The sequence below is a fragment of the Corynebacterium sp. HMSC074C11 genome (assembly GCF_001809455.1).
Taxonomy (GTDB): domain Bacteria; phylum Actinomycetota; class Actinomycetes; order Mycobacteriales; family Mycobacteriaceae; genus Corynebacterium; species Corynebacterium amycolatum.
The window spans coordinates 1-57,249 of the sequence record NZ_KV797738.1 but is presented as its reverse complement, the minus strand read 5'-3'; the positions used below and the strand labels follow the sequence as shown (position 1 = coordinate 57,249).

54 protein-coding genes and 1 riboswitch (1 of these 55 only partly in view) are annotated in these 57,249 nt (G+C 57.9%); of the genes, 26 read left to right on the top strand and 28 right to left on the bottom strand.

Annotation, left to right across the window (positions count from 1 at the left end; translation table 11 throughout):
- From HMPREF2614_RS07420 to HMPREF2614_RS07410, 3 genes are all read right to left on the bottom strand, one after another.
- Nucleotides 1–471, bottom strand: partial view of an alpha-amylase family protein gene (locus tag HMPREF2614_RS07420; RefSeq protein ID WP_070560616.1) — the beginning only. 873 nt of this gene lie to the left of the window's left edge; 471 of the gene's 1,344 nt are visible here — the first part of the coding sequence; its start codon is at nt 469–471; its stop codon lies beyond the left edge, outside the window.
- 4 nt (nt 472–475) lie between these two features.
- A complete protein-coding gene (locus HMPREF2614_RS07415; protein ID WP_049180840.1) occupies nt 476–1,891 on the bottom strand; it encodes a M20 metallopeptidase family protein in 1,416 nt (471 codons plus the stop codon).
- Nucleotides 1,892–2,026: 135 nt separating this feature from the next.
- Complete coding sequence (locus tag HMPREF2614_RS07410; RefSeq protein WP_070560615.1) at nt 2,027–3,409, bottom strand: M18 family aminopeptidase; 1,383 nt, start codon at nt 3,407–3,409, stop codon at nt 2,027–2,029.
- Nucleotides 3,410–3,673: 264 nt separating this feature from the next.
- On the opposite strand from HMPREF2614_RS07410, the gene HMPREF2614_RS07405 reads away from it, so the two are divergent.
- Complete coding sequence (locus HMPREF2614_RS07405) at nt 3,674–3,871, top strand: hypothetical protein (RefSeq protein ID WP_038628272.1); 198 nt, start codon at nt 3,674–3,676, stop codon at nt 3,869–3,871.
- A gap of 2 nt (nt 3,872–3,873) precedes the next feature.
- Here the strand turns inward: HMPREF2614_RS07405 and HMPREF2614_RS07400 are convergent, their stop codons facing one another.
- The 3 genes from HMPREF2614_RS07400 to thiC form a co-directional block, all read right to left on the bottom strand.
- Entirely contained in the window at nt 3,874–5,349 is a 1,476-nt protein-coding gene (locus HMPREF2614_RS07400) for a glycosyltransferase family 87 protein (RefSeq protein ID WP_246815687.1), read from the bottom strand.
- A gap of 180 nt (nt 5,350–5,529) precedes the next feature.
- Nucleotides 5,530–6,714: an HtaA protein gene (locus HMPREF2614_RS07395; RefSeq protein WP_235191239.1), complete on the bottom strand. Its 1,185-nt coding sequence runs from the start codon at nt 6,712–6,714 to the stop codon at nt 5,530–5,532.
- A 179-nt stretch (nt 6,715–6,893) separates the two neighbouring features.
- A complete protein-coding gene (gene thiC / locus HMPREF2614_RS07390; protein WP_070560614.1) occupies nt 6,894–8,600 on the bottom strand; it encodes a phosphomethylpyrimidine synthase ThiC in 1,707 nt (568 codons plus the stop codon).
- Nucleotides 8,599–8,720: riboswitch (TPP riboswitch) on the bottom strand. Its footprint overlaps the gene before it by 2 nt.
- Nucleotides 8,721–9,103: 383 nt before the next feature.
- Between thiC and HMPREF2614_RS07385 the strand changes: the two genes are divergently transcribed.
- The 4 genes from HMPREF2614_RS07385 (at nt 9,104) to HMPREF2614_RS07370 (ending at nt 13,744) form a co-directional block, all read left to right on the top strand.
- Nucleotides 9,104–9,634, top strand: coding sequence for a hypothetical protein (locus HMPREF2614_RS07385; RefSeq protein WP_224792285.1), 531 nt, complete (start codon nt 9,104–9,106; stop codon nt 9,632–9,634).
- A complete protein-coding gene (locus HMPREF2614_RS07380; protein WP_038628264.1) occupies nt 9,631–11,478 on the top strand; it encodes a hypothetical protein in 1,848 nt (615 codons plus the stop codon). Before HMPREF2614_RS07385 ends, HMPREF2614_RS07380 begins: the two co-directional genes overlap by 4 nt.
- Nucleotides 11,479–11,715: 237 nt before the next feature.
- A complete protein-coding gene (locus HMPREF2614_RS07375; protein WP_038628262.1) occupies nt 11,716–13,212 on the top strand; it encodes an MFS transporter in 1,497 nt (498 codons plus the stop codon).
- The gene (locus tag HMPREF2614_RS07370) at nt 13,199–13,744 is read left to right on the top strand and encodes a TetR/AcrR family transcriptional regulator (RefSeq protein ID WP_038628259.1); all 546 of its coding nucleotides are present in this window, start codon (nt 13,199–13,201) and stop codon (nt 13,742–13,744) included. The genes HMPREF2614_RS07375 and HMPREF2614_RS07370 overlap by 14 nt, the downstream gene beginning before the upstream one ends.
- Before the next feature lie 6 nt (nt 13,745–13,750).
- Here HMPREF2614_RS07370 and HMPREF2614_RS07365 read toward each other — a convergent pair whose 3' ends face one another.
- Nucleotides 13,751–14,953, bottom strand: a complete 1,203-nt coding sequence (locus tag HMPREF2614_RS07365; protein ID WP_038628255.1) for an alpha/beta hydrolase — start codon at nt 14,951–14,953, stop codon at nt 13,751–13,753.
- 387 nt (nt 14,954–15,340) lie between these two features.
- Here HMPREF2614_RS07365 and HMPREF2614_RS11055 point away from each other — a divergent pair, with 387 nt between their 5' ends.
- The gene (locus tag HMPREF2614_RS11055) at nt 15,341–16,930 is read left to right on the top strand and encodes a Re/Si-specific NAD(P)(+) transhydrogenase subunit alpha (protein WP_038628253.1); all 1,590 of its coding nucleotides are present in this window, start codon (nt 15,341–15,343) and stop codon (nt 16,928–16,930) included.
- Between the two features lie 6 nt (nt 16,931–16,936).
- A complete protein-coding gene (locus tag HMPREF2614_RS11050) occupies nt 16,937–18,412 on the top strand; it encodes an NAD(P)(+) transhydrogenase (Re/Si-specific) subunit beta (protein ID WP_038628251.1) in 1,476 nt (491 codons plus the stop codon).
- A 48-nt stretch (nt 18,413–18,460) separates the two neighbouring features.
- Here HMPREF2614_RS11050 and HMPREF2614_RS07350 read toward each other — a convergent pair whose 3' ends face one another.
- The 5 genes from HMPREF2614_RS07350 to HMPREF2614_RS07330 form a co-directional block, all read right to left on the bottom strand.
- Entirely contained in the window at nt 18,461–18,928 is a 468-nt protein-coding gene (locus HMPREF2614_RS07350) for a GNAT family N-acetyltransferase (RefSeq protein ID WP_038628248.1), read from the bottom strand.
- 87 nt (nt 18,929–19,015) lie between these two features.
- Nucleotides 19,016–19,900 carry a 5-oxoprolinase subunit C family protein gene (locus HMPREF2614_RS07345; protein ID WP_038628245.1) on the bottom strand — a complete coding sequence of 295 codons (885 nt, stop codon included), beginning with the start codon at nt 19,898–19,900 and terminating at the stop codon, nt 19,016–19,018.
- An 18-nt stretch (nt 19,901–19,918) separates the two neighbouring features.
- Nucleotides 19,919–20,572, bottom strand: a complete 654-nt coding sequence (locus tag HMPREF2614_RS07340; RefSeq protein ID WP_038628241.1) for a 5-oxoprolinase subunit B family protein — start codon at nt 20,570–20,572, stop codon at nt 19,919–19,921.
- A 71-nt stretch (nt 20,573–20,643) separates the two neighbouring features.
- Nucleotides 20,644–21,417, bottom strand: a complete 774-nt coding sequence (locus HMPREF2614_RS07335; RefSeq protein ID WP_070560613.1) for a LamB/YcsF family protein — start codon at nt 21,415–21,417, stop codon at nt 20,644–20,646.
- An 89-nt stretch (nt 21,418–21,506) separates the two neighbouring features.
- Nucleotides 21,507–22,718, bottom strand: coding sequence for an NRAMP family divalent metal transporter (locus HMPREF2614_RS07330; protein WP_038628234.1), 1,212 nt, complete (start codon nt 22,716–22,718; stop codon nt 21,507–21,509).
- A 148-nt stretch (nt 22,719–22,866) separates the two neighbouring features.
- Between HMPREF2614_RS07330 and HMPREF2614_RS07325 the strand changes: the two genes are divergently transcribed.
- Nucleotides 22,867–23,556 carry a GntR family transcriptional regulator gene (locus HMPREF2614_RS07325; RefSeq protein WP_038628232.1) on the top strand — a complete coding sequence of 230 codons (690 nt, stop codon included), beginning with the start codon at nt 22,867–22,869 and terminating at the stop codon, nt 23,554–23,556.
- A 27-nt stretch (nt 23,557–23,583) separates the two neighbouring features.
- Nucleotides 23,584–24,549, top strand: coding sequence for a quinone oxidoreductase family protein (locus HMPREF2614_RS07320; protein ID WP_235191238.1), 966 nt, complete (start codon nt 23,584–23,586; stop codon nt 24,547–24,549).
- 13 nt (nt 24,550–24,562) lie between these two features.
- On the opposite strand, the gene HMPREF2614_RS07315 is transcribed toward HMPREF2614_RS07320, so the two are convergent.
- The 7 genes from HMPREF2614_RS07315 to HMPREF2614_RS07285 form a co-directional block, all read right to left on the bottom strand.
- Entirely contained in the window at nt 24,563–25,084 is a 522-nt protein-coding gene (locus HMPREF2614_RS07315; RefSeq protein ID WP_038628219.1) for a hypothetical protein, read from the bottom strand.
- Entirely contained in the window at nt 25,081–25,398 is a 318-nt protein-coding gene (locus HMPREF2614_RS07310) for a hypothetical protein (protein WP_038628215.1), read from the bottom strand. Before HMPREF2614_RS07310 ends, HMPREF2614_RS07315 begins: the two co-directional genes overlap by 4 nt.
- A gap of 92 nt (nt 25,399–25,490) precedes the next feature.
- Entirely contained in the window at nt 25,491–26,183 is a 693-nt protein-coding gene (locus HMPREF2614_RS07305) for a metal-dependent transcriptional regulator (RefSeq protein ID WP_038628213.1), read from the bottom strand.
- Between the two features lie 3 nt (nt 26,184–26,186).
- Entirely contained in the window at nt 26,187–27,005 is an 819-nt protein-coding gene (locus HMPREF2614_RS07300; protein WP_038628210.1) for a metal ABC transporter permease, read from the bottom strand.
- Nucleotides 26,998–27,828, bottom strand: coding sequence for a metal ABC transporter permease (locus HMPREF2614_RS07295; protein WP_070560612.1), 831 nt, complete (start codon nt 27,826–27,828; stop codon nt 26,998–27,000). Before HMPREF2614_RS07295 ends, HMPREF2614_RS07300 begins: the two co-directional genes overlap by 8 nt.
- Nucleotides 27,818–28,486 (bottom strand): metal ABC transporter ATP-binding protein, encoded by a 669-nt coding sequence (locus tag HMPREF2614_RS07290; RefSeq protein WP_222867335.1) that lies wholly within the window; start codon nt 28,484–28,486, stop codon nt 27,818–27,820. The genes HMPREF2614_RS07295 and HMPREF2614_RS07290 overlap by 11 nt, the downstream gene beginning before the upstream one ends.
- A 23-nt stretch (nt 28,487–28,509) precedes the next feature.
- Nucleotides 28,510–29,640, bottom strand: coding sequence for a metal ABC transporter substrate-binding protein (locus HMPREF2614_RS07285; protein ID WP_070560610.1), 1,131 nt, complete (start codon nt 29,638–29,640; stop codon nt 28,510–28,512).
- Between the two features lie 275 nt (nt 29,641–29,915).
- Between HMPREF2614_RS07285 and arsC the strand changes: the two genes are divergently transcribed.
- From arsC to HMPREF2614_RS07250, 8 genes are all read left to right on the top strand, one after another.
- Nucleotides 29,916–30,260 (top strand): arsenate reductase (glutaredoxin), encoded by a 345-nt coding sequence (gene arsC / locus HMPREF2614_RS07280; RefSeq protein ID WP_070560609.1) that lies wholly within the window; start codon nt 29,916–29,918, stop codon nt 30,258–30,260.
- Between the two features lie 197 nt (nt 30,261–30,457).
- Entirely contained in the window at nt 30,458–31,855 is a 1,398-nt protein-coding gene (locus HMPREF2614_RS07275; RefSeq protein WP_038628196.1) for an MFS transporter, read from the top strand.
- A gap of 142 nt (nt 31,856–31,997) precedes the next feature.
- Nucleotides 31,998–32,165 carry an antitoxin gene (locus HMPREF2614_RS10920; protein WP_080969535.1) on the top strand — a complete coding sequence of 56 codons (168 nt, stop codon included), beginning with the start codon at nt 31,998–32,000 and terminating at the stop codon, nt 32,163–32,165.
- 249 nt (nt 32,166–32,414) lie between these two features.
- Nucleotides 32,415–33,404, top strand: coding sequence for a FecCD family ABC transporter permease (locus HMPREF2614_RS07270; RefSeq protein ID WP_239392939.1), 990 nt, complete (start codon nt 32,415–32,417; stop codon nt 33,402–33,404).
- Nucleotides 33,401–34,261 (top strand): ABC transporter ATP-binding protein, encoded by an 861-nt coding sequence (locus HMPREF2614_RS07265; RefSeq protein WP_038628188.1) that lies wholly within the window; start codon nt 33,401–33,403, stop codon nt 34,259–34,261. Before HMPREF2614_RS07270 ends, HMPREF2614_RS07265 begins: the two co-directional genes overlap by 4 nt.
- Nucleotides 34,262–34,359: 98 nt before the next feature.
- A complete protein-coding gene (locus HMPREF2614_RS07260; protein ID WP_038628185.1) occupies nt 34,360–35,385 on the top strand; it encodes an ABC transporter substrate-binding protein in 1,026 nt (341 codons plus the stop codon).
- 21 nt (nt 35,386–35,406) lie between these two features.
- Complete coding sequence (locus HMPREF2614_RS07255) at nt 35,407–37,239, top strand: ATP-binding cassette domain-containing protein (protein ID WP_070560607.1); 1,833 nt, start codon at nt 35,407–35,409, stop codon at nt 37,237–37,239.
- Between the two features lies 1 nt (nt 37,240).
- Nucleotides 37,241–39,085 (top strand): ABC transporter ATP-binding protein, encoded by a 1,845-nt coding sequence (locus HMPREF2614_RS07250; RefSeq protein WP_070560606.1) that lies wholly within the window; start codon nt 37,241–37,243, stop codon nt 39,083–39,085.
- A gap of 46 nt (nt 39,086–39,131) precedes the next feature.
- On the opposite strand, the gene HMPREF2614_RS07245 is transcribed toward HMPREF2614_RS07250, so the two are convergent.
- The gene (locus HMPREF2614_RS07245; protein WP_070560605.1) at nt 39,132–40,427 is read right to left on the bottom strand and encodes an alpha/beta fold hydrolase; all 1,296 of its coding nucleotides are present in this window, start codon (nt 40,425–40,427) and stop codon (nt 39,132–39,134) included.
- 15 nt (nt 40,428–40,442) lie between these two features.
- On the bottom strand, nt 40,443–41,537 hold the full coding sequence (locus tag HMPREF2614_RS07240; protein WP_038628175.1) for a trimeric intracellular cation channel family protein: 1,095 nt from the start codon (nt 41,535–41,537) through the stop codon (nt 40,443–40,445).
- A gap of 57 nt (nt 41,538–41,594) precedes the next feature.
- Here HMPREF2614_RS07240 and HMPREF2614_RS07235 point away from each other — a divergent pair, with 57 nt between their 5' ends.
- From HMPREF2614_RS07235 to HMPREF2614_RS07225, 3 genes are all read left to right on the top strand, one after another.
- Nucleotides 41,595–42,191, top strand: coding sequence for an HD domain-containing protein (locus tag HMPREF2614_RS07235; protein WP_070560604.1), 597 nt, complete (start codon nt 41,595–41,597; stop codon nt 42,189–42,191).
- A 170-nt stretch (nt 42,192–42,361) separates the two neighbouring features.
- Entirely contained in the window at nt 42,362–43,396 is a 1,035-nt protein-coding gene (locus tag HMPREF2614_RS07230; protein ID WP_168162099.1) for an NADP-dependent oxidoreductase, read from the top strand.
- 95 nt (nt 43,397–43,491) lie between these two features.
- Complete coding sequence (locus tag HMPREF2614_RS07225) at nt 43,492–44,025, top strand: LURP-one-related family protein (RefSeq protein WP_224786560.1); 534 nt, start codon at nt 43,492–43,494, stop codon at nt 44,023–44,025.
- 29 nt (nt 44,026–44,054) lie between these two features.
- On the opposite strand, the gene HMPREF2614_RS07220 is transcribed toward HMPREF2614_RS07225, so the two are convergent.
- Nucleotides 44,055–45,380 carry an MFS transporter gene (locus HMPREF2614_RS07220; protein ID WP_222867337.1) on the bottom strand — a complete coding sequence of 442 codons (1,326 nt, stop codon included), beginning with the start codon at nt 45,378–45,380 and terminating at the stop codon, nt 44,055–44,057.
- Nucleotides 45,381–45,520: 140 nt separating this feature from the next.
- Between HMPREF2614_RS07220 and HMPREF2614_RS07215 the strand changes: the two genes are divergently transcribed.
- The 5 genes from HMPREF2614_RS07215 (at nt 45,521) to nagB (ending at nt 50,019) form a co-directional block, all read left to right on the top strand.
- Complete coding sequence (locus HMPREF2614_RS07215; protein ID WP_016422335.1) at nt 45,521–47,314, top strand: ABC-ATPase domain-containing protein; 1,794 nt, start codon at nt 45,521–45,523, stop codon at nt 47,312–47,314.
- A gap of 96 nt (nt 47,315–47,410) precedes the next feature.
- Complete coding sequence (locus HMPREF2614_RS07210; protein WP_070429483.1) at nt 47,411–48,199, top strand: MerR family transcriptional regulator; 789 nt, start codon at nt 47,411–47,413, stop codon at nt 48,197–48,199.
- Nucleotides 48,200–48,274: 75 nt separating this feature from the next.
- Nucleotides 48,275–48,589 (top strand): cupin domain-containing protein, encoded by a 315-nt coding sequence (locus tag HMPREF2614_RS07205; protein ID WP_070429484.1) that lies wholly within the window; start codon nt 48,275–48,277, stop codon nt 48,587–48,589.
- A gap of 81 nt (nt 48,590–48,670) precedes the next feature.
- Entirely contained in the window at nt 48,671–48,982 is a 312-nt protein-coding gene (locus tag HMPREF2614_RS07200; protein ID WP_070560603.1) for a hypothetical protein, read from the top strand.
- A 251-nt stretch (nt 48,983–49,233) separates the two neighbouring features.
- Entirely contained in the window at nt 49,234–50,019 is a 786-nt protein-coding gene (nagB, locus tag HMPREF2614_RS07195) for a glucosamine-6-phosphate deaminase (RefSeq protein WP_016422331.1), read from the top strand.
- Nucleotides 50,020–50,078: 59 nt separating this feature from the next.
- On the opposite strand, the gene HMPREF2614_RS07190 is transcribed toward nagB, so the two are convergent.
- Nucleotides 50,079–50,705 carry a cation efflux transmembrane domain-containing protein gene (locus HMPREF2614_RS07190; RefSeq protein ID WP_070560626.1) on the bottom strand — a complete coding sequence of 209 codons (627 nt, stop codon included), beginning with the start codon at nt 50,703–50,705 and terminating at the stop codon, nt 50,079–50,081.
- A 32-nt stretch (nt 50,706–50,737) separates the two neighbouring features.
- Here HMPREF2614_RS07190 and HMPREF2614_RS07185 point away from each other — a divergent pair, with 32 nt between their 5' ends.
- Nucleotides 50,738–51,823, top strand: coding sequence for a lipoate--protein ligase family protein (locus tag HMPREF2614_RS07185; RefSeq protein WP_038628161.1), 1,086 nt, complete (start codon nt 50,738–50,740; stop codon nt 51,821–51,823).
- A gap of 161 nt (nt 51,824–51,984) precedes the next feature.
- On the opposite strand, the gene HMPREF2614_RS07180 is transcribed toward HMPREF2614_RS07185, so the two are convergent.
- The 5 genes from HMPREF2614_RS07180 to HMPREF2614_RS07160 form a co-directional block, all read right to left on the bottom strand.
- Nucleotides 51,985–52,950 (bottom strand): ADP-ribosylglycohydrolase family protein, encoded by a 966-nt coding sequence (locus tag HMPREF2614_RS07180; protein ID WP_016422328.1) that lies wholly within the window; start codon nt 52,948–52,950, stop codon nt 51,985–51,987.
- A gap of 79 nt (nt 52,951–53,029) precedes the next feature.
- Nucleotides 53,030–53,602 (bottom strand): histidine phosphatase family protein, encoded by a 573-nt coding sequence (locus HMPREF2614_RS07175; protein WP_005511515.1) that lies wholly within the window; start codon nt 53,600–53,602, stop codon nt 53,030–53,032.
- 49 nt (nt 53,603–53,651) lie between these two features.
- Nucleotides 53,652–54,587 carry a hypothetical protein gene (locus HMPREF2614_RS07170; protein WP_005511513.1) on the bottom strand — a complete coding sequence of 312 codons (936 nt, stop codon included), beginning with the start codon at nt 54,585–54,587 and terminating at the stop codon, nt 53,652–53,654.
- Nucleotides 54,588–54,715: 128 nt separating this feature from the next.
- Nucleotides 54,716–56,299, bottom strand: coding sequence for a cation:proton antiporter family protein (locus HMPREF2614_RS07165; RefSeq protein WP_005511540.1), 1,584 nt, complete (start codon nt 56,297–56,299; stop codon nt 54,716–54,718).
- A 91-nt stretch (nt 56,300–56,390) separates the two neighbouring features.
- Nucleotides 56,391–57,249: ankyrin repeat domain-containing protein (locus HMPREF2614_RS07160; RefSeq protein WP_070560602.1), on the bottom strand; the 859-nt coding region annotated here is incomplete at its 5' end.

Here is a 57,249-nt window from a genome sequence, read left to right as displayed (position 1 = left end):
CGGCGCGGTCATGTCGCCATCTGAGTGCGTAAACGCAAAGAGCTGCGCTTCTTCAGAGTCAGGGTTTTCCTTCGCGGTCTTCAGCGCGGGTGCCTCTGACCCGATGTGGTTGAAGACGCCGTCGAAAAGCACTTTGATGCCGCGCTCATGGGCAGCTTCGATGACGGCCTTCATGTCCTCTTCGGTGCCCAGGCGCGAGTCAATGCGGTAGTAGTCCTCGGTATCGTAGCCGTGACTAGTCGACTCGAATACTGGCGCCAGCTGAAGGACGTTGAGCCCGAGCTTCTGGACGTACGGAAGCCAGTCAATCAGTTTGCGAATTCGATTGACCGGCGCGGCGCCTCGATCCTTCTCACGGATGGGCGCTCCCACAAACCCCAGTGGATAGACGTGCCATCCAATCGCCCACTTCGTCCACTCAGGTGCGGCGGCAGCGAGCGTCTTATCAGGGGCGTTGGGGGTAGTGGACATTGTCCTATGCATCCTCTCTAGGTGCCTGAGGCTGATTGGAATTATCTGGTGCCGTCGCAGCCTCAGGGGTCGGTGAGGTCTCCCCCGCCGATTCGCTTGACGACGCCCGCGCCTGGCCCGCATGCGACTTCGGCGTGCCAAGGCCTGCATTCCGCGGCCGTGGAGGCACGGAACCTGCTGCGGGCATGGTCGGAGATGCGACAGGGCGCTCCGGCGGTTGGCTCTTCGACGGGTTCAGTGCATCCAGCGCGATTTGGATTTCCGTGCGCATGCCGCTGACCATGGCTCTCTCCACAATTTTAAACTTGGAGTTGTGAAGAAAGAAGGGATTACCCGCTTCCGGGCCACCGGTGCCGAGGAACATGTAACAGCCCGGCGCTTCACGGGAAAAATACGAGAAATCATCCGAAGGAGCCCACGGATCGGCAGCGAACACCTTGGACTTGCCAACCGCCTTCGTCGCCGCATGCCAAGCACGATTGACCGCAATGTCGGCGTTGACCACCATCGGGTACGGAATCTGCCAGTCGAAAGTCGCCTGTGCACCGTGAGCCTGGCAGACGCCGTTGACGACGGCCTCGATACGCTGGCAGACAATCTCCCAGTCGGCCTCATCCACCGAGCGGATGGACACTTCCAGGTTGGCCGTATCCGGAATCACGTTGCCGGCCTCACCTGAATGCAGTGAGCCGACATTGACAATGTTCATGTGCTTCGGATCCACATCGCGGGAGACAATCGTGTTCAGCATGAGAGTCACCTCGCTGGCGATGAGCACCGGGTCAATCGACAGCTGCGGGTTCGAGGAGTGCCCGCCACGGCCACGAATCGCGATGGAGACGATGCCCGACATAGTTGTCACTCGCCCAGCGCAAATCCCAACATGCCCCACCGGATGCGGCGCGACGTGGAAGGCATAGACCTCATCTAAGTCATCGGCGGCGCCCTTGTCGACCAGCTCACGAGCCCCGCCCGGCAGCATTTCTTCGGCGTGCTGGAAGATGCACAGCACCTTGCCGTGCAGCTGATCGCGCATTCCGGAAAGCACCTTCGCAGTGCCCAGCAGCATCGCCGTGTGAACATCATGACCACAGGCGTGCATCACACCCGGCGTGCGCGAGGCGTACGGCAGTCCCGTTTCCTCCTGTATCGGCAGCGCGTCAATATCCGCGCGGTAGCCGATCACACGGCCCGTGCTGGGGTCGCCTGCTGTGCCCTCGATGACGCCAATTACGGACGTCGGGGTCAACCGGTACGTCGGGATGTCCCACTGGTTGAGCAGATCCTCAATCATGTCCGAGGTCCGGTACTCCCGGAAGCTCAGCTCCGGATTCTGGTGCAGTTGGCGACGCCATGCCACCGCCTCTTCGATGGGTACTTCAAGGCGGTGCGACGGCAGGGTGTCGTTAGCATCAGTCATGGTTCATAGCATGACAGAAAATGGACTCCACGACGAGCAGCTACGGAAATTCCCTCACCCATTTTCGCTTCACGACGGCCACAGCGCCCCGACATCTCCCCTGCTAGAGGTGGCTTAAGCGCTGCCAGCGAGCTGCTAGTTTCCGGCACCCCAAAAATCCACGGTGAGTTCTGCCAACCACCATGGATCAATCGTGCCGCACATCTCACGCGCCGAGTGCATGGAGACCATCGCAGCTCCGATATCAATGGTGTCAATACCCAGTCGCGTTGCGGTGATTGGGCCGATAGTGGAGCCGCATGGCTTATGGTTCGCAGAGACAAAATACTGCACCGGCACTTCCTGACCAATGCGCTTGGAGGTTTCCGCTGCAATTCGGACAACCTCGGCCTGACCAGCCGCCGTGGTGGCATAGCGCTGGTTAGCATTGATCTTCACCACTGGGCCAGCATTGAGTTCCGGCTGGTGCCTCGGCTCGTGTTCACCTGCATAGTTCGGGTGCACACCGTGTGCGCCGTCGGCAGAGAGACAGATGGAACCGCGGTAAAGCTGCTGGGTGCGTTCCAGGTCAGCGCCTGTGGCCGCTGCGATGCGGGACAGAACGTCGGCAAGCAGTGGCCCTGCAGCGCCCGTGGTGGAGGCGGACCCGACTTCCTCGTGGTCAAAAGCGACCATGACGGGGATAGTGGTTGACGTGCTCCAGTCTTGGCGGAGCAAGGCCTCGAAGGCGACCAGGGAGGAGTGAACACTGAGCAGATTGTCCAGCCGGCCTGAAGCCAGGAACTCATCGTGAGCACCGAAGGTGCGCGGCTGCTGAGTGTCGAAGGAAATGAGGTCCCAGGCGACGATGTCGTCGATAGACAGGCCCGCTGCATCGGCGATGACCTGGTGCACATCGGTGCCGAAGGTATCCATTCCGATAATCGGTGCAGTGTGATTCTGCTTGTGGAGCTTCAACCCCTCTTCGTTAACCGCACGATTGAGGTGGATAGCCAACTGCGGGATGCGCGCGACCGGGCCGGTGCGAGCAAGGTGCTCATTGCCATTTTTATCAATTACACGACCGGCGAACTCAATTTCGCGGTCGGTCCAGCTTCCCAACAGCGCGCCGCCATAGACTTCGACGGCGACCTGTGCATAGCCTGCGGCGGAGGTGCGCGCGTTGGGCTTCACACGAAAACCGGGCGAATCCGTGTGGGAACCCACAATACGGAAACCGGTCAAATCGGCAGCCGGTGTCTCCGAGACGATCCAAGCAACGGCAGCGCCATCACGACGCAGGACGTAGGCACCGGGTTCACTTGGCCACTGTTCGTGCTCATCGACGACCGTGGCACCGGCTGCACTCAGACGGTCAACGACCTGTTGTGCCGCATGAAATGAGCTTGGCGACGCAGTCACAAAATCTATTAAATCCTCCACGTGACTGAGCGCTACCGCCGGAACGCTGCGCGATGCCGCGTCCGAGGTATCCGCCGAATCCGGGGACTCAGTGGTGGGTGCCGAAGAAATAGCCATAACCAAACTCCTACTTCACATTTGATTCCGCATTTCATTGTATTGGAGCCCACAACTGACCGTGACCGAGCATTAAGCCGGTCCACAGTGTGATGCAGCTTTCATGTTGGGAACGGTATCCACTTAGTCACTTTTGCCCGTTTTAACTCGATATCGGGCATATTCAGACATATAGTGGCAACCGCATCAAAGAAAACCGTTTGAATACAGAAACTCTCAAACCGGAGTCCCGACCGGATTCCGACCTCAGAAAGGGTTTATACCGTGAGCCTTGAAAACCTGTTCCCCCGTTCTTTCACTACCAAGCGCGCCTTCTTCTCTCAGCCGCTACGCGAAGCTCTTACCCGTGACACCAGCAGTGACGCTAACGCAGTCCACTTCGGCCACCAGGTTAAGAGCACCCGGAATGAGATCTACAGCGACATGTCTCCCCGTGACATCGTCTCTATGCTGAGCCGCTAAATCTAGCGCTTCCTCAAGTCGAATAAGACCATTGGCTCTGGCTGAGGAAATTTCAACGTCTCCGCGGCAGCTAATTCACTGCCCAATCCGGCTCCAACCTCGCCTGCATCACCATCGCCGTACCGATGTACCGCAAACGCGTGGCAGCCACCAACAACTAGCATCAATGCCAGCGTCAAGAGCATCGCAGTAATCCCCGAATACATAAATCCACCGGTATATGGCGTAGCAGCAATCGGGTTTGTCACAGGAAACGTCAGCAGGACCACTAGCAACGCAATACCGATATACGGCCACTGTCTGGTCAATCGGGTCCGCGCCATGGCGGCCAAACCGAACACAGATGTGACCAGCATCAACATGTAGTGGGTCCAAAGAATCGATGAGAATGTGGCTGCAATAAGCCAAGCGCCCGTGATCAGAAATTCAAACCGGTAGACCGGGTTCAACCACGCAACTGCCGTGACCATCAACACCACGCCAAGCGCAATACACAGTGGAATCGTTTTCACGTGACTCGGGTAATCACGAACCACTGTTACTAATAAATCAGGTTTGCCCAGGTCTGTGGCTAAAGTCGACGCCAACGACTGATTCGCACCGCCGACCAAGACCGATGAACCAATGTCGCCGATTCGATCAATCCAATCCGAAATCACCGACATATCAACGCGGATAAACATCCAGACCGCCAGTACCGCCGTGGTGGCCAGCGACCAGAGGGCTGCGCGCCGTCGATAAGCGAAAAAGAGCATCACAGCGATGAGCGCATACGGAGTCAATTTAATGGATGCGACGATGCCGAGCAGGATGCCCGCGAGCCAATGACGAGTGCGCGAGGCAGCAAGACCATAGGCGACGCCCGCGACAATCAGCGGTGTCGTCTGACCGATCCAGAACGAATTAAGAGTGGTCGGCAGAGCGAATACGCATGCGGTAACCAGCGCTGCGATACCCCAGGGCATGGTGGACCGAAACCACAGGTGGTAGGAGGCTGCGACGAGGACCACGACGGCCATTCCAGAGAGAAAGAGCAACCAAGCAACCGAGGTTTCAAAGCTCATGACGTGGGATATCGCTCCCAGAGCCTTTGCGAACAAAGGGTTTTGCACAAAGGGATGCGTAAATGGCGCAGACACTTCCTGCGCCAGGCGTGGCCAGACCTCTCCACTCATGGCGGTGAAATCGATTGGATCGGCGTCATAGAGATGGGACTCAAGTCCCCTGTCCATAAGTAGCCCGCCTACCCAGAGCGAAGCCCAATCGTCCGGCTGAGTACGACCATTCCAGGCCAACAGCGAGGCAAGACCACCGAGCAGCGAGACCAGAATAAGAGGCCAGCTCATCACAGGCGATTGCGCCAGCGCGGGGGCCTGACTGGGTTTGCGAGCCCACATTTTTCGCAAGACCTGTGACCGAGACTTCGCAACAGCACGTTGCGACTCCGCAGCCTGTGACGATGCTCCATCCTGTGACACAGGTCCTTCTGCCCGACTATGCCGTCCCACGTTCCTCCTCATCGCTGGTAAGCGCCTCTATCTAATGTAGTGATTCCAATACGGCAGTGGTTACAACCCGCAAGAACCCACAAGGTATGACGGCTTACTTTGAACAAAGTGCCAGGAGGACGACAGTTGGCGGCCGTGATGGCCGGAGGACTATCGAATCTGTGAAATAGTGCCGATAGTCGTGATCAGCTGATCTCCATCGCTGTTGACCACAGCGGCTATGGGCATGCGCTCCATCTCATCCGGGCCGACGTCGTAGCCCTGCGAGACCTCTGCGGTAATAATCTTTCCGGTCGGGCCTTCCTCAATGCGTGGATTACGGACGACCACATGAACCAGACTGAACTTCGCGGTGATGTGAACTTCTCCGCGGTAGCTCTCCCCTTCGGCATCGCTGTTGTCATTGTCGCGGGTAAATGAGACAACACCGGCCTCAGGCTCTAGGGCACCATTCTTGGCAGTGACCCCACCACCCAGTGCGCCGAATACCTTCTCCAGCGCAGACACAGAAATGACTAAATCCTCGCTGGAGGGAGCCGGGGCATTCTTGCCCGGAGCATCGGAATAATTCAACGGGATGTAGATTTCCTCGGCCTCATTAATGGAGCCTGCCGCCGGGTAGACGTAAATACCCCAGTTATCACCGGCAGGAGTCTCCGGCGGGTCAACAACAATGCGGGCCTCAAAACTGCCGTCATCCGCCATCGGGGTAGCCTGACGAGCGATAGAACGTCGCATGTCGACGCCCTGGTTCGGTATTGCCTCGAGAGTTCCAACCGGAGTGACCCAAGCAATGTTGTCGTGCGGATGTTTCCGCGACGAGGACGGAGCACCTTCACTTGGCTTCCAGGAGTCTGGGAACGCACTGTAGAGAACGTAAACACCATTGGGCACACCCGGAGGAATTGGAAGCGGGTAACCACCACGGTTGGCCGACGGATTGAAACCACTACCGCGAACGATAAGAACATCGCCGCGATGAACCGTGGCACCTTCAGCTGGTGTGCCGTCCTCAAAAGTGACAGTAACTTCCGGGGATTCGACATACTTCGGATCCTGCGGCTGGAAGTTCTCCGCTGGATTAATCACATTGGGAAAGTTGTCTGGCACGATTGGCTTCGCAGTTTCAGCCATTGCTGGGGACACAAACACCGAAAGGACCATGGCGCCGGACAGCGAAACCGCAGTAACACCTCTGCGCGCACTCTGCCTCACCGGTCGACGCTTGCCTTCTCCAACGGGCGATGATTCGGAGCCGGACGAAAGGCGAGTTTCGTGAGCATCCGCAAGATGGCGGTGGGAATGATCGAAAGTCAGGAACTTCAGACTGTGCATACAAGCAATGTACACCTGTATATTAGGCTCACCTAACCTATTTATTAAGGCGCGCCTTATCCACCCCCGTTTGAGTCTCAGCGCTGGGATTGGAAGAAATGGCTGAGGGCAAAAGAAAACCGCGGCCAAGCCCAATAGAGCTCGACCGCGGTTTGCTTCAGCAGCTTTGAGACAACCAATTACTCCGCGGTAATCGGCAGGTAGACGCGACCACCCTGATCAGCGAACTCCTGGGACTTCTCAGCCATGCCGGCCTCGATAGCTTCAACGGAGTCCAGGCCGTGTTCCTTCGCGTAGTCCTGCACATCCTTGGAAATACGCATGGAGCAGAACTTCGGACCACACATGGAACAGAAATGCGCGGTCTTTGCCGGCTCTGCGGGCAGGGTCTCATCGTGGTAATCCAGCGCAGTGTCCGGATCCAGAGCCAGTGCAAACTGGTCATGCCAACGGAACTCGAAACGGGCCATCGACAGCGCGTCGTCACGCTCCTGAGCGCGCGGCAGCCCCTTTGCCAGGTCAGCGGCGTGCGCGGAAATCTTGTAAGTAATCACGCCGACCTTGACGTCGTCGCGGTTCGGCAGACCCAGGTGCTCCTTCGGCGTGACGTAGCAGAGCATGGCGGTACCAGCCTGCGCAATGATTGCCGCGCCGATAGCCGACGTGATGTGGTCATAGCCCGGCGCGATGTCGGTTGCCAGCGGGCCGAGGGTGTAGAACGGAGCTTCCTCACACCACTCCTCTTCCCACTTCACGTTGTCAGCGATCTTGTGCATCGGAACGTGGCCTGGGCCTTCGATCATGACCTGGCAGCCGCGGGACTTGGCGATCCTGGTCAGCTCGCCGAGGGTCCGCAGCTCAGCCAGCTGGGCCTCATCGTTAGCGTCGGCAATGGAGCCCGGACGTAGGCCGTCACCGAGGGAGAACGTGACATCGTACTGTGCCAGAATGTCGCACAGCTCAGCGAAGCGCGTATAGAGGAAGCTCTCCTGGTGATGCGCGAGGCACCATGCGGCCATAATCGAACCACCGCGGGAGACAATGCCGGTAACGCGGTTGGCGGCCAGTGGCACGTAGCGCAGCAGCACACCCGCGTGAACGGTCATGTAGTCCACGCCCTGTTCACACTGCTCAATGATGGTTTCGCGGTAGATTTCCCAGGTCAGCTTGGCCGGGTCACCCTTAACCTTCTCCAGCGCCTGGTAAATCGGCACCGTACCAACCGGCACCGGGGAGTTACGCAGAATCCACTCGCGGGTTTCGTGAATGTCCTTACCGGTGGACAGATCCATGATGGTGTCCGCGCCCCAACGGGTCGCCCACACCATCTTCTCCACCTCTTCGGAGATGGACGAAGTCACAGCCGAGTTACCAATGTTGGCGTTGATTTTGGTGGCAAAGCGCTTGCCAATAATCATCGGCTCGGTCTCCGGGTGCTTGTGGTTGGCCGGAATCACGGCACGCCCCGCAGCAACCTCTTCGCGAACAACTTCCGGATCCACATTTTCACGAGCGGCAATGAACGCCATCTCCGGGGTGACAATTCCCGCACGAGCCCATGCCAGCTGCGTCTTGACCTTCGGGGCCTCCTCAGAGCCTGCAACCGCCGGCACCGCCGGAGCCTTCGGCCACGAGTCACGAGTCTTAGCCAACCCCTCCTTCAGGTTCAGTTCCGGGTTTTCCTCGGTGTAAATACCCGAGGTGTCGTATGCATCGAAGTGAGTGCCGTCCGTCAGATTGATTCGACGGACTGGAACGCGCAGGTTCGCCTCACCGAAATCGTTGCTGAACGCAACCTCGTCGTAATGCTTGTTGCTGCGGTAAATCGGGCCAGTTGTAACCTCGCCCTCTTTCGGCGGAGCGGATACAGATACACGTGCGGCCATGAAGCAACACATCCCTTTCCTACGCTGGTATTACCCAGATTCAGGTTCGTCCGGTCGACGCTCGATCCCTAGCGTCCTCTCAGTGCCGGAATTTCGGTTGGCACTCCCGTGGTTTTGTAATGCGCCTCATAGTCTAACCAATCGTTCGGATTACTTCGGTTATTACACCCATGCTGTCCACCAACGCTTAACGACGTCCCGGGGAACGCACCCCAAAGGTGCAGGTGGTGGCTACGCAGAGGCGTCGTTTTGCACGGCGACCGCGTTGTCCACACCCCCTAAAAGTTATCCACAGCCGGTCTATTTTTCGGCTTCTCAGCAAGCGCAATTGCGACCGCGGTGTTATATCTTTCTCACACAAATTCTTTGGGGAGGGAAAATTGAAAAAGGCGACTACTGCCGCCCTACTGTCAGCACTTCTATGGGGAATAACGGGGACTAGTTGCGCATCGACCGAGGCATCCGTCGAGGACGTTCAACCTGTCGGCGACAATGCGACAACCATGACTACTGACTCGGGCGTGACGTTACCTGCGGGTGTGCTTCCACCCAACAATCCGCCGGAGCCCGGTGATGCTCCACTTGGTCCCGATGGGCACTACAACTACGACGCACCTGAATTCGTACTGACCAATCCGTGTGATGACCCTGCGATTATGGGGCGTTTAGACAGGCTGGGGTTCCGGGAGCAGACGTACATGGAGGGCCGAATCGAAGGAAATAAACAGATTGGCTGCGTTATTGAATCCGATGCTTCCGGCCTGCTGAGCATCTGGCATGCTGCGGTCGCTCACTCACAACTCGAACGCTACAGTGCCGAGCCTTTGGCTCATCACGAAGGGATTTTCAATTGGGTGACATTCACTCAAATCAATCCGCTCGGAAGTTCCGCCTGTATTGCTTCTGTCGAAACAGAACAAGGAGCTCTCGGATTCGTTATCGACACAACCGGACAAGATAGCCCTGACCCACAGCACCGGCTGTGCGCTCCAGTAAATGAGCTGTTAATTGATTATTTGGGGGAAGAATCATGATGCATGCCGTAATTCCAACAATCGACTCTGCAATTCAGAAGTTCCATTCCACGAATTTGCTGGCAAATAATGCCATCCATATCCAGCCAAACTTGGCCGGCTACTCACAGGTTCCGTCACTCCAGCTGGTGGCGACAGAACACAGTCTCGCAATTTCCGGCAGCTCAGGAAGCTCTGCTGCCATCGGATTGTCTCTGGGCAAACAGCTCACGTGGGCGCAAACAAATCTCGCTGACTTCCGTCGCGTGATCACTGAGCACGAGTCCACCATGAATCGGATTCTTCGAAGCATTAACCCATTCAATGGTGACGGCGCTTCCCTTGCCGAAGTAGCGCGCACAAGCGGTGTATTTCAGCGTCGGCCGATGTTTGAAGCTGGAAGTCTCACTTTCGCGCCAGTCACTCTTTCCGCGGAACTTGGTCTCGATGCGAAGTCCCTACTATCCATGTTTTCCTCAACAAACGACGGTGCCGTAGCCGAGGCAATCGCCTACTGGAATAACTTCGCCGACACTATGACCACGTTGGCCAGCAATCTAACCTCCATCTCATCCGGCTTGGTGTCGAGCAACAGCGGTGCTGTCTTCTCTGCTGCGGACTCAACAATGAAAGGTCTGGCCGCACGCGCTACCAGCATCGCCACCGCATCTGAGGTCATGGCCGGGCACCTTGCCGTATTGCCATCTGTGAAGGCGATGGCCGTCAATGCACTATCAGCGATCGAAGCCGAGTCCAAAGCACTCCCAAACCCTGGCGCGCAAAAGGCTTTTGAACAGGCCGAGGTAGCAGCCTTTCTCTCTGGTCCGTATACCGCACAACTACAGACCGCTATTCCCCGAATTCCTAACCTGGTTTCTGCCGATGCGGGAAGTGGTGTGACCGCCGAGGTGTCCGTTGGAGCCACAGTCGCCGGACGTTCTGGAACTAGCCAGTTCAGCCTTTCGCCTGCGGGGATGGCTGGAAGCATGCAGGCCGCCAGCGCACCAGTTGGTGCCACCTCAACTGTTCCGGATTCTCCGACACCGCAATCCACAACCGCGAGCCCTTCCGCTCCTTCGCACTTGCAACCGAGCGCTTCGACTTTGTCGAACCCTACTAATCCGTCTGCTACCCCTGTGCACCCCGCATCACCTAGCAGCCCAACGAGCTCCACAATCTCGCCAACATCCCCGACCGGTAAATCAGCTATGGCTCAACCGAATGCGGCGAATCCAGCCATGGTCGCTCCTTCGGGGGCGAGCACCCCACTTCAACGCTCATCACCGCAAGGAGTTTCGCCTTACGGAGTTCACGGCAACCGGCCGGCTGGCTCCCTCGGTGCAGGACGCACTGCGGGACTCACACCAGCGGGCAATATCCCGGCACTGCCGTATTCTGGAAACTCAAGCCCCCGTCCCCCGGCCTCGGGATTTCCGGCTTCGAGTCCCGGTCGTATGCCAGCGCCGACAGCGGGTCGCGGGATGGGAACCGGCTTGGGTCCCGGGGTCGCTGGTTCTGCCTTGCCAACCGTCTCGAATAGCTCTGGACAGCGCGGAAGTGGATTGATGAATTCCCTAATCAGTGCGCGCAACAGTACTGCTACCGGAGCTACGGGTGCTGCTGGCGGAACCGCGGGCGCCGCTGCTGGAAACCGTGGCGCAGGGGCTTTCGCGGCCACCACTGCGGGCAGCCGTGGTGGATTGCTCCAAAAGGGTTCCGCACCGTCGGCACGCAAACTGACAAACGTGGCCACGATCAGGGATAACGATGCTGGCGCTTTCGAGCAGAACGAATACCAGAAGGAGCTTTTCGGGGATGCACCCATTACTATCCCGGCGGTGATTGGCCACAACGTCCGAGCGTAAAGTCAGCGCGTAAGCCTCCGAGCATAAAGTCAGCGCGTTCATGCTGACTTTTACCCGCTCGGGCGCCACGGGGGATCGAACGGCGTCCGTGAATTCGCACCTCAACAACGCCTGCAACTTAGACACTTTTTCACCGGCTCCTTGGGCGGGATCGGCTTACTTTTCTTGAAGTTTTAGGTCTAAATCAGCACCCTTTAGAGGTTGTAACTAAACCGAACGTTCGTTACAGTTACTGGAATGACAAGTACTGACCACGCCGCTTCCACGAGGGCTAATCCGCCCACTTCAGTCACCCACAGGTGGATCTTCCTCGCTATCATCAGCGCCGGCCTACTACTCATCGGCATAGATAACTCGGTGCTCTACACTGCTCTGCCGGTTCTGCGCGAGCAGCTCCACACAACCGAGTTAGAGGGCCTGTGGATCATCAACGCCTACCCACTGGTGATCTCCGCACTCCTCCTCGGCACAGGCACCCTGGGCGACCGCATCGGTCACCGCAAGATGTTTCTTGTGGGCCTGACAATTTTTGGCTTCTCTTCCCTGGCCGCGGCCTTTGCGCCGCACGCCTGGGCGCTGGTCATCGCCCGCGGCTGTCTAGGACTGGGCGCCGCGACCATGATGCCGGCGACCCTCGCACTGCTACGTGAGACCTTCCACCACCCTCGTGAACTTGCCACAGCTATTGGCATTTGGTCTGCCACGGCAACACTGGGTGCCGCCGCTGGCCCCGTCGTTGGCGGTTTCTTATTGGAGCACTTCTGGTGGGGCTCAATCTTCCTTATCAATATCCCTGTAGTAGTTTTCGCAATCATTGGCACGCTGATTTTTGCTCCGCCGAATCAGCCCAACCCAGCCAAGCGCTGGGATTTTCTCACCAGCCTCTACGCGATGCTGGCCATGCTGGGCCTGGTCTCGCTCATTAAGGAACTCGCTGGTCATCACTCCTCCACCGTCATCGTCGCGGCTATCGCCTGCGGGCTAGTGGGCGCGGTACTGTTTCAGCGTCGTCAGGCACGTCTCACTGAACCCCTCATCGACTTCTCCGTCTTCCGTTCGCGGATGTTTTCCGGTGGCGTGCTGGCAGCCGCGCTTGCCATGTTTGTCCTGGCAGGCGCCGAATTGATGACGACGCAGCGCTTCCAGATTTCCGTCGGATACACACCACTCGATGCGGGCTTGCTAGTTGCCACCGCGGCACTGGCGTCCTTGCCAGTTGGTGTCATCGGCGGCATGGTGCTGCATCGAGTGGGTTTCCGCACACTCATCACCGGCGGATTCCTCCTCAACGCCATCGGCCTGGCAGGCATGTACTACGGTGTTTCCTCGGGCAATTTCCCGCTCATGATCGCAGGACTGATACTGCTCGGCGCGGGCGCAGGTTCTGTGATGTCGGTGTCGTCGACCGCGATTATCGGCTCAGCCCCAAGGTCAAAGGCCGGCATGGCGGCGGCGATGGAATCCGTGTCCTACGAATTTGGCACACTGATCACCGTCGCAATCACAGGCAGCCTCCTACCCATGTTCTACGCCTTGTTCACGCCTGTCGACGCCAGCATCTCACTCACCGATGCACTTCACACGCCAGCGCTTAACGACGGCGCCCGCGCCGGCCTCGACAGTTCCTACCTGGCCATTTTGATTATGCTGGCTGTCGTTGCTGTCATTGCAGCGATTGCGACTGCGGTGGCATTCCGCGGCAACCCGAAGGAGACTGAATATGCGCACGAGTAAGCGCACTGCCATTCTCGACACAATCGTTGAGATTATCGAGACAAACGGCTTTTCCGAGGTCACCTACGAAAATGTCGCAACTCAATGCGGAATGAGTAAATCAGGGTTGATTTACCACTTCCCCTCCCGCGAAGACATGATTCGCAGCGTCCATGAGCACATGGCGCAGTTATGGGAAGAGGAGCTTATCGAAGCCGCGGGTGGGCCTGCGGAGGAGGTATCCCCCGCCAACCGCCTACGCGCAAACCTCCAGGTCTCGCTGGAGACAGCAACAAGGGCCGAGCTACTCATGTCCATCGACTCTGCCGCCGAACCGGAGCTGCGCGAGATCTGGACGCGCCTTTTGCGCCGGTGGAATCCGCCGGTAGAACAGATTGCCACCGATGAGGAAGCCTGCATGGCCTACGTTGTCCAAATGATTTCCGATGGACTCTGGGCCAACGACTATCTCAACGGCAATCAGCTCACGAAAGCACAGCGTAAGGCAATCGCCGAGGCCGCGGCAAAGCTGATTCCAGAGTCGATGGAGTAGCCAGCTCTAAACGCCCTTGCGCTGAACGTCCTTGAGCTCGGAGTCAGTAGCCAGGCCGTAGTTAGCACCCTCATAGACGGCCTTTGCTCGACTCGTTCCGCCGAGCACATACTCACTAAAGGACAGCACCAGCGAGCCAAGCACATTCTTAGACGGATCATCCAGGTAGGTGCCGTGGTAGGAACCGGTGACTACCGCTTCCCAGGCGGGCCCTTCAGCATCGCGGTAACCACGTCGATCCGCATCAAAAGGAACGATGTCCTCGTGCTCCGCAATGGCCACCAGGCTTGGAATCTCCGGCGGTGTGGAGATTAGTCCAGCGTCGGAAGGCCCTGGGGTGATGGCGACCAGACCGCGGGTGACCATATCGATACCCGCAGCCTGGAAGGCTTTATCCATCCTGTTGTTCAGGAAGATTGCGGAGCCACCACCCGCAGAGTGCCCGACCAACATCGTGCGGGAGAAATCGATCTTGCCTGCAAGTGGTGTGGACTCGTCCTCATTGGCCGCTGCGGCAACCGAAGCTGCCAGCACCATCTGTGGCGCGAACCAGTTGGTGAAGTTGTAGCCAAGAGCCACGACGTATCCGTGGCTTGCATAGAGTCGCGCTTGCGCGTCGTACATACCCGGCTCAGTACCAATGCCAGGGCTGAGAACCATCAGTGGCGCAGACTCCATGGAGTCAATATCCGCCGGGTAGATAAGCTGCGCGCCAACTGGGGAGGCGTTGGCCGATTCTGGCAGTACGTCATAACAGCCGGTGGTGCCGTGGAGACCGTGGAGGTCCCGCAGTACGCGGTTATAGATGGTGTAGACGACACCATCACATGGCATTGCTTCGCGGGTTGCGGCAACTGGATGGGAGCCCATCGCTCCGAACTCCTTGCGCAGCTGCCCCGCCTCTGGGGCGAACGGCTCGGTGATATGGCCACTTTCGCCACCGGAGATGACACGGTTCACGCCACCCATGACATCCACCAGACCACCGCCAATTTTGTCCACGGTTTCCGAGTTCTGGTAGTCAATAGTGCTTTCGCGTGCAGTGATGTCCGGTAGCTGACCAATGCGCGGTGCCGCCTGCGCTGGCACCTGTCCGCTGAGAACTACACCAGCTGCGAGCGAGAGAGCAACCACCTTCGAGAACGTACGCCCCTGCCCTCGGCGGGATGCCAACACGGTCTTTCCGGCGGCACTTAGTGAACCAATCATCGTTTTCCTTAACTCTTGCCAAAAACCTTGGAATACAAATCTACCTAATGCGTAACGACGTACGTAAAGACAGAAATATCCTCCCCCATACTTCACCCCTCAAACAATCATTCAGGCCGCTACAAATGTTCACTCTCGCTCAAAATTAACACCCTCACCCCCATTTCCTACCCCCTTTGCAAGAGTGTGCAAATTCAGAAAACCCACCTCACCACCGTTACCCACATATTTTTATTACCTTTTTCCACAAACGCCTCCGCTGCCTCCCCACCAGCGCATACCTTATTGGCACCAAGGAGAAAGCGGCCACGCCCACACTCACTGTTAACCGACAACCGAGTGCGCATGGCCCTTAATAAAACCCCCGAACAGAAAAGAACTCCCACAATGAGAATCGGCATCCCTTTAGAACCCGATCCCCAGCAAACAATTGTGGCTGCGACCCCGGAAACCGTCGGCAAACTCGTCAAGCTTGGCTACGAGGTCGCCGTGCAGGCTGACGCCGGCCTGGCTGCAAAGTTCACCAACGCGGACTACGAATCCGCCGGTGCCACCATTGTCGACGAGTCTGTCTGGCACAGCGATATCGTCGTAACGCTCGACACTCCGCCGGAGCAGTTCCGTGCACTGCTTAACGACGGTGCCATGCTGATTAGCCGACTTGCACCAGGCCGTAACGAAGAGCTGGTCGAAGAGCTCGCGCACTGCAACATCACTGCCCTTGCTATGGATGCAGTTCCCCGCATTTCCCGGGCACAGTCGATGGACGTGCTGTCGTCGATGGCCAACATCGGCGGCTACCGCGCAGTAGTCGAAGCGGCTTCTGCATATGGTCGCCTTTTCACTGGTCAGGTGACTGCCGCAGGCAAGATGCCACCAGCTACCGTTTACGTCATCGGCGCTGGTGTCGGCGGACTTGCCGCAATCGGTACCGCCAACTCTATGGGCGCGATTGTCAAGGCAACAGACCTGCGCCCTGAAGCCGGTGAACAGGTCGAATCGATGGGTGCAGAGTTCATCCCGATTCCGGCTGCCACTGAGAAGTCCGAAGATGGCTATGCCAAGGAAATGACCAATGATCAGGCTGCCGCTGCCGCGAAGCTCTACTCCGAGCAGTCCGCGCAAGCTGACATTGTCATCACCACCGCGAATATCCCGGGCCGCCGCTCTCCGCTGCTGCTGACTGCTGCCGATGTTGCAGCTATGAAGCCAGGCAGCGTCATCGTCGACATGGCTGCCGCCGGTGGCGGTAACTGCGAGGTGACCGTTCCAGGCAAGACTATTGTCACTGACAACGGGGTGACCATCATCGGTTACACCGACCTTGCAGGACGTCTGCCCGCACAGGCATCGTCGCTGTACGGCCAGAACATTTTCAACCTGTTCAAGCTGATTACGCCAGAAAAGGATGGCTCTCCAGTTCTCAATCTCGAGGACGAGATTATCCGTGGCATCACGGTGACAAAGGCTCGCCCACAGAATGGTGCCGGCGCTACCGGAGCTGAGATTCTCTGGCCACCACCGCCAATCAAGGTCGCTGTCACCCCTGCTGCCCCGCTGCAGGAACAGCAGGCTCAGCAGGCTGCATTAGAAGAGAATGCGCCGGAGAAGGTTTCTTTCATGGGATCGGGCCTGGGCTCGAAGATTGCTCTGGGTCTGACGGCACTGCTGGCAATTGTGGTTATGCTCAGCGCGCCGCACAGCGTGAGCGCCAACTTCATGGTTCTCACCTTGGCTATCGTGCTTGGCTTCTACGTGATCTCCGCGGTTACGCCACGCCTGCACACACCGCTGATGTCTGAGACCAACGCGATTTCCGGCATTGTTCTGGTGGGTGCGATTCTCCAGGTGGGAAGCTCCAACCTGCTGGTTTCCGGTCTCGCGTTCGCGGCCATCGTGGTCAGCTCCATCAATATCTTCGGCGGTTTCGCCGTCACCGACCGCATGCTTGGCATGTTCGTGAAAGAGGAGGCATAAAGTCTAATGGCTAGCATTGATACTGCTTCGCTTCTGGACTGGACCTACCGCCTGTCCAACGTCGGCTACATTGTCGCCGCTGTCCTGTTCCTCTCTGCCCTCTCGGGCCTGTCTAAGCCGGAGACCGCTCGCCGCGGAAACGCCTTCGGTATTGCCGGCATGGCTGTCGCCGTTGTCATTGCCATCTTTCAGGCACTCGTCACCGCTGACACCAAGCCGGATACTCACTTCTCCCCGCTGATTACCCTGATTCTCATCGCTGTCGCTATCGGCATCGGTGGTGTCATCGGTATCACCCGCGCACGCAGCGTTGCCATGACTGGTATGCCGCAGCTGATTGCACTGTTCAACGGTCTGGTTGGACTCGGCGCTATCTTCATCGGCTTCAACTCGTACATCTTCGCCGAAGATGTTGACACCGATGCCCTGAAGTTCCACTTCGGCGAGGTCTACATTGGCGTCTTCATCGGCGCTGTGACCTTCACTGGTTCCATCGTCGCTGGCCTGAAGCTGTCTGAGAAGATCAAGGGCTCGCCGCTGCTACTGCCGGGCCGCAATGCTCTGAACATTGCCATTCTGGTGGTCACTCTGGTTCTCCTGGCTGTCTTCATCGCAACCGGCACCGAGGGCGGCGCCATCGCATGGGCATGCATGGTTGCTGTGACTGCTTTGGGCCTGTTTTTGGGCTGGCACTTGGTCATCGCCATCGGTGGCGGCGACATGCCGGTTGTCGTGTCCATCATGAACTCGTACTCCGGTTGGGCCGCTGCTTTCACCGGCCTCATGCTCGGCAACCCGCTGCTCATCATCACCGGTGCGCTGGTTGGTTCCTCCGGCGCCTACCTGTCGTACATCATGTGTGAGGCCATGAACCGCTCCTTTGCAAACGTTATTCTGGGTGGCTTTGGCTCCGAGGCTTCGTCGGCAAGCGCTGTGGAAGGCTCCCACACTGAGGTCAACCACGAGGACACTGCAGAAATCCTGCGCAACGCGGACAAGATTCTCATTGCTCCGGGCTACGGTATGGCTGTGGCACAGGCTCAGTACGCCGTCGCCGATCTGGTACGCAATTTGCGTGCCGACGGTAAGGAAGTGGTCTTCGGTATCCACCCAGTCGCTGGCCGCCTGCCGGGTCACATGAACGTGCTGTTGGCAGAGGCCAAGGTTCCCTACGACATCGTGCTGGAGCTGGACGAGGTCAACGATGACTTCGCTGATGTGGATGTCACCCTGGTCATCGGTGCAAATGACACCGTCAACCCGATGGCAGAGCAGCCGGGCTCCCCGATTGCGGGTATGCCGGTACTGAAGGTGTGGGAATCTGAGCGCGTGATTGTTCTCAAGCGGTCGATGGGTTCGGGCTACTCGGGCGTGCAGAACCCGCTGTTCTTCAACGAAAACACCGACATGCTTATCGGCGATGCGAAGGCGAGCATCGACTCCCTGAATCGCATCCTGGCGGATTCGAAGGTCACCGCTTAAACCCGAAGTAAGCAACGCCGTACAAACCGGAGCCTAGGCGATTAGTTCCTAGGCTTCGCCACGGGCTGCATCACGAACCATGGTGATGTGCTCAATGCCGGCTTCCATGAAGGTCTCCCCGACCTCATGGAAGCCGGCTTTTGCGTACACAGCCTTCGCCTGCGTCTGGGCATGAAGAATCAGCCCCGTATCCGGGTGGTCAGCGATGACCTGCTGCAGCAGTTTCGAGGACAACCCCCTACCCCGGCTCGCAGCATCGACGACAACTCGGCCGATGGTGCGCGGGTAGCTCGACGAGTACTCATCGAGCGTGTCAATTACACGCAAGTACGCGATAATCTTGCGGGAGTCGTTGTCGTCGCGGATGAAATAGTGCTCTGCGGTATCTTCCAGGTCGCGCCAATCCATTTCCGGCTCCTCACAGGACTGCTCAAGATAGAACACGTCGGTACGCAGCGCCGAGATGGCATACGCATCGGTCGCACTGAGGTCGGAAAAAGAAGCTCTCTCAATCATGGTGGCTGATTTTACTGCGAAGTGCTGTGCGACTCTGACAGCTGGCAGACTTTGTGGCGCACCATCGCGCAGGATGACGCCGCAGACCTATGCCGCCCGCACCCGGCGGAATTTTACCTTCGCGCCGGGCACCAATTGCCCAGCTCTCGACAATGACGGCTCCGTCAGCACACCAATGACCGGATATCCACCCGTCGCCGGATGATCAGGACCGAAAATAATCGGCTGCCCCGATGCGGGCACTTGTATCGCACCGGGAACCATTCCCTCGCTGGCCAACTCATGGGTGACCTGGCGCTCAAGAGTAGTCCCACTCAGCCGAAGTCCGACGCGGTTGGCCTCTTGCGTCACGGTCCATGTCTCGTGAAAGAAATCACTGACACTTTCCGACGTAAACCAGTCCGCCCGAGGCCCAGGAACAACATCAAGACGGGCAGCCTCGCTCGACCAATGAGGAGCGGGATAAATTGCGATTGACGAACCCGTCGAATACTCCGGGTCGCCGACTGGCAAGACCTGACCAGCCTGCAAAGGCGCTGGACCGAGCTTGCCAAGCGTATCGTATGACCGCGACCCCAACACTTCCGCGACATCGATGCCCCCTCGAATCGCGACGTATCCACGAAGACCCGCATCGAAGGTACCAAGCCTCACAATCGCCTTCGCCCCGACCACAATTCGGCTATTCATCGAGGTTTTGATGACCTTGCCATCCTGCTCGACGGTCACCTCACCGTGGGCTCCTGCAAAGGAGATAATTGCCCCCTCCGCTACTTGGAACTCCAACCCGCCGACGACGCATTCGAGCACAGCGAGGTTTTCTTCGTTGACAACCATCCGGTTAGCAGCTGCCGCGGACTCGCGGTCGAACGCACCGGAGGTACTCACCCCCAAGCTCCCTTGCCCAGCACGGCCCCAATCCTGAATAGTCGTCAAAATACCGGGTCGAATAATCTCGATAGAATTCTTCATCTCTTCCGCACCCTTTTTCTACGCCGCACTCGCCGTAGAAGTCGCCTCAAATTGAACCTCAGCCCCGGGCTCAAGCAGCGCCGGATTGAGCCGATTTAAGTCCCACATCTCCACATCTGTATGCCCCAAGAGTTGCCAGCCACCGGGCGAATCGATGGGATACACACCTGCGAATTGGCCTGCAAGTCCGACAGAGCCCTTGGGAACTCGGGTGCGCGGCGTCGCAAGGCGGGGAATATCAAGCGGCTCTGGCCATCCCTGACCGCTCCCCCGCACCATGTAATAAAAGCCCGGCGCAAATCCACCGAACGCGGCCGTCCAAGGGCGCTCGCAGTGCCAATCAATTAACGCTTGGGGGCTCATCCCAAGGCTTTGTGCCAAGGATTCAAGGTCCGCGCCGTCATAGTGAACGGGAATCGTCACTGTCTTTCGCTTGTCGACGGTGTGCCTCTGCGTATTGTTGCCCTGCAGCGCGGTTTCGACTGCGCTGAGGTATCGACGAGCCGGCCCGCGAAAGCGAAGTAGGAGCGTTTGGGCTGCGGGTACCCTGTCAACGAGTCCCTCGATCTCAGCCGCCGCAGAGTGTGCACGAAGTACCTTCGCCAACGGATTGGCCGATGATGAATAGTCGATAAGCAGCGCATTTGTTCCCATAGGGCGAATCTCGGCCATGGCGGTGCTGATCCTTTCTTTCTTGCGAGGTTGAAAAACTGCGGTCGATAAGACCGGTGTACGAGTCCGCGCTATACGTGGGCAGCGACGGTAACTCCCGCGTCGACGAGACCTTGGCGAATCCTACGGGACAGTTCGACCGCGCCAGGGGTGTCTCCGTGCAAACAAATAGAGTTAGCCTGCACGGTCAACAGTGAACCGTCGTAAGCGGCGATTGGTTCCCCACTGGCCATTGCAATGACACGTTTGACGGCGGCATCGGGGTCTGCAATGACCGAGCCCGCGAGCGCTCGGGAAACTAGCGTTCCGTCGGAGTTGTATGCGCGGTCAGCAAAAGCTTCCCGAATCACAGGGAGGTCCGCATCGAGGCTGAGCCGTTCGATGACCGACCCCGGCTGCGCCATAATGGCAAGCCCATCTCCGCAGGTGGAGCGAGCGAGCAGGAGCGCCTCCACCACTGCAGTGGCCTGATTTTCGTCCACTGCGATGCGGTTATAGAGGGCACCGTGGGGTTTGACGTAGGAAACTTCGGTACCCCCCGCCCGTGCACATGCCGATAGGGCACCAATCTGGTATACAGTTTCGGCTCGCAATTCTCGATGTGAGTAGTCCATGCGACGTCGTCCGAATCCGGCGAGATCGCGGTAGGCGACGTGTGCGCCGATGCGAATTCCGCGCGCGGCAGCTGCCTCACAGGTCTCCATCATGACGCTAGCGTCACCCGCGTGATACCCGCAAGCAACATTCGCACTGGTCACAATGTCCAGTAGAGCGATGTCATCCCCCATCTTCCATGAGCCGAAAGCTTCCCCGAGATCAGAGTTGAGATCGATAATGGCGCCCATAAACGTCGCCGCCCCTTCCAGGTAGTAATGCTGGTCTTTGTACCGTTGATATGTTGGTCCTCATCTGAGCTGTACGAAAAACCGGCCGATTAGCCGAGCATTTCAAACACGCCGCCGAACGAGCGCCACGCCAAGAACCAAGCGACTGCGACACCCACGATTCCGATAGCCGCTAACCACTTCGGGTACTTGTAGCCATTCATGAGGTCCGCACGGAACAGCGCGATGTAAATCAGCACAGTAACACCAATTGGTAGAACCAAACCGTTGAAGGCTCCGGCGAAAACCAACAGCGTCGCTGGAGCCGTACCGATGACACCGAAGAGCAGCGTGGAAATTGCAATTAGGACAATGGTGATCGTGTTTTGAGTCTTGGCACCAGCACCCGAGGAACGAGTCAGAAACGTTGCCGAGGTGTAGCTGGCACCCACAATCGACGAGATTCCCGCAGCCCACAGGACAACGCCAAAGAATCGCATACCCCAATCGCCTGCCGCAGCTTGGAATGCCTCTGCAGCGGGGTTTCCATCCGTATTGAGGACCACGCCACCCGCGACCACTCCCAAGACAGCTAGGAAAAGTAGGAAACGCATGATAGCCGTGACAATGATGCTCGTAACAGATGAGCGAGTGGTCTGCGCGAGGTGCTCCACACCGCTGGCGCCAGCGTCAAGCATGCGGTGAGCGCCAGCGTAAGTAATGTAACCGCCTACAGTGCCACCGACCAGCGTGATGATTGCCAGCAAGTCAATCGTGTCGGGCATGACCGTGTTCTTCAGTGCTTCTCCTACTGGTGGGTTAGAACTGAACGCCACAATTGCAGTGACCAGAATCATCACTACACCAAGCACGACGAGTGCCTTGTCCAGCGCCATACCCGCCCGTCGGGAGAGAAAGAAGCCAATGGCGAGGATTGCAGTAACAATGCCGCCAATCTTTGCGTCCACGCCCAACATCGCGTTCGCGCCAAGTCCAGCTCCGCCGACGTTGCCAATATTGAAGACCACACCACCGATGACAATGAGAATTGACATAAGCCAGCCCAACCCCGGAATCACGGCGTTGCCGAGCTCCTGTGCGCGGCGTCCAGAGACGGCGATTACTCGCCACACGTTGAGCTGAATCGCGATATCAAGAAGCACCGAGACCAAAATGGCAAAGGCGAAAGCCGCGCCAAGCTTGGCCGTAAAGGTTGCGGTCTGGGTGAGGAAGCCTGGCCCGATAGCACTGGTCGCCATCAGGAATACAGCGCCGAGGAGTGCCGTTCGACGCGCCTTGTGGGCAGATGTTGAAGCGTCCATAGCGTAAGGCCTTTCCCTACAAATCTGACAATCCCCACGTTGAAGGATTCCTACGTTGAAGATCGTCTGCACCGAGATTGTTGAACAATGTCTCGTATGTTAATTGGTGATGGCCGCCACACAAAAGTGCTTTAGTAGTCTGTATTACATGACTACCCCCGGAAACATCCTCGACGATCAGACCCACACGTCCTCTGGGGAAAAACAACATGACGTTTCAGTAGCGGATGCCACCGCAACTGTCCTGCGCCGAGAGATTCTCGCCGGAAAGCACTACAGCGGCGAGCAGCTCCGTGAAACCCAACTTGCTGCGCGACTACAGGTCAGTCGCAACACCATCCGACAGGCGTACCGGAAGCTGGAATCTGAGGGGCTACTCACTCACATCCCTCATCACGGCGTTTTTATCGCCTCCTTCGACAAAGAACGCATCCGCGAACTGTATGCTTTTCGCCATGTCGCCGAATGCGGAACACTGCGGTCGCTAAGCAAGAGCCAAGCAAAGCTCCTCGGCAAAGAGATTCTTTCTCTTTGTGGTTCGCAGTCATCATTGAACCTTCCCGAACGGAATAATGCCTTTCACCTCGCCATCGTCAGGGCTTCCGGGTCTCCCGACCTGTTAGCAACCGCCGAATCCATTCAGGCCCAACTCCGTCTTTGCTTCCTCTCCTACCCCCAAAGCATCGAACTCCATGCCCGATACGCCGATCGCCACATCAGTATCGCCAAGGTTCTCATCGAAGACACCCCGCACCACGCCGCCGACCTCCTCAGCGCCTACCTCAACGAGTCCTTCGACGCCGTCACCGCTGCCCTCCCACCTGCCACCCGTTCATAATTAGCAGCTAGGACTACAGTGATGGACATGGCAGCAAATTCAGGCAACGCATACGCAATGACCATTACGGAGTTCGGCCCCGCTGACATTTTCACCAGGACACCTATCGAGCCTGCAGAGCCCGGCCCCGGTGAAATCCTGGTCAAAACCACAGCCATCGGCGCAAACCCGCTGGACTACAAGATGCGCGATGGATCTTCCGGCCTGTGCGCAAAGTTCACCCCTCCCGCGGTGCTCGGACGTGAAGCCGCTGGCGAAGTCGTTGCCGTCGGCGAAGGTGTGGACAGCTTCGCCCCCGGCGACCGTGTCTTCGGCATGCGCAGCTTCGACGACTTCCGCGGCACCTACGCAACGCACAACGTCTTCCCCGCCGACGGTGTGGTCCGAACGCCCGATTCGCTTGACGACGTTACCGCTGCGGGCCTTGCCCTAGTGGGAATCACGGCGACCGTGGCTGTCGAGCAGCTTGCAAAGGTAAAAAGCGGTGACACCGTACTAATTCATGGTGCCGGTGGCGGTGTTGGCCAGCTGATGACGCAGCTGGCGGTCGCCCGTGGCGCAACTGTGTTGGCCAGTGCGTCGTCACGCCATCATGAAAAACTAGTGGGCTTTGGCGCGCAGCACATTGATTACACAGCGGAAGATGTATTCAAGGCTGTGCGCCAGCAGTTCCCCGAGGGCGTGGACGTTGTCCTTGACGGCGTGTATTTCGATACTTTCCTCCCCTCGCTGGATGTGTTGGCATCGGATGGTCGGATTGTGGCGCTGCCTTCGCTGGCCGATTTAACACCGGCGAAGGAACGCGGCATTGAGGCACACATCCCGGCTATTTCGAATGACACGACTATTTATGCAGACCTGGCCGACCGCGTGGTTGCCGGTGAGATTTCGCTTCCTATCGGCCTGACTAAAAATCTCACCGAGGTCGCGGAGGTCCACCGGGTATTGGAAGACGGACACGCTGACGGCAAGGTTGTGATGACCGTCGACTAATTCAAGTGCGTTACTACAGCTCGCGACGAGCGTTCTGATACGTCTTCGTCAGCGAGCACCAGAGCTCGTCGGCATCAGAGATGGCTTCCACCAGCTCCCGGTTAGTCATAGTTTCGCGCTGCTCGCGCAGTCGGTTGTTTAGCTTTCGAGCTCGAGAGAGCTCACCGCGTAGTTCGATGAGCTCCGGCGTAGCCTCTCCGGAGGCAAATACATCTTTGTAGATGGTGCCGACCCCCATTGTGGTGTTCACGTTGTCCCAGGCAGAGAGGATTGCGGTGAGCTGGTACTCGGTGTCCATGGCAATCTGCTGTAGCTCAGCGTGATTACGCTCGGCGAGCTCGTGCGCCTCAGCGCTGCGGCGCACACCGACCCACGCCTGGTATGCAATGAGAATCGCAAGCACCAAGCCCGCAACTGGCAATGCATATTGCAGAATCCACAGCGTGACACCGAAGAGCTGAACAATCAGGCCGAAGAAGAAAAATACGACAATGACCGTCGCGCACCCGTTGTCGGAGCCTGAGCGTTTACTCATCGCGGCGTCACCTCCGCCGCAGCATTCAAAATCGCATCGGCCCCCAGGTGGCTGGCGTAGCCAAGTCCGATGGCTGCTGCCAAAAGGAGTATTGCCAGCAACGTATAGACGATTGCCTCTTTGACGGTGCTAGTGACCGCAATGCGCTGCTCTTCGTAGTCCAGCAGTGCCCGCATATCTTTGGTCGAGGCATTCAAGCGGCGTTCGAGATTAGCCATGTGTTCCTGCTGCTCAGCAGGCGAGATAGCGATGGCATTGAGTGGCACATCAACGCTCTCGACACTGGCATATGCCTGTCGACGAGCACTCTTCACGCTGTCGAACGAAACTGACGGTGCGGGTGGCACTTTAGTTGGCCCAGTGAGATTCCGCGACACCTTATAGTAAGAGCGCGCTGCGGCCCTCGTCAGTTCGTTGTTGGAGTCGCCTTGATTGCCCATAGTGCCGAGTCTGCCACATGAATTTTCTTTGGCTCGGTATCGTCCACCTCATCGAGGATGGCAAAGACATGCATGCCTGCATATGGTGCGGCTTCGGCTCGGAGCACAGTCCCCGGTCCTACCCCTGATGTCGCCAAATAGCGCAGTAGTTCAGGGTCGGAGTCATTAATGCGATCGACTACCACCATCGCGCCGGCTTCGATATCCGTCAGGTCGGTGCGCACTGCGCTGGCGATGGTACCGCTTGCGCTGGGAATTGGATCGCCATGCGGATCGCGCTCAGGGAATCCCAGCATTGCATCAATGCGACTAATGAAATCATCCGAGACCGCATGTTCAAGCTTTTCGGCTTCCTCGTGAACCTCATCCCAGGTGTATCCCAGAGTCGAGACCAAGAAGCTTTCAATCAACCGGTGGCGACGCACCATGATTAGCGCAATGTCTCGCCCACGGTCCGACAGGCTAATGCCCCGATACGGCTCGTGGTTGACAAGGCCACGTGCAGCTAGCTTCTTTACAGCCTCGCTGGCGGTGGGCTTCTTTTCGCCCATCCGCTCAGCGACGTCGCCAAGTGCCACTTTTTCACCGGTGCGCTCGTGCAAATCCCAAATGACCTTGAGGTAGTCCTGGGTCTTTGCTGGTAAATCCTCCACGTGCATTCTTCAAACTCTAGCGCTATTGCGTGTTGACGCAATCTTGAGGGGGACATAGAAACAGCCGGCGCATACACCAATGCAGCCACCAACTGACAGATTCGCCGCCACCGCAATGAATAGCCCCACCAGGCCAATCGCGATACCCATCAATGGCGCCAACACGAATAGCAAACGGGTATCGTTCACTACCCCAACGAGCGCAGCTGCCGGGGCAGCTAGCAGCGCGATGGATAGAATCGTGCCGACAGCCGGAATCAGCGCCACCAGAGTCAGAACGATGAGCCCGCTGATGACCAGCTGTGCTTTTCTCCTCGAATGCGCGACTCCGAAAGACTCCGGGTCGAAGGTGAAGTAAATCAGCTGCCGCCACCGAGCCACCAGCACCAACGCCACCAGCAGCAAGAGGCCACCGGACAGCGCAATATCAATCTTGTTCACGTTGAGTACGCTGCCGACCAGGAAACTCTCTACCTTCACCGGCAACGGGGCGAACCACTTGTTCAGGAAGTAGCCCAGTGCGAACCCAAATGTCAGCACAATTCCCGCCGCCGAGGACGTCGTTCCCACCTTTGACAGACCGAACAGCGCCCCAATCGGAATACACATCAGAAATGCTCCGATAAAGAGGAACACCGAAATCCACGAGTGGCTCAGGCCGAGCGCTGCCGCAATAACAACGCCCACAACCGCGCCGGGAAAAGTCGCATGTGTAATCGCTTCTGCGAAGAACACTTGTTTTCCCAGCACCGCGAGCACCCCAACTACTCCAGCCAGGGCTCCTACCAGTATCAGTTCGATAATTGGCAAAATCAGGATGCTAGACACGGTCGCCTCCCAGCACGACGCGCAGCCCCAGTGCCATGAAATACAGTCCCACCGAGGTCAGCGCGACGACTGCCTGAGGCGACACCGGCCCCAAAGGCACCAGTGCCAAACCAACGATTCCGCTGAGGCAGCCCACTGCAATCGCGATCGGCACCATCACATGAACTCGGCGAGTCAGCAGTCTCGCCGCCGCTCCCGGCACGACCAGATATCCGACTACCAGCAGCACGCCCACTGCGCTTGCCGACGACACCACGACCGCAGCAATCGCCGCGTTAATGGTGAGGTCGGCGCCCCACACATTGACGCCTGCGGCTTTGGCACCGAAGCGATCAAAGGCAACAAACACCTGCTGGCGCCAGGTCACTGCGATAAGAACCAAGGCGATGGCACAGACAATCAGGGCGCTGGTGAGACGGGAGTCAGTGACTTCCAGCAGTCGCCCGAACATGAGCGCTTCCAGCTGTCCTGACTGGTCACCTTTCTTCAGCGAGAGAATCACACCGATGGAAAAGAAGCTGGTCAGTACAACTGCAACTCCGGCTTCCGACATGTGCGAGCGCGATACTAAGGTCAGTGCTACTGCCACTACCACCGCAAATGCTGCAGCCACCGGGATAATCATGTCGATGCCGCCGAATACGGCACCGGCCACAATTCCGGGAAAAATAGAATGCACCATGGCCTCGGCATTGAACTCGAGGCTACGCAGGTTCACGATGACACCGACCAGGCCAGAGACCGCCCCGAGGGCAATCAGCAGCACTAGTGGCCTAAACATGAAAGGCGCTACCCCAAGCTCATTCGCAAGCTCAGTCCACATAGGCTGGCACCAACTTCGAGGTCGCACCAAAAGCTGGCTGCTCCGCCACGATTAATGTGTTTTCGCAGGTTTCCTCGGCAAGCACGAGATCATGGGTGGCCGCGATAATTGCCGTGCCATTTTCCTTCAGTTCGTTGAGGAGATTCAGCAGCATCGCCCGATTTTCAGCGTCGAGGCCGTTAAACGGCTCGTCGAGAAGCACGAGTTGCGGACGTGCGACGATGGCACGCGCCAACAGAACGCGTTGCTGCTGACCACCGGAGAGGTTGCCGAAACGTTCACTGGTGCGGTCGGCAAGCCCGACTTTGGCTAGCGCTGCGTGGATGCGTTCTTTGCGGTGTCCAAGCGGTTGGAAGGGGTGCAGTTCGTGCAGCACCCCCATGGCGACGACATCGAAAGCCGTGACCGGAAAAGTGCGATCGAGGTCTGCCGACTGCGGGACGTAGGACACAATCTTCGCGTTGTTGTGCATCTCACCAGCGAGAATACGAGTCCCACCCAGGATTCCGCGCAGCACAGTCGTTTTTCCAGAGCCATTGGCGCCGATGAGTGCAAGCCCGGTACCCGGTGCGACATTGGCGGTGATGTGATTGACGATGGGTACCGCCGTGTAGCCGAATGAGGCATCGCGGAGCGTGACTATGGGTTCGGCAGACATGGGGTTAGCTAAGCGGTTACGGCTCACTTGATGCCCTCTGGCAGCGGCGCGACAGTTCCGTCCCATGCCGTCACAACCTGAGTGACGTTGTGGATGATGGAACCGATGTAGGTTTCGCCATCACTGCCAGCCGGACCAAGGGAGTCGCCGTAGAGTGCGTCCTCACCAACGATGGCCTTGACACCTGCGGCCTTAGCGATCGCCTCAATTGATTTCGAGTTGTTCGAGTTCTCCGCAAACAGCGCAGTTGCACCCGAGTCCTTCACGGTCTTTGCCGCCTCGGCGATATGCGCGGCCGTGGCATCCTGCTGCTCGTTGAAATCAGACAGCGCTGCACCGATGAAGTTGATATTGAACTCGTGGGAGAAGTATCCAAAGGCATCGTGGCTGGTAAACAGCACAGGGTCCGACACGGTGGCGATGGACTTATTTGCCCACTCATCCAGCTGATTCAGCTTGTCCTGGTAGGCCGCAACGTGGTCGGCGATGGTGGACTTCAGCTCATTGTCGCCACGTTCCTCAGCGACCTGTTCCAGTGCGTAGCCGATATTGGCAACCTGAACCTTGGCGTTCTTCGGCGAGGTCCATACATGCGGATCGAAGCGGAATTCCGCCTCCTCACCGGGTTCTTCCGGCGGGAAAGGCCATGGGGCGACATCAATCTTTTCCACCCCTCGGTCGATGGTGTAGTTACCATTCTTCGCCTTCTCTGGTGGCAGCGGCTTGGTTTTGTCCGTGTCCTTGGCTGCCTTCATGGCATCTACGTCACCTGCAGTGAGAACGCCACTGGTTACTGCCATCGTTCCGGAAAAACCCGAGGACTCAATCGCCTGGTCCAGGAAGTGCTCCAAATCGACTCCGTTGACGAACAAGAGATCGGCGTTACCAGTCTTGGTCAGCTGCTCATGGGTCATTTCCAGCTCATGTGCTGTTGCATTCGGCGCCAACAGACAGGTCAAATCAACTTCATCGATGTCCAGCTGCTTCACGTAATCACAGATCTGTGTCGTGGAAGCCACGACGTTGATTGGGTTCTCGCCGCTGGCTCCCTCACTGCCATCGCCACACGCTGCAAGGCCAGCGCCCGCTAGCAAGATTGAAAGGCCCGCACACATGGACTTAGCTGATCGCGAAAGCTTTCCGGAAATTGTCATGTTGGTGTCCGCTCTTGATTGTTTGTTATTGCTTTACGACGGCTACGCTGACCGGCCGCTTCAGTAAATCTGGTCACCTTAGGGGCGGTTGGGGCGCACTTCGCCGTTCATCTATCACGTGCGAGAGTAAACCTAACGACAACTATTTTCAACCTATTGAACTTAAGTGTTGTTGGCTTTACGGCCCTTCAAGATAAATAATGAACAAGGTCTCACCACATATAGTTACGCCGCTCCGTCAACCGTCACACCACAACATCAGCCATGATGGAGACATGGAAGCGAAGATTTACCACAACCCCCGCTGCTCAAAGTCCCGCCAAGCTCTCGCCGTACTACGCGAGGCCGGAATCGAGCCGGAGATCATCAAGTACCTAGACACTCCTCCAACCAAGACCGAGCTGCGCTCGCTAATCGAGACGGCCGGCCTGAACGTCATCGATGCCGTGCGCACCAAGGAAGCAGAGTTCAAGGAACTGGGACTCTCTAAGGACTCCAGCGACGAGGAACTGCTGGACGCAATGGTCACACACCCACGCCTGATTGAGCGCCCGTTTGTCGTCACCAATAAGGGGGTAAGGATAGCGCGCCCCACCGAGGCAATTAATGACATTCTCTAGGCAGTGACAAGCATTAATTGCTTTTACGCCAACCCCCCTCAAAGACCCCCAAGGCCGGGAGGTTAACGCCCCATTAATAGAGACTGAAGTCTCTGTAAACTCAACGCTGAAACGATAAAGCTCTCCGCCTGCTGCCCTAAGCATCCACACAGGTTGCATTAGAGGCAACGGCGGCCTTCAGCGAAAGGACTGTCATTATGAGCAGTCAGAGGCTCGGCTGGCTCAGCGCACCCGGCCCAGCAGCTCCCCTCCCCGAGGAAAAAATTGCCCCGACCTACCGGACCTGGCGATTCAACGTCTTCATGGGCATCTTCATCGGCTACGCGGGCTTCTACCTCATCAGAAATAACATCCCCCTGGTGTCCGCCGTACTGGAAAAGCACGACCTACTTGGCGCAGCCGGAATCGGCATCGTAGCCAATGCAGTTCTGTTCTCCTACGGCCTATCCAAATTCTTCATGGCCATGCTCTCCGACAGAGCCAATGCCAGGTACTTCCTCCCACTTGGCCTAGCACTGTCCGCGGTCGTAAACCTCTTTGTTGCGTTCGTCCCAGCCATCAGCGCCTCTGTTGCAATATTCGCGACAGTCATGTTCATCAATGGTTGGTTCCAAGGCATGGGCTGGCCTCCCTCTGGACGAGTTGTCGTCCACTGGTTCTCGACATCCGAGCGCGGCACTTTGATGTCGATCTGGAACACTGCCCACAATGTCGGCGCCGCCGTCGGCGGTGCTCTGGCAGCCTGGGGCTTGCATTCGTTCGCCACTTCCGACGCCGACTGGACTCCCGCATTCTGGCTACCGGCAATTGTCGCGCTCGCGATTGCCGCCATCGCATTCCTGCTGATTCGAGATAACCCGCAATCCATGGGCCTGCCTCCGGTCGAGGAATACCGTAACGACCCGGACAAAGTCGAAGGAACTAATGACGAGGCACAAGAACCCTGGTTCACAATCGTCAAGAACCATGTTCTTACCAATCCGGTTATCGTCATGCTGGCACTTGCCAATGTATTCGTCTACGCACTCCGTTACGGAGTTCTTAACTGGATTCCGATTTACTTGACAAACGAATTGCACAAGACCAACGTCACGGGCGGAATCATCGGATTCATGCTCTACGAGGGCGCAGCAATTGTTGGCACCCTGCTGTGCGGATGGGTCTCCGACAAGGTCTTCAAGGGTTGGCGCTCAGGCGCCGGCATGCTCTTCCTGGTTGGCACCGGCATCACCATTTTCGCATATTGGCAGCTACCCGCCACGGCACCATTGTGGATGTTCTACGTGCTCATCTCCCTGATCGGCGCACTCATTTACGGTCCAATCATGCTTATCGGACTGCAGGCCATCGACCTCTCGCCTAAGTATGTTGCGGGAACCGCAGCTGGTTTCACTGGATTGTTTGGATACCTTCTCGGCGCAACACTCGCCTCCACTGGTGTCGGCCTCTTGATCGACTTCGCAGGCTGGAATGTTACATTCGCGACCCTCATTGGCGTTGTCGCTATAGCGTTTGTCCTCATGATTTTCGTCGGCAAGTACGAGCGCGATGTCATGCACAAGGCAGATGAAGCCCGCACCAAAACAGCTCAATAACTGTCAGTCACGGTGTTGCTAGTCGAATATCAACTTCACTCCGTGGGGCCAATACGGTCGCAAGGTCACCAATTCATCGGTACACTCTATGTCACAAACGAAAAAACGCGAGTAGACATTACGAATGGAAGGAGACTTCACCATGGGACTTATGGACAAGGCCAAGGAAGCACTGAGCAACGAAGAGAACACCGATAAGGTTCTGGACAAGGCTGAGCAGCTAGGCAAGGAGAAGCTCGGCGAGGACAAGGCCGACCAGATCAAGAAGGCTCGCGACATGGCAGACGAGCGCCTGGGCGACGAGAAGTAAGCTACAGAGCTTTTCACCCCGCATTAGCACCCCACTTTCACAGGGGAGCTGGTGCGGGGTTTTGTTGTCCTTAGGAGATCCCACAGGACCGCTGACGCGCCTTTATTGACAATTATTTTCACATTGTCCATCATTAGCCAAGTGAAAACTATTGTCGATAGAGCTTCTCTTCCGCGTCCTCGAAACCAAAAACTTCGATCCCGGCTCTTCGGCTTTCTGTTTTTCCTGGCCGTCCCCGCCACAATCCTCTTGGCGATCTCCATCGGCCCCGCGGGAACCGGTTTCAGCAACGGCATCGTCGCACTGCTCACTCCGCTCATCAATACGCTTTCCGACGACCTCCCAGCTCTCAACCACCTTCTGCCAGAGATATCCCCTGCCACGCAATCACTTGTCTGGAGCATTCGACTACCGCGCGTCCTCCTTGCGGGACTGGTCGGCGCCTCGCTCGCTGTCGCAGGCGCAACCATGCAGGCAGTCTTTCGCAATCCACTGGCGGAACCCGGTGTTACCGGTGTCTCCTCCGGTGCAGCAGTGGTAGCCGTTATTCTCATCGTCACTGGCGTGGCCGCGAAAGCGCCGTGGGTTCTCTCGGCAGGCGCGTTCATAGGCGCGTTGCTGGCTGTCATATTTGTCCAGATCGTCGCCGGTCTCAATGGCGGCAGCGGAGCCACCCTGTTGCTCGTCGGTATTGCACTCAACGCATTCCTCGGCGCAGTCATCGCCGCCACCATCGCAAACGCACCACACAGTGATGACGCACAACAGGCCATGTTCTGGCTCAACGGCGATTTAACTGCTGCCAATTGGCAGGACATTGCGCTGGCAGTCGGCCCCATTACCGTCGGCACGGTTATCTTGATGATGCTCATTCCCGAACTCAACCTGCTCCTCCTCGGCGAAGAACAGGCCGCTGCCACTGGTATGCGCACAGTCTGGATCCGGCAACTGCTACTCGCCCTGGCTGCTTTAGTCACGGCAGCGGGCGTCGCTGTCACTGGCGTTATTTCCTTTGTCGGATTGGTCGTCCCGCACCTGATTCGCCTTGCCATCGGCCCCGATCACCGCAGCCTGCTGCCCATTTCTATGTGCCTCGGCGCAGTGTTTCTCATTCTCGCCGACCTCGTCGCCCGCAGTCTCTTTTCCCCAGTTGCTCTGCAAACTGGCACAGTCACCGCGTTCCTTGGCGCACCTGCGCTACTCGCGTTGATTCTTCGGCAAGGTGGTCGCCAGTCATGAGTCAGCAGACGCAAAATCTCACTGACCACGTCACTAAGCCAGACACCGACAGCACCGCGCTGCTGCGGGCTACCGACCTCAGTGTCGGTTACCGCAATCGGACCGTCGTAAGTGGCGTGAACCTTGCTATTCGACCTGGCGAAGTCCACGGCATCATCGGCTCCAACGGCACCGGAAAATCCTCCTTGCTCCGTGCTATGGCTGGCATTGTGACACCGAGTTTGGGGCAGGTTGAGCTCCTCGGCACGCCGCTGACGAAGCTTCGTGCCCACGAACGCGCCACTCGATTGGCGTACCTGCCACAGCACACACCGGCCGATGCTGCTATTGACGTTCGAACTGTCGTGGCACTCGGCAGGTACGCGCACCACCGTCGGCGTGACCGTTTCCGCAGCTCACTAAACTCCACGGACCACGACATCGTCGCCTACGCGCTAGACCGCGTTGGTGTCACCGCACTCGCCGACCGCCCTATCACGGCTCTGTCCGGCGGGCAGCGGCAATTGGTGTTCATCGCAAAGCTATTGGCACAACAGGCCAAGGTCATGCTTTTCGACGAACCCACTGCAGCCTTGGACATCGGGTTTCAGCTGGAAATCCTCGAGCTCGTCGGCGAGCTTGCCGACGAAGGCCACGGTATCGGAGTCGTCCTTCATGACCTCAACCTCGCTGCCCGCAGCTGCCACCGGCTCAGTGTGATTCACAACGGCGGATTGGAAGTCACTGGTTCCGCCGAAGCGGTGCTAACACCTCCCCGAATAGATGCGATTTATCGCATCTCCAGCGCTGTCGATACCGATCCGCACACCGGTTCGGTGCGAGTGACGGCGTTGGCTCGGGCTCGCCCGGCTGACTGATTGCGGCTAACTGATTCAGACTGACTGATTCCAGCTAGCGATAACGCAACTGAAAACTTTCCCGACAATCAAAACTCAACATTCAAGGAAGTACTTTCGTGTTTTCACCAACTTCTCCTATCTCTGCCTTGAAGCGAAACTCTAAAAAGGCCTTCGCTCTGCCGTTGATTGCAGCGCTCCCACTCGCTGCGGTCGTCGCCTGTTCCTCTTCGGAGGAGGCGTCGCAGCAGCCGTCGTCAAGCGAAACTTCGACAAACCAGCAGGCGCAGTGGCCGCGGACTGTGACAGTCGGCGACCATGACGTTACGGTGCAGAGTCAGCCGAAGCGCATCGTTGCACTGTCGACCGAGGTTGCAGATCTGGCGCTGGAACTGGTTGGGCCAGAGCGTGTCGTCGCGGTGACGAAGAACGCGCTCGATGAGACCTCTGGTAATCAGGTTGAGCTGGCGCGTAAGGTGCCTAATGCAATTGCCAACTCCACGAAGCCGGATCCGGAGCAGATTCTGTCCTATGAGCCGGACATGGTGTTGATGACTAGCCGCCATGATCAGGAGCAGTCGGCAAGCAAGCTGCTGGGCGCCAGCGATGTTCCGACCGCTGCGTTTTCCAGCAGTGATTTCGCTTCGCCGAAGGCGCTGGCAGAATCGGTGACCACGCTCGGCAAGTTGCTGGGAGCTGAGGACAAAGCGGCCGAAATGGTTGCCAAGATTGAATCGGAAACCGAAGAGATTCTCTCGGGAATTGATTCCACAACTAAGCCAAAAACGCTGGTCCTGTTTGCCCGCGGTGGTCAGAAGATGATTATGGGAATGCAGTCGGCGACGACGAATCTCGTTGAGCTGGCCGGTGGCGAGCCGATTTCGCCAAAGGGCAAGCGCCCGGGTGCCGTTCCCGCTGATCCGGAGACAATTGTGCAGCTCAATCCGGATGTCATTTTGATTCAGGATTTCCACGGACAGGGCAAGGCTCCATTCCAGGAGTTGCTGGATAATCCGGCGCTTGCCGACGTCGCTGCGGTCAAGAATGATCGAGTGCAACTGATCGATGCGAAGACGACCTCTGGCACCGCCGGAATGCACATGCCCGATGGACTGCGTGAGATCGCTGACGCGCTGGCTAAATAGAAAATAGGTTTTCACGTCGCTATGTGGATTCATGAAGCACTGACTTCGCCTCCCCGCGGAATGCACTGGGTTTTGTTATCCAGCTGGGGGCGTAGCTTTTCCTTCGCTCTCAGTGCCGTGTCTCTTGGACACGCGCTCGATGCTCTCAGCAGTTTGCACGGCGGTATGACATTCACCAGTGGCGGCAATTGGTTTGGGGATTGGGGGCTTCATGAATCCCTGGCCGCTACAATTGTGGCGGTCATTCTAGGAAGCCTCTGTGCTTATGTCACCGAGGCACTACCACCACGGCTAGCTGGGGAGCAGGAAAAGCTGTGGCGCTCGCATGTGGTTGGCAGTGTGCTGAAGCCGGAGTTTTCTGCTCCTGAACAGGTCACGAAGCACGCAGATGGAAAAGGGCACGGTGGCGGGAAATCCGGTCACGCACACCGAAGCGCCTCTAACACTGGCGAGGGCCTACTCTTCGATGCAGCGACCGCAAGCGTCGAACAGACCGCGAATTACCGAGCGACATTTCTCGCTCCCACGTTGGCCTCGTTTAGTGCTCCACTGATTATTTTGGTGGTCTGGGCTTTGTGGGTGGATACGAAAACCGCCTTGTGGCTGGCACTATTTTTCATTTCCACGCCGTTGATCATTATTGGGGCTGGAAAAATCCTGCGGAAATCCAATGCGACGTATCGCCGAAAGCAAGCGAAGGCCACACATGCGTATTTGGAAATGCTCGAAGGGCTGGGCACATTCAAAGTTCTTGGAGCAATTGACCGGGTCATGACGCGTTTTGCCAGCCAAACTCGCACCGCGATGGCTGAGCTTACCGCCCTGCTCGCCCGCAATCAGCTGATGATTATTGTCAACGATGCTGTTTTTGGAATTGCAATGTCGACTACAGCAATCGGCCTTGTCCTGCTGCGTTTACAGGCCGGCGCAATCAGCGTAGGCACTGCTCTCGCAGGTGTTTTTCTATCCGTTCTGCTCTACGAGCCCGTTAATCGTGTCGGTCGGACCTTCTACATCGGACTCGGTGGACGCACCCATCGAAATGGAATTGTGGAGATGTTCGGTGAACCTCCAGCTGAAGCGTCCACAGCCGCAACAGCGCATTCCACCGATGCCTCCGCGCCGCAGGCACCGCACGCACAGCACGCACCGGAGATTTCCCTCCGCGATGTCAGCGTTGACATCGGCGAAAAGCGCATTCTCTCCGATATCAACCTGACAATTCCAGCCGGCAGCAGAGTCGGCATCGTTGGCCCCAGCGGTTCCGGAAAAAGCACACTCCTGCGTGTACTCGCAGGCCTGCAGCCACATTCCGGGGAAGTCTCCCTCGACGGCCACGCTCTTTCAACCCCGGAGTTGCTCGCCAATTCGCTACTCATCTCCCAGCAACCAGCCATTTTCGGCACCACCGTCGCGGACAATCTTCGCATCGCATGCCCGGACGCAACGGCCGTCGATATGCGAAAAGCACTTCGCGACGTGCACTTACTCACCGAAATCGAACAGCGCCCTGGTGGTCTCGATTCGGAAGTCGGCGATCAGGGCAATTGGCTCTCGGGCGGGCAACGACGCCGCCTGGCCATTGCGCGTGGTCTGCTCGGTACTGCTCCGATTGTGCTTCTCGACGAGCCGACAGCGGACATCGATCGCCGGACGGAAGGTCTCATCAAGGAGTCCTTGACCCGCCTCGCTGAAGGTCGCACGAGCATCATGGTCGCTCACCGAATGGAGGCACTATCGGACGTTGACCTGGTCATTGTCGTCGCTGAAGGCCGGATTGTGGCTGCGGGCAAACCCGACGAATTGAGCACAAGCAATGAGTATTACGCACGGGCGCTGACCGAGGAGAGCTGACATGAACAACATCATCTGGTTGCTGCGCTTTTCCGCACAGGCTCGCGGGGCGCTCAGCGCATCTATCCTCGCACGCGTGGTTGGGCACATACTGGGTGCATTAATGCTGGCCGTGCCTGCCTGGGCAATTGCCACAATTGCGCTGTTGAAGTGGGACGCAACCGGCTCGTCGCAAAGCAAGGGCATGACGTGGACCTGGGCGGTCATTGGCGTGATTGCGGGGCTGGCGCTGCTGAAAGCGATTCTGCGGTATGTCGAGCAGTACCTCGGACATTTGGCGGCATTTCAGCTGCTCGGCGAGCTGCGACTGTGGATCGTCGAGCGCCTTATCCCGCAGGCGCCCGCGATAACCGATGGGCTGGGTACTGCCAGAATCCACACGATTGCGATTCGTGATGTTGGCCGCGTGGAAGTCTTCTTTGCGCACACAATTGCGCCCGCGGTGACGGCCGTATTAATTCCTCTGCTGGCGGTCGTGACGGCGGCATTAACGGCCGGAGCACTGCCTACGATTGCTCTGGCACTGACCTTTGCGGTTGGCTTTGTGATTGCGCTCGCAGGCTCTAAGAAGGCGACGACGGAGGCCTCCGCAACGAACTCCACACGCACGGAGATTGCGCAGTATATCGCCGATACACTGCGACTTCGGGAGGAAATCCTCATCTACGGCGCAGCCGAGCAGCGGCTGCGGGGACTGCGCGAGCTCGACGAGCAGCTCACCCAGAAGATGCGTGCAGGCGGCAAGCGGGCTGGACTGCGCTCTGGTGCGACTGGGCTTCGGATTTGGGGCGGCAGCATCGCTGTCTTTTGTGCTGGTATCCCGGCGCTTTCAGCCGATTACCGCATGCTGCCCGCAGTTTTGGTGGCGACGTCCCTGGTGGCGGGAACAGCTGCATCGATGGATTCGATCGAGCGCCTGGCATCTTCTCTGCCAGCAGGGCTCAATGCAGTCACTCGGATTAGGGAGCTGGCCGCGCAGCCACCGACTGTGGAAGAACCGCGGCAGCCGGAGCAGCTGGAGATGCCGAATCAGTTTGAACCGCGACATGCGCAGGGCGCCCGGGCCAACTCCGTCGACCCTGTCCCTGCCCTCGAACTGAGCGATGTCAGCTATCACTACCCTGGCGCCGATAACCGTGCTCTGACCAAGATCAATCTGCGCATTGCCACAGGCCAGTTCATCGGTGTGGTCGGCCCCACCGGTTCGGGCAAGTCCACGCTTTCCCGGCTAATCCAACGGCATGTCGATCCGGATGCGGGAGAGGTCATCATCAATGGTCACAATGCCCGTGACCTCGGCTCAACCAATGTCTGCCGAGCTGTTGTTGTCGCAGATCAGAATCCTTTTCTCATGGAGGCCACTGTCGCTGAGAACTTGTGTCTCGGCGCACCTGATGGCTGCGAGGTTCCCGAATCGCTGATGCACTGGGCACTCGAACTCGCTGCCATCAACCCTGCTGAGCTACCGCTGGATAGGCCCATTGGCCGCCGCGCGCAGCGGCTTAGCGGTGGTCAGCGTCAACGTCTGGCGCTGGCTCGCACCTACTTACGCGCGGTACTTGCCGACGGTTCCGTGCCCAACGGCCCCGGTGCCAACCTCGCCGGAAAGATTGCCATTTTCGACGAAGCCACCAGCCACCAGGATCCACTGACGCAGGCTCGTATCGTCGACAATGCCCGCGCATGTGGCGCGACCTGCATCTTCATTGCACACCGGCTTCAGACTCTGACCGAGGCCGATGACATCCTGGTCATCGAAAACGGCCAACTCATCGAGCGCGGCACTTATGACAACCTCTTGCGCGCCGACGGCGCCTTTGCTCGACTTGCGCGCGCACAGGTCTAGGCTCGGTCGAGCTCACCGCGCTAAGACTCAGCGCTCGGATACTCGCCTAGTGATCCTCGACGAGCTCGCGGAGCCGCGCAAAGATTGCCGCGCCATCGTGGCGAATACCGTCATGCTGGAATGCATTGGTCACATGTGGTCGCAGATCTCGGTAGCAGTTGGCTGTCCCCATCGAGTAATCGAACGGTACGAAAATGTCGTCAAGATAAACCGCGGCTGCCGAGGTCGGAGCGTCGGCAAGCAAGCGCGCGGAATCATACGGCGAGTTTTCCCAGGTGTGCTGCGCCAATTCTTCGGCCTTTTCCTTGAACGGAATGAGCGCAGGGTCTTCGTCGAATTGCCAGGGGAAAATGTGCTCGCCGGTGAGGTAAAACAGCTCGTCACCTGCGGGATTGGCATTTTCTTCGAAACCTGGAATCTCCTCGCGAATGCGGTGCGCTGCCCAATTAGTTGTGGGCTGCTCCCCGACACCGCCATAAATGGATTCGTGAATCGCGGCGTATAGCGGCCCCTCGGCGAAACTCACGCGGGATCCGACATCGGCTAGGAAATCAATGCGCAATTGCTTTTCACCATTGCGAATGTGGAATGGCTCTTCCAACAAATACGCCAGATTGTGGAATCCATCTCCGCGGCCCAATTCAATTCCGATGGTTCGGAATCGGCGAGAACTCAGACGCTCACCGGTGGGGAGAGTTTCTGCAGATTGCTCCAGGTGCGCGCAGATTTCTCGAATGCGATTCTCCACCCACGGGTATTCGCGATAAAAGCGCTCGTGGCGGGTGCGCAGCTTCGCATATGTCGTGCGATAAAGGTCGTCAGCGCCACGATCCAGAACGGGCAAACCACCCGTGAGGTAAGCGTGCTCCACGGATTCCGGATAGCGGCTGAGATATGAAGTAATGCAAAAACCACCAAAGGACTGCCCATACAGTGACCATCTCGCAATGCCCAAATGCTTTCGCAATGCTTCCGCATCTTCGACAATGTATTCCTGACGCAATTGCGCAAGCCGCGCGCCCGGAATATCCGCAATATTGGCCGCATCAATTCGATGCGAGCGCCCCGTGCCACGTTGATCCAAAAGAATCACGCGGAATTCCTTCAGCGCCTCACCAATTACTCCGCTAGTTCCCACCGGACGCGGTGCCGGGAAGCCTGGACCTCCGTGCAAATAGACAATTGCCGGCGCGTCCTCATTTCCTGGCGTATAGATCTCCCTTGCGAAGAGCTCAAATGTCGCAGCATCCGCAGCCCCGGTAAAAGGATCCCAGGGAACCTCAAGGGTGTGTTCCTTAATAATGTGCCCAAAATGCCTGCTCGCAGTACTCGTCGATGCCATGTCTCTACCGCTCCTCTAATCCCGCTGGTCGTATTTCTTCATTAGCTTTGCGACGAGCAAATCGGTCGCCTCATCGTCAGCAAGAATTTGATCCAACATCTCCCGGTATTCCCGCTGCCGCAGCGCAGTATCTTCCCCGTAATCGTCATAGGAATCGCCGGATAGGTCCACACCGAAATTGGATTCATCGCTTTCGTCTTGCTCTGTCTCCTGTTGTGCCGACGGAACTTCCAGATCCGCTGGGAAGTCCGCATTGAACTCCTCCAGGAATTCCTCCGCGTTGGCCTCTGCGTCGGAACGCGATACTCCCCTATCGACCTCAGCCTGAATGCGACGCTGCAGCGCCTTTTCCATCTGGCGGTGGCGCCAACTGCGCAGGCGCGCGGGCTCGAAGCGTCGACCGACCTCACGGCTCTTGCCCTCTGCGCGACGCGCGAGGACCGCAATCTGCGACGCGGTGTCGTTCAATGGTGCCCACTCAGAGCGTGCCGATACGCGCCAATTGCCCCAGTACCCCAGCAGCGACAGCAGAATGCTGACGACGGGACCGACGACCATGGACACGGCCATAAAACCCAGATGGTGGCCTCCGATGACAATAATTGCGCAAGCCACGGCGGGGATGACCGTGGGCTGATTGCCGCCGAAAACAGCGGGTACCCGCCCGGTAACAATGTCACGAATCATGGAACCGCCAGTGGCTGTGAAAACGCCCATCATGATGCACGGCAGAATGGGCAAGCCATACGTGACACCTTTGACCGTTCCCGTAGCGGCCCAAAGACCCGAAACCACAGCGTCACCGTGAACCTGAACGTATTCCCAGGTCTTACCTTTGAAATAGAAAAATCGCGCGATAAGTGCACCGGTGAATGCCAGGATTAGGTACTCCGGCTGACTCATTGCGGCGACGGTGCCCTGGTTAATCAGAACATCGCGAATCATGCCGCCACCCAGTGCGGAGAACAGCGCGATAAAGAAGAACCCGATGATGTCGTAGCCTCGTTGCCGGGCGATGGTGCCACCGATGATGCCCATGAGCAGGACACCACTGACATCGGACCACCGGTACATCGACTCGATGAGCGGATCTACTTCTGCGACGTTCATGATGTTCAAGCTTAGACGCTGCTATTTTTCATGCATCAACGAAAGGTCGGGATACCCATGGAAAACGCTGACACCTTTGCTTCGACACGCCCCAGTGGCAGGCTCATACGCGGCATCGCAACTGCTTCCCGCGCGCACGATGGGCACTACCGAAAGGGATCTGGCGTTCCCTATATCAGCCATCCAATGGCGGTGATGTTGATTGCGGCGAGCGTGACTAACGACGAAGACGTGCTGTTGGCAGCCCTCTTCCACGACATTTTGGAAGACGTGCCGGAAAACTACTCACGTGCCGAGATGGAAGATGAGTTCGGACCTCGCGTGGCCACGATCGTCGAGGGCGTCACCAAGAATTCTTCCTTGCCCTCCTGGCAGGAGCGTGCCGATGCCTACCTGGAGCAACTTTCTCGTGGCAGCGCGGAGTCAATCATCGTGGCCGCCGCGGATAGGTTCCACAATCTCAGCCAAACTCTGGAGGATTTAGACCGCGAAGGCCACTCCCTGTGGCGACGCTTTCGTTCAACTCCGAGCCAGCAATTGTGGTGGTACACGAATGTCCGCAACGTAATCGCCGAACGACTGCCCGACATGCCTCTGTTGGACGACTTGGACATTCTAATTGAGCGCCTCGATTCCTGGGTACAAGCGGCGTAACCTGCGTTTTTCCAATCGCTTTAAGTTATAAAAACATGTTTGGACATAGCCCGGAGCACTCAAGCGACGGTACAGTGGCAGCCTACGTGGCTCGGATATTTATCACGATATAGAGGCCACGCAACAACAATCCGACAATAGATCCAGGAATACGCAACAGGAGAAAAACAGTGACTTCCACTGATGCATCGTCCACAACCGAACTGCCCACCACCACTCAGCAGTGGGTTCTAGCTTCCCGACCGACCGGCCTGCCGACTGACGAGAATTTCCGCCTCGAGACCGTCGATTTGCCAGAGCTTAACGACGGCGACATTTTGGTAGCCAACTCGGTCGCTACCGTCGATCCCTACATGCGTGGCCGGATGAACGACACCAAGTCGTACGTTCCTCCTTTTCAGCTTGACCAGCCAATGACTGGCGGCGCTGTGGGCACTGTCCTTGCGTCCAAGTCGGATAAGTTCCAGGTTGGCGACGCTGTCCGCCACTCTTATGGCTGGCAGACCAATGCTGTTATTGCCGATTCCGAGGCAACACCGGTTGACCTCAACGTTGCACCGGCTGCTGCCCACCTGGGCATCCTTGGTCTTACTGGACTTACTGCTTACGTTGGCCTGACTGCTGTCGGAGAGATGAAGGAAGGCGACGTCGTCTTTATCTCTGGCGCTGCTGGTGCGGTCGGCTCGGCTGCTGGTCAGTTCGCCAAGCAGATGGGCGCAGCCCGTGTCATTGGCTCCGCCGGCTCGGACGAGAAGGTTGAGCGTCTACTCGAACTCGGCTTTGATGCCGCCTTCAACTACAACGACGGCCCGGTTGCAGAACAGCTGGCAAAGGCCGCTCCAGAGGGCATTGACTTCTACTTCGACAACGTCGGTGGCGACCATCTCGAGGCAGCCATCGGCGCGATGCGCACCTTTGGCCGCGTTGCTATGTGTGGCGCAATCTCCCAGTACAACAACACTGGAACTCCGACCGGACCACGTAACTTGGCTCTGGCGATTGGCAAGTGCATTACTCTGCGCGGCTTCGTCTTGGGCAAGTACCTGCACCTGGCAGATGAATTCCAGGAGCGAATGGCTCCGCAGGTCGTCAGCGGTAAGGTCGCCTACGATGTCACCACTCGCCACGGTATCGAGAACATGCCAGCTGCATTCCTCGAACTGTTTAGCGGAGGCAATACCGGCAAGATGGTCGTAGAGTTCTAAATAACTGTCATCGAGTTTGGAGCTAATTCGTGAACACACAGAAACCTCGACTGCTTACGACCGACACACTGCTAGTTCAAGAAACACGCAACGTTATGCGCAGTGAATACTCTATTTTCGATGACAACGGCACCCAGATTGCCCAAATTACCCAAGCAGGATCACTGGGTCGACGCATGTTGGGCATCGGTGTCAAGTACGACATCTTCGATATGGACGAGGATGGCAAAGAGGGCGACAAGCTCCTCACCATCACCGACCCCGCGAACGTTTTCGGCGACACATACAAGGTTCTCACACCCAACGGCGCTAAGATCGCCACAGCCAAGACCAAACGATTCAGCCTAAAATCACGGCTAACTTTGTCCGTCAAAGGGCTTTCCGACGTCGATGTTGACGGCGGCTTCCGCGGTAAAAATTACGCACTGACCAGCAAGGGACGCCCGATTGCGAAGATTGACCGGAAGTACCGTGGTCTCAAAGGCGCTATTACCGGCAAGGACACGTACGCTCTGCATTTGGAGCCGAACTTGAACGAGGAAACGCGGGCTGCGGTGATCGGTACTGCGCTGGTTATTGACATTGTCAGGCGCAAGAACGATGAGGCTGTAGCGGTTAGTGTGAGCTAGCGCTTCCGCCTTGTTAAAGAACTGCCCTGCTAAGGCGTCACCTTGTGCGGCGCCGAGACTTCCTTCAGCCTGCTGGACATAGCGACACCAACCAGTCCCATTAGTGCCAGGAAGATTAAAGCTGCCGCAGGGCCGAAGCTGGCGATAACACCCGAAAGCGCACCGACGATGAGCAGGACAACGCCCATGATGGTGTTGGCTGCTCCGACATACTCGGTGCGCTTGTCTCCTTCTGCCATGTCCACAACATAGGTCGAACGAGCCACGCGAACACCGGCGTGGACGACGGACATCGCGAAGAAGCCGAGCGGGAAAATCCAAGCGTTCGCACCGGCGGAAAGCCAGTGAGCACTTGCGACCAACAAAAAGAGAACAATAGAACCGACCAGCGAAGAGTAGGTCAACACCTTCTTCGAGGATTTATCCGACCAGATTCCGGCGACTTTTCCACCAACCAAAGAGGCGAAGCCTGCGGCGAGCATGAAGATACCGACATTGGCGCTTACTCCCCCGCCGCTACCGTCAGAGGCTTCCAGATCAGCTCCCACCTGTGCACTTAGGGTTACGATGAACGACGTGGATAATGCTGTGACCAGCAACAAACTACGGACGATCACAAAGTCGCGGAAGTTCTTATCCTCTTTAAAGAGCCGCCAGGTGTCCTGCCACCAGGTTTTATTCGGTTCTTCCTTGTCCCCCTCGTTGGTGGGCTCAACAATCCCACGGAAAATCAAAACTGCTGCTACCCACGACAGTGCCGCAACAAAGATGAGCCCCGCCACGATTGGTTTGGTGACGTTGTCGCGGAGAATCCACAACACTGCACCAACAATAATTGCGGCGACACCGCCCAACATCGCAGCTCGGCCACTAATCTGCCCGCGCTGCCCCTTCGGAATCGTGCGGCCCTGGACATCCTTTGAGGCCATCGAGCACAGGGCTCGGGCCGTTGCAAAGCCTGCAAGCGCGACGATGACAGCGACGCCGAGCGCGGTGCCTTCTAGGAACAACGCAGCCAGACCAATCAGCGCTGCTGCGATGGCTTGCCCCAAAGCACCAGCGATCCAGACGGTTGTGCGGCGCGGGCGAGATTTCACCCAAGGTGTGAGGGCGGCCTGCGGAAGCATCGAACCGGACTCGCGCACCGGCACAAGCATGGCGATGAAGAAGCCCGGCGCGCCAGCCGAATGCAGCAGCCATGGCAACAGCGTCTTCGCCGCGACGATTTGATCGCCGATATTCTGTAGTCCGTTCGCCCAAACGTAACGCTTGGCATTCGCGCGGGCGTGTTTTTGCACCGACTCTGGGGTGTTCCCTGCGTCCGTGGGTTTGTCAGCTTCCGAGCTATCAGTCATGGCTCTCACGCTACCTGCCTGTAGCAACGGCGCTACCGTATGCGGCAGCCCCGCTGTGTCGCCCGACGGCAATTCTCATCCGGCGCTCAGTCGCTACACTCGCGGGAAGAACACCGAATTCCCTCAACGAAAGTAGCAATATGCCCGCTGACCTTTATCGACGTCTCTCCAACCTCGATGGCAAGAGCTACGGCGCATACAAATCTCTTCGTGGCTCCCACGACCTGCCGGATCTGGACGCGACGCTGTTTGTCGACAAGGTCCAATCCGACCCTTACGCTCCAGCATCACGGGCACGCGTCCACATTCCGCTGTCAGTGCTGGACTATCGCGGAGCCTCCCGCTCACAACCCGGCAGGTTCAGCACGGCAGAGCTCGATTTGTTGAACCGCAGCCTCGTGCGAGCTTTTAAGAAGTATGGCCGCGGGCTGTTTATCGATTCTCCGGGGCAGCAGGTCTTGCGCCGAACAGCTGTCGCTGAGCTCCGTGGGGATGCGCACGACGTCGATAAGCATGATGATGCCCTCCAGATCTGCCTGGAAATCCAGCTGCCCGCCCGCGGCCGGCGCATTCTCGGGCGTGAGGCGGCGCGCTTGATCTGTGAGGATTTGTTGGACGCGCTTGACGACGCCATTGTAAACGCACCCATCGATGCGCTCGAGGCAGCCGCGGAATTGGAGTATGACCAGCTCTTTTTGCGCCGTGCGGTAGCGGACGCGGACCTGATTGGGTTTGTGACAGACGGGTCGGTGTTGCCCCGTCAGGCGGGCAATAGCCAGCTGCCGAAGCCCGGCGCGACTGCGTTTACCTCGCCGGAATCGTTGCAGCACAGTTTTCAGTTGCCGTCGGGTAAAATGGTGCACGGCATGGGCATTCCGCGGGGCGTGACGTTGATTGTCGGCGGTGGCTACCACGGCAAGTCCACGCTACTGTCCTCCCTGGTCACTGGCGTGTATGACCATGTCGCTGGCGACGGCCGCGAGTTTGTGGTCGCTGACGAGACTGCGGTTGCGCTGCGTGCCGAGGACGGCCGGGCCATCACTGGTGTGGATATCTCGCCGTTTATCAACGGTCTTCCCTCCGGTGATGACACGACCCGGTTTTCCACGGCGAACGCGTCGGGGTCGACCTCCCAAGCTGCGGGTCTGATGGAGGCGCTGGGTTCCGGTGCGCGCGTGTTGCTCATCGATGAGGACACCTCCGCAACTAACTTCATGATTCGTGATGAGCGCATGCGCCGACTCATCCCCGATGACCGGGAGCCGATTACTCCACTGGTCGCACGGGTCCGCGAGCTCTGGGAGGACCACGGGATCTCCACGGTCATCGTCGCTGGTGGTTCTGGTGCGTTCATCGATGTCGCGGACACCGTGATTGCTATGGATGCGTACACGCCTTACGACGTCACCGAGCGCGCCCGTGAGCTCCGAGAATCTGCCACTCCGGCTGCACCTTCGCCAGCTTTTGCGCAGATCGGTGAGCGTTTTCTGCAGGCTGACTTCCCTGCCGGTGAGAGCCGTGGTGGACATGGTGGTCGTGGTGGTCATGGGCATGGCAGTCGCGGTGGGCGCGGTGGTCGTGGCAGTCGCGGCGGGCGCGGTAGCGGCGCGAAACCGCCTAAGCCACCGCGTGCTCGTTGCCTCGAACTGATTCAGGTGGGCAAGGACAATCTTGACCTGCGCGCTGTCGGCCAATTGATGGATTCCTCCCAAACAGAAGCCATTGCCCGGATTCTGGGCGCCGTTGTAAAGCAGCTCGATGGACGTACTGACCTCACCGAGCTAATTCAGCGTGAGTACTACAACTTTTGTCATTCGCTCTTCGACGCGGCAGCTGCGTCTACCAATTCTGGTCATCTGGCGGAGCCTCGTTTCCAGGAGGTTGTGGCGGCAATCAACAGGCTTCGGCTCTTGCGGTCGGGCCCCGCAGATTGACAGTCGCGGGAACGGCACACCTACGGCTGCCGCAACTAACTTCTTCGACGGATTTCGGCGTCGGGTCTTGACCTTGACGCGACGTCAAACAGAAAGATGATTCCCGTGAGCAACAACGACAACGAGTACACCATCGGCGAGGCAGCCGAGCTCCTGGGCGTTACCACGCGCACGCTGCGACATTGGGATGCCATCGGGCTGCTCAGCCCGCAGTATCGCACGTGGTCCGACTACCGCCTCTACACCGATGAGGACATCGACACCGCGCTGGAGATCCTGGTCTATCGCGCCGCTGGTGTGCCGTTGAAGACTATCGAGGAGTTCATTCACGGCGATTCCTCCCCGAGAAGTCGGAAAGATCGTTTGCTCGCTCAGCGAACTGTTCTCACAGAGAAGATCGCTGACCTGCACCACATGGTGCAGTCTCTGGACAAACTGATTGAGGAAGGACACACAATGGAAGCAAAGACGAAGGCAGAGCTCTTGGGCCGCGATTGGCAGAATCTAGAAGCCGAAGCTGAGGAACGCTGGGGCGACACCACCGAGTGGGAGCAATCCCAGCAGGCTCAGGAAAAGATGGACGACAGCGACTGGGCCGCTCTTGAGGCAGAGGCTAAGGATTTTGCCGATGCGCTTGCCGACGCTGCTGAGCGACACGTGGAGCCAGGTTCCGAAGAGGCGGCCGAGCTAGTTGACCGTCACTTGGCCTCTATTACCCGCTTCTACGAGGCCGGTCGAGAAAAGCAGATTCTGCTGGCTCGCATGTACGTCGCTGATTCCCGGTTTGACCGGTATTACCGCGGCAATGCTGGCTACCTGCTGGAGTTGATTGAAGCTCAGGCCCGTAAGGAAGGTATTGACCCGGCAAGTGCCGAGTGGCGGTAGGTAGCGCTAGACACCGGACGGCAGCCGTTCATCCAGGCCTTTCCACTCGGGACGAAATCCGCTTAGAATTGGCTCATGAAATTCATCGAAGCCGCAGACTTCACCGCTGATCGCCCGTGGGGTGCACTGAATGTTGTCACTATGACTGGCGCCACAAGCGTCCGGCTCCACTGGAGCGATCAGCCATACAAGTGGCACATCAATGATGGCGAAGAGGTCTTTGTGGTTGTCGACGGAGCCGTCGACATGCACTACCGCGATGCGGGACAGGAATGCGTACGCACATTAACGCCTGGCACTATCTGTTTTGCAGAAGCCGGCGACGAGCATGTCGCGCACCCGCAGGGCGAGGCGCGCATGCTTGTCATTGAAAAAGAAGGCTCAGTCTAGCCCACAGCAACAGCAGCCGACAGTGCGCACTTCGGCATCCCCATAACTGCGTCATAACCCCGACTCGGGAAGGAATTAACTATGAAGTTCTCTCGCTCTCTCGCCGCTGTTATCATCGGCGCCGCTGCCGTACTTGGCTCCGTCGTGGCTTCCCCGACAATTGCACAGGCGGTTAACTGCCCATTTGCTCCGGTGCACAAATACGAACAGCACCGTTTCTCAGGATCTTCGACTTCGGCCGATGCTTTCCAGGTTTGGTTTGACGGTGGCGTGTACGTTGAACCAATTGTCGAAACACTGGATTTGGTTGAGCTTCAGGTCAACGATACCCAAGTCGCTCAAGCTGGTGACATCATCTACAAGGACGAAGACGGCAATTTCTGGGTGAAGTAGCCCAGGGCCAGAAACAATACGCCCCCAACACACTCAGAGTAACGCCAACTGTGGCGTTGCCCTGAGTGTTTTTCGTTGCCCGGAAGAAGTTGATAAACAAGAAAAACAGAGTGTAATTACAGGAATTAACCAATGGCAGATTAACCTCGTCTGAATAGGGCTGTAGCGCCTAGCGTTGTGGAGTCACTAGAATTCTGCCCCGCCCCTTTTCATTTTCTGCCACGAGCCCTCGTTTTCTGGAGTGTTCCACCATGGAAATCATCATCGTCGATTCTGAGGCTGAAGTCGCGAGCATCGCTTCGGATTACCTCGCGCACTACGCCAACAAGGGTGCAAACCTCGGTGTAGCAACAGGATCGACCCCGCTTGCGACGTATCGGGAGCTGATTCGTCGCCATCGGGCTGGTGAAGTCACTTTCAAGGACTGCAGCTTCTTCGCACTCGACGAATACGTGGGCCTGCCCATCGAGCATGAGCAGAGCTACTACCACGTGATTCACAACGAGTTTTCCGATCACGTGGATGTCGACCCGGCGCGGGTCCATATTCCCGATGGTCTCGCAGACGACATTGGCGCTGCCTGCGAGGACTACGAACGCAAGATTATCGAGGCCGGCGGCATTGACATTCAGTTACTGGGCATCGGCACAAATGGGCATGTCGGTTTTAACGAGCCCGCCAGCTCTTTCGGTTCCCTGACTCGCATTAAGACGCTGCACCCGCAGACCGTGCTGGATAACGCCCGCTTCTTCGACTCCACCGAAGACGTGCCGTACCACGTGGTCACCCAGGGTCTTGGCACCATTTCACGTGCGGGGCACCTCCTGCTGCTGGCCACAGGTTTTGCAAAGGCGCATGCCATTGCCGCCTCCATCGAGGGCCCGCTGAGCGCTTCTATGCCCGCGTCCGTATTGCAGCTGCACCCACGGGCCACGGTTGTGATTGATCAGGCTGCAGCCAGTGAGCTGAAGAACAAGGAATACTACGAGTTCACCTACGCTCATAAGCCGCAGTGGCAGAAGGATATGTGGAAGTAGGCCCCAGCTGCCCCCCTACTATTGCCCTACCGCACCCCGCCACACACGACTAGTCTGCACTAGTCGTCGTCATCGTCATCCATCTCCAGCTCGGGGTCTTCGGCACGCGCCTGCTCGTAGACCTCCTTTGCGGCCGTGAGATTAATGACGCCGATGACAAGTCCTACGACGATGTCCGGCCATGCGCTGAACCAGAAAATGGTGACCACTCCAGCGGCGAGAATGAGCAGGTTCGCCAGGACGTCGTTACGCGCCGCCAACCACGCGCCGCGCATGAGCGCACTGTCGGCTTTGCGCAGGTTCATCAGCAAAATCGCGCAGACCAGGTTGATGACCATCGCAATAATCGCAGTCACCGACAGCGTTAGCGGCTCTGGCGGCTCACCGCTGATCATCTTCCAGATGGCAGTGCCGAACGCCGCAATCGCCGGAATCAGGATTAGCCCGGCAAGGCCGAAGCTTGCTTTACGACGGCTCGCCAGCGACCAACCCAATGCGGTGAGAACCAGCAGGTTCATGAGGAAATCTTCAAGAAAGTCTGCAGCGTCGGCGAACAGCGCTGCGGAGCCAATAATTGAGGCAACAATTAATTCAATGAAGAATCCGAGAAGATTCAGGCCTGCTACCCACGCAACAATTTTGCGGGCACGGTGATCCAAAGTCGATGAGGTAAACACGGGGGGCATCGTAACGCCCGGCACGAGTACCATCGAAACCCATGACCCCCGCACAGAAATTTCACTCAGAAATGAAGGTTCCCGGCGGCAAATTGGTTGTTGCCGACTGCGAGACCACAGGTGACACGATTTCGTCGATAAGCATTTCGGGCGATTTTTTCCTCGAACCCGATGAAGCCTACGACATTATTAATGACGCTCTCCTCGGTGCGCCTGCCGGGGACAATACGGAACGCCTACAGGCTCGCCTCGATGCGGCGCTGAAGGATTTTGAGGATCAGTCTGGCCGCGAGGTGCGACTGCACGGTTTTGATACCCACATCATTGCGCAAGTCGTTCGACGTGCACTGACACAGGCCGTCGACTTCACTGATTTGGAGTGGGAGGTTTTGCAGCCGGGTGTCCTGCCGACGGTGATGAATGTTGCGCTCGACGAGGTCCTTCTTGATCAAGTCAATTCCGGGCAGCGCGGACCGACTCTGCGTTTCTGGGATTGGGATGATCGTGCCACTGTGATCGGTTCATATCAGTCTTATGTCAACGAACTCGAGCCCGAGGGTGTAGAGAAGCACGATGTGCAAGTGGTGCGTCGTCTCTCCGGCGGTGGCGCGATGTTCATGGAGGGCGGCAACTGCGTCACCTACTCGATCTATGTACCAGAGAAGCTGGTCGCTGGTCTTAGCTACGTCGAATCCTATGAATTCCTCGACCGCTGGGTCATCGCTGCACTTGCGCAGCTCGGGGTCAATGCGTGGTATGTCCCCATCAATGACATCACCTCCGATGGCGGCAAGATTGGTGGTGCCGCACAGAAGCGCCGTGGCTCAACAGTGCTTCACCACGTCACCATGAGTTATGACATCGACGCTGACAAAATGATGGAAGTCCTGCGCATTGGCAAGGCCAAGATTGCCGATAAGGGCCTGCGCAGCGCGAAGAAGCGCGTCGATCCGCTCCGTCGCCAGACCGGTGCCAGCCGCGCGGAAGTCATTGACACGATGAAGCAGACATTCATCAACCGCTACGGTGCCGCCGAGGCATCGCTTTCCGATGAGGACTTCGCTGCGGCGCAGCATCTTATTGACACCAAATACGGCACGGAGGGCTGGACTCACCGAGTCCCCTAATGCCCACGCCAACTATCTAAATGAAGAAAATCTTCGGGAAAGAGAGTTAACTGGATAAAAAGTAAACCAAGGAGACTCGGCGTGGACGACGAGAAGAAACGGCGTCAAGTGGAAAGAAATCTGACGATACGTCCACTCATTAGTGAGTGCGTCGCCGAATATTAGCTCTCCATGCCCACCAGTTTCTCCGCCAACTCCGCAACATCGTTTGGGTGATACTGCGCGGGCCGGTTTCGCTTCGGCGAGCAGGAATCAATGACATCCCGCCACCGCTGCGGAATGCCGGAGGCCCCAAAGACGCCACCGAGAAAAGCACCAACAATGGCCGCGTTAGTGTCGGTGTCGCCGCCACGGCCAATGACTCGGACCAGAGAGTCCTCAAAGGTCGTGGTTTTGTCTTCTACCCGGCGCAGTTCTTCATGCAGTGCCCACAGCGCAAAGCGCAGCCATCCCTGATGCACCGAGAAATCCGGCTCCCCGCTATCCACCACGGCACCGCTGGCCTGCCACTCGGTTTCCCACTGCGCGCGCTGGGAAGCCAGCCACTCCATCAGCGCACTCACGCCAATGCCGCGGCGCGGCTGGTGGAGGCCGCCGCTGATGACGTCGGCAAGCGCGGATGCGTAACGTGAATTGGCCTCTATGCACACTGGGTGCGGGTGCGTGATGGCGGCGTCCTTGCGGGCGAGTTCGCCAGCACGTGCGGGGTTGCGCCAGTACACGATAGCCAGCGGTGAGATACGCATGAGCGCGCCGTTAGCCTGGGAGTTCGGGTTCGGCGCGCGCCGGAGCAACGCTGCCGTGGTGGCCTCTCCGATGTCGAAAGCGTCGGAGTTTGCCCAGCGCACATAGGACTCGCGGACATCGGCGGCATCGTAGCCTTCGCAGCGCACCAGTGAGCGTGCCAGCGCCAGCGCCATTTCGGAGTCATCAGTGGGCTGGCCGGCGGCGATGTTGTGGGTGCCGCCATCGGCAAGTTCACAGACACCGTGTGGGTAGCGCTGTGCAATCTCCTCGGCACTACAAAACTCCACTAGCGCGCCGAGGTTATCGCCGATGACCTGGCCATAGAGCACGCCGCGGGCACGGTCGACTACGCGGGCGAAAGCATCGGAATTGTGATTCACAGGCACCTCTTACAGAGCTTGACGGCGTTGGCGGCTTGAATGGCATCGGCGAATTCACCGAGACACCTGTACAACGCCGCTACAATCCCCGCGAGAGGTTCCAGCGCAGAACCGCAGGTCGGTCATGGTAGCGACCGAGCACGGACAGGGATGCGGTATTCAATGGGAAGGACTGGCCAAGTGCAATGGGCAGTTCCAACCAGGCTGTGGTGAGCGCACGCAGCGAGTGACCGTGGGCGAACAGAATCGCCTTGTCTTCGCCCGATTCACGCACCCTTTTCACCACTCGCTCAACTCGCTCACGGACTTCCTCCGCGGTTTCGCCATTGGGCACACCGTGAGTCCAAATCTGCCAATCGGGAACGGTCTTTTGCACTTCCTTCGAGGTAATCCCCTCGTAGTCGCCATAGAACCATTCCGCGAGATCCTCTTCGACCTCGAAGTCGTGGAACCCCGCCAATCGAGCGGTCTCCTGGGCGCGCTGACGGGGTGATGCCAGCACTAGCCCAAAGTCCTTCGGATCCAGCCAGCCGTTGAGGGCCTTGGCTTCTTCCCGACCGTTGTCAGTCAGCGGAAGATCAGTTACCGATGTGTGCTGCCCAGTGCGCGACCACTCAGTTTCACCGTGCCGCACGAGATATAAATCAGTCATAGTTCCAGCTTAGGCTTATTTGAAAATGCTGTTAGCCGCGGTAACCCTGCTAGCCCATCACGGGGTCACGGACTTCCAAGCCATGCTCCGGGTCCTCACACACCGTTACCGCTCCCAACTCCTCAGACCTCGCCGCCGTCGGAGAGCTACAGGTCCAGTCCCCTACTTGAGCGGTCAGGGTGTTGCCACCGCCCTCAGTGTCCTTGATTGCGTCGTACCGATCCAACACATCCATGGCCTCAGCGCAGGTCATCTCGCCCTTGACCACTTCCGCCAGACGATGGCCCTCCATGGCACCGCACATCATCGGCCCCTGAACAAGTGCATCCGTGCCCTGACTGTAGCCCCTCGCCGGCTCACTCCCCTGGGCCATGAGTTCCTCGACGGAATCGAAAACCTTGCCGGAGGTGCGAATATTCTTGTCCTTGCCTTCGATGGCAAAGGCCGCGTTATCCGACTGGCACACCAGCTTGTTCGCATCCGTCTTCGCACACGCAGCGGTGCCGAAGCTCGTCCATTGGCCGTCGTCAAGCTCTTCCTGAGCCGGCGGTACCCCTTCGACGAGCGTGTACGCGGCACCTGAAGTATTCAGCATGATTGCGCCCGGCGACTGTGGTGGGAACGGCGGAACCTCCACGTCGGGAATCGACGAATCAGCCTTACCGATGCACGTCACCGCGCCGTCTGAGTAGAAACACTCGCTCTTTTTCCCGTCTAGCGTGACGTAGAACGCCTTGATTCCGTTCTGGCTAAACCGCTGAACGTCAATTTTCTGGTAGGCGCTTTCATCAAATCCGATGCTGTCGACGCTTGTCCCCTTCGTCGGCGACGGCATCTTCGGATTATCGCCCTCGCTTGCCGACGTCGATTGCGACTGTACCTCACTCTGATCATTGTTGCTTTGTGATGCGGCGGCATCTTCGGAATCTGAAGATGAGCAGCCGACGAGAGTTCCGAGCATGACAACAGCAAGGCCCGCGGTCATCCGAAACATCGCACTGCGACTGGATCGAATAGGACTCGCGGGCATCTGGTTTTGGGTGACTGACATGAAATCAGCTTATCGCCGAACGAATCGGCTGGCTTGTTGTTTGCCGTATTTAACGGATGCGACTAAGACCGCTGCTTAAGCGTCTCCACTGCACGGTCGGCGAGCTCCTCGCCAGCACCGTCGTAGAGGTAGACGGCCATGTCGGCACCAACGTTGAGAAGCTGATCCTTAAACCTCTGCACCTTAGTGGTGGTAGCAACCACGGCTTCGGTGTCCTGCTTACGGATGTTCTGAATCATCGCGTAGGTCTCAGCGTGCTCAGACAGCGCCAACACGTACAGCGCTGGTTTCTTCTCCAACTCGATGTGGTGCCAGAGCTCTGGGTCTGTCACATCGCCTGGGATGACCTGGTAGCCCTGCTCGCGCAGCTCTTCGATGCGATCCTCGTCGAAATCAACACCGAAGACGTTCATGCCGTACTCGTTGACCAACCTGCCGTAGACACCAACGCCGACTCGCCCCATACCCATGATGAGAGCATCGGCGTTATCAATAATGACCTTTGCCTCTTCTGGCACCAGGCGGTCCTCTGGGGTTTCTGGGACGAACTTCTGCAGGAAGCTGACAATCTTGTCTTCGTGCGGGGCCATCAGCGAGCTGGCAATGAAGCTACCCGCCACGGCGACTGCCATAATCGAGGTCCATTCTTCCGGCAGAATGTCCTGTTGCGTCGCCGCCGCCATCACAATTAGGCCGAACTCCGAGTAGTTACTCAACGTCAGCCCCGCCAGCGCACTCGTGCGCAGCGACAGTCCCATGCGCTTGAGAATCCAGATGAAGATAGTGGCCTTGAACACCAGGAACAGCACCATAATCGCAGCGATGACGTAGCCGCCCGCGCTTGGCAGACCACCGAGACCAATCTCGATAAAGAACGCGACCAGCAGTAGCTCACGAATACTAATCAGTGCTTCCGACAGACGGTCAGAAATTGGGTGCGAAGACAGCAGAATACCGGCGACCAGGGACCCCAGCGAGCCAGAGAGCCCTGCCAGTTCGAAAGCCGAGTAAGAAGCCACTGCAATACCAATACCGGTGAGAACCAGCAGCTCAGTGCGGAACATGCGGTTGGGAAGCCGCGCCGCCAGCGGGCGAATGAAGAACAATAGTGGCAGCGCCAGCGCCCACAGCTCCGGGGTCTTACCCGACGATGCCACCAGCACGCCGACCGCAATGATGTCCTGCAGAATGAGTACACCAATCGCGATACGTCCGATGGCCGAAGCACCGCGGTTCTGCTCCTCCAAGTGGCTCATCACAAACACCGTCGACGAAAATGAAGTCGCGATGCCGATGTAAATTAGCGCGGTCACCGACAGTCCCGTGAGCTCACGCAGCGGCAAGAAACTGGCGACACCGAACAGCACGGCAAAAACTACCGTGTTTAAAAACGCGTGGCCAAGCCCCGAAAAGACCACTCGTGGCGCCACGATATCCTTCGGATTTAGCTTCAGACCGATTGTGAACAGCAAGGTGGTAACACCAAGCTCGGCCAGCGAATCAATGAACGGGATTTCCTCAAGCCCCATTGCATGAACGGCAAAACCGGCCCCAAGGAAACCAATCAGCGGCGGCAGCCGAAGCAACGACGCACCGAGTCCGCCGATAATCGAAAACAGTATTGCTGTTAGGTATACGGATTCCACCCATCAAAGATATCGGCTGACACTACCGATTGATGCAGTGGCTAACCATTAACAGATTTTTAACACCAAACCGGGGTTAGCTTCTTGGGAGTTAGCGCCGGTACGGGACCTCGCCCAACGCAATCGGCTGCGGGTGCTCTGTAACCCACTCGATTGTCGCCTCCGTCAGCGCATCAATGTCCGCCTCACCAGCTTTGCGCTGCTTTACGACGGCCATGGCATCCTCGGCGGCCCCAACCGTCTCCAGCCAGAAGTCGATCATCTTGGCATAGTCTTCGTCCCAGTTGACGTAGCCCATCTCCAGCGCTTCGTACCCGAGCCGGCCCACGATGCGGATAACTTCGCCCTGCACAGTCGCGGCTTCACCACCATTCGGCACCAGGTAGTTCCAGAGGTATCGGAACTGGCCGTTGGTCGACTTGTCTGCGGGGACAATGATGTCGCTGTGGCCGTCGTGAGGCGTGATTTCCTGCGGGCGGTCAGCACCGATACGCTCGTAGAGGCGATTCATGACCGACTGGTACTCGTCGCGCGCCTTGTCTGACATGCGGTTGTAGCGGCGACCGAATTTGGTGAACTCTTCGCGCACTTCGTCATCAATTACCGGACCGGCGTCCAGGAGCACCTCGATGCTGTCTAGCACTCGCCCGACTGCATCCGTATCGGCGGTAGCGACCGCCTCTTTGAAGGCTGTGCGGCCATGCGAGAGACGGTTCGCACGATGAAGATCAGCGCCGCGCTCCAACAAAAACGCAATGGCTTCAGGCTGATGATTCATCGCTGCTTGAAAAAGAGGCCAATGCTTGCCGGCTTCGATGTCCGCACCGCAGTCGAGCAAGACCTTCATCCGTTCGATATCGCCCCAGTACGCGTGCTCAGCCAAGGCTGTCTTACCGAAGCGGTTCTCGGTGTTTATGGGCTCTTCCGTTTTTAGAGTGCGTTGATCTTCC

Excerpts from the sequence above, each read along its gene's own strand:
- HMPREF2614_RS07335 (WP_070560613.1), bottom strand. The coding sequence starts at position 21,417 with ATGGGCGCCATTATCGATCTCAACTCTGATCTCGGGGAAGCTTTCGGC.
- HMPREF2614_RS07320 (WP_235191238.1), top strand. The coding sequence starts at position 23,584 with ATGGCAGCAAATTCAGGCAACGCATACGCAATGACCATTACGGAGTTC.
- nagB (WP_016422331.1), top strand. The coding sequence starts at position 49,234 with ATGGAAATCATCATCGTCGATTCTGAGGCTGAAGTCGCGAGCATCGCT.
- HMPREF2614_RS07410 (WP_070560615.1), bottom strand. The coding sequence starts at position 3,409 with ATGGCTATTTCTTCGGCACCCACCACTGAGTCCCCGGATTCGGCGGAT.
- HMPREF2614_RS07415 (WP_049180840.1), bottom strand. The coding sequence starts at position 1,891 with ATGACTGATGCTAACGACACCCTGCCGTCGCACCGCCTTGAAGTACCC.
- arsC (WP_070560609.1), top strand. The coding sequence starts at position 29,916 with ATGGAAGCGAAGATTTACCACAACCCCCGCTGCTCAAAGTCCCGCCAA.
- HMPREF2614_RS07305 (WP_038628213.1), bottom strand. The coding sequence starts at position 26,183 with ATGCACGTGGAGGATTTACCAGCAAAGACCCAGGACTACCTCAAGGTC.
- HMPREF2614_RS07345 (WP_038628245.1), bottom strand. The coding sequence starts at position 19,900 with ATGAAGAATTCTATCGAGATTATTCGACCCGGTATTTTGACGACTATT.
- HMPREF2614_RS07385 (WP_224792285.1), top strand. The coding sequence starts at position 9,104 with ATGACTACTGACTCGGGCGTGACGTTACCTGCGGGTGTGCTTCCACCC.
- HMPREF2614_RS07220 (WP_222867337.1), bottom strand. The coding sequence starts at position 45,380 with ATGACTGATAGCTCGGAAGCTGACAAACCCACGGACGCAGGGAACACC.
- HMPREF2614_RS07265 (WP_038628188.1), top strand. The coding sequence starts at position 33,401 with ATGAGTCAGCAGACGCAAAATCTCACTGACCACGTCACTAAGCCAGAC.
- HMPREF2614_RS07255 (WP_070560607.1), top strand. The coding sequence starts at position 35,407 with ATGTGGATTCATGAAGCACTGACTTCGCCTCCCCGCGGAATGCACTGG.
- HMPREF2614_RS07200 (WP_070560603.1), top strand. The coding sequence starts at position 48,671 with ATGAAGTTCTCTCGCTCTCTCGCCGCTGTTATCATCGGCGCCGCTGCC.
- HMPREF2614_RS07375 (WP_038628262.1), top strand. The coding sequence starts at position 11,716 with ATGACAAGTACTGACCACGCCGCTTCCACGAGGGCTAATCCGCCCACT.
- HMPREF2614_RS07245 (WP_070560605.1), bottom strand. The coding sequence starts at position 40,427 with ATGGCATCGACGAGTACTGCGAGCAGGCATTTTGGGCACATTATTAAG.
- HMPREF2614_RS07215 (WP_016422335.1), top strand. The coding sequence starts at position 45,521 with ATGCCCGCTGACCTTTATCGACGTCTCTCCAACCTCGATGGCAAGAGC.
- HMPREF2614_RS07210 (WP_070429483.1), top strand. The coding sequence starts at position 47,411 with ATGATTCCCGTGAGCAACAACGACAACGAGTACACCATCGGCGAGGCA.
- HMPREF2614_RS07235 (WP_070560604.1), top strand. The coding sequence starts at position 41,595 with ATGGAAAACGCTGACACCTTTGCTTCGACACGCCCCAGTGGCAGGCTC.
- HMPREF2614_RS07240 (WP_038628175.1), bottom strand. The coding sequence starts at position 41,537 with ATGAACGTCGCAGAAGTAGATCCGCTCATCGAGTCGATGTACCGGTGG.
- HMPREF2614_RS07250 (WP_070560606.1), top strand. The coding sequence starts at position 37,241 with ATGAACAACATCATCTGGTTGCTGCGCTTTTCCGCACAGGCTCGCGGG.
- HMPREF2614_RS07380 (WP_038628264.1), top strand. The coding sequence starts at position 9,631 with ATGATGCATGCCGTAATTCCAACAATCGACTCTGCAATTCAGAAGTTC.
- HMPREF2614_RS11055 (WP_038628253.1), top strand. The coding sequence starts at position 15,341 with ATGAGAATCGGCATCCCTTTAGAACCCGATCCCCAGCAAACAATTGTG.
- HMPREF2614_RS07290 (WP_222867335.1), bottom strand. The coding sequence starts at position 28,486 with ATGTCTGCCGAACCCATAGTCACGCTCCGCGATGCCTCATTCGGCTAC.
- HMPREF2614_RS07170 (WP_005511513.1), bottom strand. The coding sequence starts at position 54,587 with ATGACCGCGGGCCTTGCTGTTGTCATGCTCGGAACTCTCGTCGGCTGC.
- HMPREF2614_RS07330 (WP_038628234.1), bottom strand. The coding sequence starts at position 22,718 with ATGGACGCTTCAACATCTGCCCACAAGGCGCGTCGAACGGCACTCCTC.
- HMPREF2614_RS07295 (WP_070560612.1), bottom strand. The coding sequence starts at position 27,828 with ATGTGGACTGAGCTTGCGAATGAGCTTGGGGTAGCGCCTTTCATGTTT.
- HMPREF2614_RS07185 (WP_038628161.1), top strand. The coding sequence starts at position 50,738 with ATGACCCCCGCACAGAAATTTCACTCAGAAATGAAGGTTCCCGGCGGC.
- HMPREF2614_RS07175 (WP_005511515.1), bottom strand. The coding sequence starts at position 53,602 with ATGACTGATTTATATCTCGTGCGGCACGGTGAAACTGAGTGGTCGCGC.
- HMPREF2614_RS11050 (WP_038628251.1), top strand. The coding sequence starts at position 16,937 with ATGGCTAGCATTGATACTGCTTCGCTTCTGGACTGGACCTACCGCCTG.
- HMPREF2614_RS07370 (WP_038628259.1), top strand. The coding sequence starts at position 13,199 with ATGCGCACGAGTAAGCGCACTGCCATTCTCGACACAATCGTTGAGATT.
- HMPREF2614_RS07225 (WP_224786560.1), top strand. The coding sequence starts at position 43,492 with ATGCGCAGTGAATACTCTATTTTCGATGACAACGGCACCCAGATTGCC.
- HMPREF2614_RS07205 (WP_070429484.1), top strand. The coding sequence starts at position 48,275 with ATGAAATTCATCGAAGCCGCAGACTTCACCGCTGATCGCCCGTGGGGT.
- HMPREF2614_RS07275 (WP_038628196.1), top strand. The coding sequence starts at position 30,458 with ATGAGCAGTCAGAGGCTCGGCTGGCTCAGCGCACCCGGCCCAGCAGCT.
- HMPREF2614_RS07350 (WP_038628248.1), bottom strand. The coding sequence starts at position 18,928 with ATGATTGAGAGAGCTTCTTTTTCCGACCTCAGTGCGACCGATGCGTAT.
- HMPREF2614_RS07340 (WP_038628241.1), bottom strand. The coding sequence starts at position 20,572 with ATGGCCGAGATTCGCCCTATGGGAACAAATGCGCTGCTTATCGACTAT.
- HMPREF2614_RS10920 (WP_080969535.1), top strand. The coding sequence starts at position 31,998 with ATGGGACTTATGGACAAGGCCAAGGAAGCACTGAGCAACGAAGAGAAC.
- HMPREF2614_RS07315 (WP_038628219.1), bottom strand. The coding sequence starts at position 25,084 with ATGAGTAAACGCTCAGGCTCCGACAACGGGTGCGCGACGGTCATTGTC.
- thiC (WP_070560614.1), bottom strand. The coding sequence starts at position 8,600 with ATGGCCGCACGTGTATCTGTATCCGCTCCGCCGAAAGAGGGCGAGGTT.
- HMPREF2614_RS07325 (WP_038628232.1), top strand. The coding sequence starts at position 22,867 with ATGACTACCCCCGGAAACATCCTCGACGATCAGACCCACACGTCCTCT.
- HMPREF2614_RS07365 (WP_038628255.1), bottom strand. The coding sequence starts at position 14,953 with ATGATTGGTTCACTAAGTGCCGCCGGAAAGACCGTGTTGGCATCCCGC.
- HMPREF2614_RS07285 (WP_070560610.1), bottom strand. The coding sequence starts at position 29,640 with ATGACAATTTCCGGAAAGCTTTCGCGATCAGCTAAGTCCATGTGTGCG.
- HMPREF2614_RS07190 (WP_070560626.1), bottom strand. The coding sequence starts at position 50,705 with ATGCCCCCCGTGTTTACCTCATCGACTTTGGATCACCGTGCCCGCAAA.
- HMPREF2614_RS07395 (WP_235191239.1), bottom strand. The coding sequence starts at position 6,714 with ATGCACAGTCTGAAGTTCCTGACTTTCGATCATTCCCACCGCCATCTT.